This is a genomic window from Aurantiacibacter xanthus (assembly GCF_003584015.1).
GTDB classification, from domain to species: domain Bacteria; phylum Pseudomonadota; class Alphaproteobacteria; order Sphingomonadales; family Sphingomonadaceae; genus Alteraurantiacibacter; species Alteraurantiacibacter xanthus.
The window spans coordinates 12936-70606 of sequence record NZ_QXFM01000139.1; the positions used below are offsets into that span (position 1 = coordinate 12936).

Sequence of the window (57671 nt, forward strand, 5' to 3'; positions counted from 1 at the left end):
GGCTGGGGGTGGGGGCTCGACGCTGGCGTGGAACCCCCATCCCAACCCTTCCCCCAAGGGGAAGGGCGTTGCGAGTCGCACTCAGGGCTGGCCCGGCGCATCCTCGGCCATGGTGTGAACGCGATAGATCATCGCGTGGCGATAGGGATGCTCGGGATCGACCCGCGCGCTGCCGAAGGCGGGCCGGTTCGGCGTGTCGGGGAACAGCTGCGGTTCGAGCGCGATGCCATCGCCCATGCGATAGACCTTGCCGCCCTTGCCGCTCACCGTGCCATCGAGGAAGTTGCCGGTGTAGAACTGCACGCCCGGCTCGGTCGACAGCACGTCGAGCACCCGGCCCGAGGCGGGATCGGCCAACCGCGCGACCAGTCCGGGGCTGGCGGTGCGGCCCTTGTCGATCACCCAGTTGTGGTCATAGCCGCGCCCAAGCACGATCTGCTCGTTGCTGCCGTCGCGCAGGCCATCTGCGACCACGCGTGGCTCGCGGAAATCGAACGCAGTGCCCGCCACCGGCGCAAGTTCGCCCGTGGGGATCAGCCGTTCATCGACAGGGGTGTAGCGGCTGCCGGGGATCATCAGCCAGTGCTGCATCGCATCGACAGTGGAATCGCGCCCGGCAAGGTTGAACAGCGCATGGTTGGTCATGTTGACGATAGTCGGCCGGTCGCTCTGCGCCTCGAACACGATGCCGAGATCGCCGCCATCGTCGAGTGTGTAGGTGACCGTCACATCCAGCTTGCCCGGATAGCCCTGATCGCCATCCTCGCTGGTCAGCGCCATGACCAGCCGCGCCACCGGCCCGGATTCGACCGAGACGATCCGCCACACCCGCTTGTCGAAGCCCACCGCACCGCCGTGGAGCGAGTTGGTCTTGTCGTTCTGGACCAGCTGATAACGCCGGCCATCCAGCGAGAAGGCGCCATCGGCGATGCGGTTGGCATAGCGGCCGACGGTGACGCCGAAATAGTTGGGGTGAGTCTGATATTTGGCGATGTCGTCATAGCCCAGCGTGATATCGGCGGGGTTGCCATCGCGGTCGGGCGCGGTGAGCGACTGGAGCGTGGCGCCAAAGGTCAGCACCCGTGCCGAAACGCCATTCGCATTGGACAGGACGACCGCCTCGACCGAGCTGCCATCGGGCATGGTCCCGGCCGGTTCGCGCACCGCGTCGGCGGCCATGGCGGGGCTCACCGCCAGCACGCACGCGACCGCAAATGTTCCCAAAACTCGTTTCATCTGCCCTCTCCCACAAAGGTCGAGCCTGCGCTCGCCTGTTCTCTCATTATGTACGCGGAGCGGCTGACTGGCAGTCCGCTCCGCGCGATAGTATTGCCGTTCAGACCAGCCGGTTGACCAGGTTTTCGAGCCGCTCCTGCTTGCCCGACCGGTGGCGCGGCGCAAGGTTCTGCGCCACGGCGAGATCGGCGATGTCGGCCAGCGAAGTGCCCTCGGCATGGACCTTGCGGCCCAGATCGCCGTCCCACCCGGCATAACGCTCCTTACGGAACGCATCGATCCGGCCATCCTCGATGATGCGCTCAGCAGCCAGCAGGCCCGCCGCGATCACGTCGACGCCGCCGATATGGCCGTGCAACAAATCCTCGGCATCGACCGACTGGCGGCGCACCTTGGCATCGAAGTTGAAGCCGCCGGTGGTGAAGCCGCCCGCCCGGATGATCTCAACCATCGCCAGCGTGACTTCCTCGATCGAGTTCGGAAACTGGTCGGTGTCCCAGCCGTTCTGGTGGTCGCCGCGGTTGGCGTCGATCGAACCAAAAATGCCGAGCGCATTGGCCATGGCGATTTCATGCTCGAAGGTGTGGCCCGACAGCGTGGCGTGGTTGGCCTCGATGTTCACGCAGACCTCGTTTTCGAGGCCATAGCGCTTGAGGAAACCATAGACCGTGGCGGTGTCGAAATCGTACTGGTGCTTGGTCGGCTCATGCGGCTTGGGCTCGATCAGGATCGTGCCGGTGAACCCGATCTTGTGCTTGTGCTCGACCACGAGGTTGAGAAAGCGTCCGAAGTTATCGAGCTCGCGCGAAAGGTTGGTGTTGAGCAGCGTTTCGTAGCCCTCGCGGCCGCCCCACAGCACATAGTTCGCGCCGCCCAGCCGGTGCGTCGCGTCAAGCGCAGAGCGCACCTGCAAGGCCGCCCAAGCGTAGACTTCGGGGTCGGGGCTGGTCGCCGCGCCCGCCGCATAGCGCGGGTCGGAGAACAGGTTGGCCGTGCCCCACAGCAGCTTGCGACCGGTCTCGCCCTGAAGCTGTTCGAGATGGTCGACTGCCATGCCGAAATTGCGCTGATACTGCGCCACGTCAGCGGCGGGCTCCATCACGTCGACATCGTGGAAGCAGTAGAACGGCAGGTCGAGCTTGCGCACGAAATCGAGCGCGGTGGCGCGCTTCAAGGCGGCGGCTTCGGTGCCGCCCGGGTGGCTCATCCAGGGGCGGTCGAAAGTGCCGCCGCCGAACACGTCGGAGCCCGGCCAGCAGAAGGTGTGCCACATGCACACGGCAAAGCGCAGGTGCTCCTCCATGGTCTTGCCCAGCACCACGCGGTTCTTGTCGTAGTAGCGGTAGGCGAGTTCGTTGGCGGTCTCCTCGCCCTCGAAGGCGATGATGGGGAACTCGGCGAAATATTCGGGTGCGGCAGACATCAGAGGCCTTTCTTCGGAGTAATACGGGGGTAAGCGAGGCGGAACGCAGCCTTCCGCGGGGCGAGCTGGTCGATCAGCGCGGCCTCGGGCTCGATCCGGTGAGAAACGGGCGGTTGGGCGAAAATCGCGCTTGGGTCGCCGCCATCGACGGCCATCTGCGCCAGCCGGGCAGCGCCCAGCGCCGGGCCGACTTCGCCGCCCTTGAGATAGACGAGCGGCACTTCGAACGCCGCCGAGATGATGCGACCCCAGTAGCTTGAGCGCGCGCCGCCGCCGATCACCGCCAGCTCGCTGACTTTGGTGCCCGCATCGCGCAGGGCATCGAGCCCGTCGGCCAGCGCGAAGGCCACGCCCTCCAGCACCGCCTGCGCGAGCCGTCCGGCATCGGTATCGTTGTGGAGCCCGAGGAACGCGCCGCGCACATGGGCATCGTTGTGCGGGGTGCGCTCGCCCGAGAGGTAGGGCAGGAACAGCTCACTGCCGCTGCCCGACCCGGTATCCTCGGCCCGTGCAAACAGCTCTGCCGCGCCAGAAGCCCCGGTGAGCCGCGCCACCCAGTCGATGCACGAGGCAGCGGAGAGGTGAACGCTCATCTGGTGCCACACTCCGGGCAGGCAGTGGCAGAAGGCATGGACAGCGCGCGCCGGGTTGGGCCGGAAGCTCTCGGTGGCAACGAAGATCACTCCCGATGTGCCGAGCGACAACAGCGCATCGCACTCGCCCACCACGCCCACGCCGACAGCGCCGGCGGCATTGTCGCCGCCGCCCGCCACCACGGGCACCGCGGGCATACCCCAGAGTTCGGCAATCTCGGGGAGCAGCGTGCCAGTGGCCTCGCTGCCCTCGAACAACGCGGGCATCTGCGCCTTGGTCAGGCCGGTGGCGGCGAGGATCTCGTCGTTCCAGCACCGGTTCGCCACATCGACCCACAAGGTGCCCGCGGCATCGGAGAGGTCGCTGGCCTTGTCGCCCGTCATTCGCAGGCGGACATAGTCCTTGGGCAGGAGCACGCTGGCGACCTGCGCGAACAGCTCAGGCTCGTGCTTGCGCACCCATGCGAGCTTGGGCGCGGTGAAGCCGGGCATGGCGATGTTGCCCGCAATTGCGCGCAGCGCGGGAACCGCTGCTTCCAGCTCGGCGCATTCCTCGTGGGCACGCACGTCGTTCCACAGGATCGCCGGACGCAGCACCTTGTCGTCCGCGCCGAGCAGGGTCGCACCGTGCATCTGCCCGGCCAGCCCCACCCCGCGCACCACGCGGCGCACCGCCGGATCGATCGCCTGCACCGCCGCCGTGGTCGCCCGCCACCACGCTTCGGGGTCCTGCTCCGACCAACCGGGCCGGGGCCGCTGCACACTGAGCGCAGCGGTCCCTTGCGCGGCGACCGAACCCGTCTCGTCAAGCGCGACGGCCTTGACCCCGGAGGTGCCGATATCGATCCCGAGGAACATCAGCGGCGGAACGGGTTGATGGTCGGGATCGAGCCGTCCTCGTTGAACTTCAGCTCGGTGACCTTGACGCTGCGCAGGTGGTTCTGGTCGCTCAACTGCGTGTCGTGATAGAACAGCCACCACTTGCCATCCCACTCGACAATCGAGTGATGCGAGGTCCAGCCCTGCACCGGTTCGAGGATATGGCCCTTATAGGTGAACGGGCCATAGGGCGTGTCGCCGATGGCATAGTTCACATAGTGCGTGTCGCCGGTCGAATAGGTGAAGTAATATTTGCCGCCGCGCTTGAAGACCCAGGCCGCCTCGAAGAAGCGCCGGTCATGATCGCCGCCGAGAATCGGGTTGCCCTGCTCGTCGACAATCAGCGCCTCGCGCACCGGCTCGGCAAAGCTCTTCATGTCCTCGCCCATGCGCGCCACGCGCGGCATGATCGCGGGCTGGTCGTCCTGAAGCAGATCGGTATCGGAACCGTTCGGATCGTAGGTGCCGTTCTTCCAGCGCTGCAGCTGGCCGCCCCAGATCCCGCCGAAGTACATGTAGCTGGTGCCGTCGGTGTCGGTGAACACCGCCGGGTCCATCGAGTAGCTGCCCTCGATATAGTTCGGCTCGGGCGTGAACGGCCCCATCGGGTTGTCCGAGGTGGCGACACCGATGCGGAACGCGCCAAGGCCGTTCTTGTCCTTCGTTTTGTCGCGCGCGGGGAAATAGAGGTAGTAGGTGCCGTTCTTGTAGGCCGCATCGGGCGCCCACATCTGCTGCGAGGCCCACGGGACATCCGCCACGTCGAGCGCCACCGGACCAATGGTCACCGGACCGCCGATGCTGTCCATGCTGAGTACGCGATAATCGCGCATCGCATACTGGTTGCCGAGGTCGTCGTTCGGAATGCCGGCATCGATGTCATGGCTGGCATAGACGTAGATCTTGCCGTCGAACACATGCGCCGAGGGGTCGGCGGTGTAGATTTCGGTGACCAGCGGCTGGGCCAGATAGGGTTTTCCATCGGGCGACAGCGCTTCATCGCCCGTGGCGACGGCGTCCGCGTCTTCGGCCTGCGTGCATCCGGCCAGGCCCACCCCCAGCGCGAGACTCAGCGCCGCGCACGATACCAATCCAATCCGCATCCTAGTTCTCCTCTTTGCTGGCCAATCTTTAGCCTTGCTTCGTTTGATAGCGCTACCAAAAGATTCAGCAAGCCATCTTGTGACCTTTTTCTCGTCAGCGCGCTGACAGGGTGCAGGCATCGGTGCGGGTACCGGCCTGTGCCATCACCTCGCGCGCGCCCTCGGGCCATTGCTGTCCTTCAACCGCCACGTTGCGCGCGGCGACATTGTTGACGTAGGCGCTCCAGTCGCCTTGCAACCGGCCCGAGTTGTACCAGTTCTCGGTCGCCTCGTTGTCGGTGGCGGTGCGCCGCGGCTTGATCGAATCCTGCGAATTGAGGTTGAGCCAGACCCCGCCCACGCGGTCGATCACGTTCTCGCGCACGCGCACCTCGCGCGAACCTTCGTCGAGATAGATCGCGATGCCGCCGGTGCCCGCCACATCGTGGACATAGTTGCGGGCGATGAGCGCGCCGGGATCGGCCGACAGGTGGTAAATCGCGCCGCCATCGGGGAACCACTGCTTCACGTTGCTCACATCGTTGCCGACGATCACCGTATCGCGCAGGATCGTGGGCGTGTCGTAAACGAGATTTTCCGGATCGTCGTAGTACGAGCGGTGCCAGCGGAAATATTCGGCGCTCCCGCCCGGATCGTTGATGCCCCAGCCCCAGCCTACATCGATCCCGTCATAGGGCGTATCGGAGATGGTGTTGTGCATGATCACCGCGCCGCTGGCATAGGTGACAAGGATCGCCGCCTGCTCCTTGTAATCGTGCGAGACGCCCGTGATGCAGTTGTCGGTCACGATAATGTCGCGCAGGCCCATGCGGCTGTCGGAGGGGTGGTGCGCATCGCGGGTGATCCCGCCTGCCATGATGGCGCCGCCCGCCAGATCCTCGAAGCGATTGCCGCGCACCTCGATCGCCTGCGCGGCCAGCCCCACGCCGCTGGCATGGGCCTCGGGATTGTTGCCGATACCGAGCGCGATCTGGCCCAGTTGCGAGAAGTGGTTGCCGGAGAAGACCACCCGTACCGCCGCCGAAACCTGCACCGCTGCGGGTTGCTGACGCCAATGGTTGCGCATCCGCTCGAAGGCGGGGCAGCCCCAGCTGCAATCGCGGATCGGGTCATCGGGGTAGTCGGCCAGATCGCCAGCAATATAGGCCCCGCTCTGCTGGCTGGCATAGCCTTCTGCACCTGACGGTTGCAGCCAGCTTGTGTTGCGGAAGGCGAGGCCGGAAAACTCCAGATCGCGCACCGGCTCTTCCAGCGTGCCGCCGATCGAGAGCAGGCGTTCGAGCACCGGCATCTCGACGCTGGCGGCGGCCATGTCATCGCCCGGTTCGGCGCGATAGTAGAGCCAGCCTTCTTCGGGATCGGCATACCACTGTCCTGCCTCGCGCATGAAGGCGCGCGAATTGACGAGGAACAGCCGCGCCACTTCCTGCGAGATCGGCCGTGCCAGCGTGTCATAGCCGATCAGGTTGTTGCGCCAGCCCGGTTGCTGCATCTCGATCCGGTCGCCCGAAATGCGCGCCACCATCGCGTGACGGTGCGTGAACCAGCTCATCCCCTCGATCTCGATCCGGTCCTGCTGCGGCAGCTGCGCAAGAGTGCGCCAGGCCGGGTCGAGCAGTTCCAGCCCCCAGGGCGCAAACCGCACCGCGCTGCGCGGAATTTCGATCCGGGCGCGCTGTGCCAGCGTGCCGTTGACGCTGAGCTGGCGCGCATCGGTGCCCGGTGCAATCTTCGCGCGCCAGATGTTGCGGGGCGCGTCGAACAGCGTCCAGCCGTCCACCTCCACCGCGCCCGACAGCACCGGGAACGCGCCCGCCTCGCCCACCCAGCGCACCACATGGCCGTTGCGCCCGCCATCCTCGGCGGTGAAGCGCAGCGGCTCGGCGAGGCGATAGGTGCCGGCCGCAAGGCTCACCGTCACATCGGTGGAGCTGTTCAGCGCCCGCACCAGTTGCTGCGCGCGGGTGAGGCTGGCGACGGGACGGGCCAGCGATCCGTCGCCCGCATCGTCACCCTCGGGCGCCACGTGAAGCACCACCGGCTCCCCCTCCGGGCGAATCGGAATCACGATCGACAGGTGCGCATCGGGATCGCGCGGCGCAGGCGCATAGACGGGCAGGTCCGGCCAGTCGCCACCCGCTTGCGCCTGCGCCACCGCCGGACCGGCCACCATCACCAACAGCGCCGCAACTCGGTACATTTCGCCTCCTCCCTCGCCGCCTGTCAGTTTGCTTCGCAGATGGCTTGACGAGGCCATCATGCCTCTACTACTCCTACAAATGCAAGGGGGCTTCCCCGCCGGTACGCCAGTGCCATCAGCAAAAGAACCGGTGCGCCAGCGCCACAATCACAAAACCCGGCGCGGAAACGCCAACATAAAAATAGCCAAGCAAGGGGATTGCCATGAACACCTTCAGCCGCCTGTCTGCACTCGCGCTCCTGCTGTCTGCCAGCGCCATGCCACTCGCCGCGCAGGACACTGCGAACGCTACCATCCATGCCGACCAGCCCGGACCGGTGGTGCAGCCCGAAGTGTTCGGCCAGTTCATGGAGCACCTCGGCACCGGCATCTATGGCGGGGTCTGGGTCGGCGAGGATTCGTCGATCCCCAATGACGCCGGATACCGCACCGACGTGCTCGAGGCGCTGCGCGCGATCAAGGTGCCGATGGTGCGCTGGCCGGGCGGCTGCTTTGCCGACGAATACCACTGGCGCGACGGCATCGGCCCGCGCGAGGATCGCCCCGTGAAGATCAACACCAACTGGGGCGGCGTGAACGAGGACAACAGCTTCGGCACGCACGAATTCATGGGCTTTGCCCAGCGGCTGGGCGCGCGCACCTATGTCTCGGCCAATGTCGGCAGCGGCACCCCGGCGGAAACCTCGCAGTGGGTCGAATATATGACCGCCGCCGCGGGCACCACGATGCTCGCCCGCGAACGCGAGGCCAACGGGCACCGCGATGCCTACAAGGTCGATTACCTCGGCATCGGCAACGAGCTGTGGGGCTGCGGCGGTAACATGCGCGCCGAATATGCCTCCGACCTCACCAACCGCTTCGCCGCCTTCGCCAAGACCGGCAACGGCCCGATGCTGAAGATCGCCGCCGGCCCCTCGGACGCCGATTACGAGTGGACCGACACGATGATGCGGATTTCTGGCAAGTACATCGATGGCCTCGCCCTGCACTACTACACCCGCCCGCGCATGGAAAAGTGGGAAGACAAGGGCCCCGCGCTTAGCTTCCCCGAGGCCGAATGGGCCTCCACCCTCGCCAACACGCTGAACATGGACGAATATATCACCCGCCACTCGGCGATCATGGACGTGCACGACCCGGAACGCCGCGTGATGCTGGCGGTCGACGAATGGGGCACCTGGTACGATCCGGCCCCCGGCTCCAACCCCGGCTTCCTGCAACAGCAGAACAGCCTGCGCGATGCCATGGTCGCGGCGCTCAACATCAACATCTTCACCAAGCATGCCGAGCGGGTGCGGATGGCCGCCATCGCGCAGATGGTGAACGTGCTGCAGGCCATGCTGCTGACCGACGGCGAGCGCATGGTGAAAACCCCGACCTATCACGTGTTCGATCTCTACGTGCCGTGGCAGGGGGCGACCAGCCTGCCGGTCGAACTCGACACGCCGGAATATCGCAACGGCGACATCGCGATCCCCGCGATCAGCGTCTCGGCGGTGCGCGACACGGCGGGCGCGGTGCATGTAGCGCTGGTGAACGTCGATCCCAATCAGGCGCATCCGGTCAGCATCCGGCTTGACGGGGTTAACGCGCGCTCGGCTTCAGGACGGGTCGTCACCGCAAGCGCGATGGACGCACACAACACCTTCGACCGGCCAGATGTCGTTGCCCCGCAGGATTTCTCGGGCGCGCGGGTGTCGGGCGGCACGCTGACCGCCACGCTCCCCGCCAAATCGGTGGTCGTGCTGCAACTGCGCTGAGGCTGCGCAGTGCATGCTTTCCCGCTATCGCGGCGCTCGCTCCTCGTGGGCGGCGCCGCGCTGGCCGTCGCTCCGGCGATGGTGCGTGCGAGTGGCCCTGCGGACGTGGCGGGCGCGCCGTCGCAGCTGTGGTATCGGCAACCGGCCAGCACCTGGGTCGAGGCGCTGCCGGTGGGCAATGGCCGCCTCGGCGCGATGGTCTATGGCGGGATCGCGCGCGAACGGCTGCAACTCAACGAGGATACCCTGTGGACCGGCGGCCCATATGACCCGGTCAATCCCGAGGCGCGGGGCGCGCTGGACGAGGTGCGCCGCCTGATCGCGCAGCAGCGCTATGCCGAGGCGGAAGCGCTGGCCGACGCCAAGCTGATCGGCAGGCCCGCCACCCAGATGGCCTACCAGACCTTCGGCGAGCTGGAGATCAGCTTCCCCGAGCTGGAGGGCGTAGCGCCAGACGGATACCGCCGCTCGCTCGACCTCGACAGCGCGCTCGCCCGCACCGAGGCCACCATCGGCGGGATTGCTCACCTCCGCGAGGTCTTCGTATCGCCGCAGGCGCAGGTGATCGCGTTCCGCATGCGCGGGGCGGCGCTCTTTGCCGCCGATATCGAACTCACGAGCCAGCAACCGACCAGTGCGGTGACAGCCGAGGGGGCAAGCCTGCTGCTCACCGGGCGCAACGCAGGCCGTGCCGGGATCGCCCCGGCGCTGCGGCTGGCCGGACGCGCCTTGGTGCAAAGCGATGGCCATATCGCCGCCGACGGTGCGCGCCTGCGCGTGACCGAGGCCCACGAAATCGTCGTCTATGTCGCGCTGGCGACCAGCTTCCGCCGCTTCGACGACACCAGCGGCGATCCGCAAGCCGAAGTCGCCGCTGCCATAGAAGGAGCCGCCCGGCTCGGCTACGACACCCTGCGCGATCAGGCCGTATCCGCGCACCGCGAGCTGTTCCGCCGCGTATCGCTCGACCTTGGCACCACGCCGCGCGCTGAGCTGCCCACCGACCAGCGCGTCGCCGCCGATGACCTCACCGCCGACCCGGCGCTGGCAAAGCTCTACTTCGACTATGGCCGCTATCTGCTGATCGCCTCGTCACGGCCCGGCTCGCAGCCCGCCAACCTCCAAGGCATCTGGAACGGTGACAACGATCCGCCGTGGCAGTCGAAATACACGGTCAACATCAACACCGAGATGAACTACTGGGCCGCCGAGCCCACGGCGCTGGCCGAATGCACCGAGCCGCCGCTGCGCATGATCGAGGAGCTGGCGATCACCGGCGCACGCACAGCGCGCGAAATGTACGGCGCGCGCGGCTGGGTCTGCCACCACAACACCGACCTGTGGCGCGCCACCGCCCCGATCGACGGCGCGCAATGGGGCCTGTGGCCCCTGGGCGGCGCTTGGCTGTGCACGCACCTGTGGGACCGGTGGGACTATGGCCGCGACCGCGCGTTCCTCGCCCGCGCCTACCCGCTGATGCGTGGCGCGGCGCAGTTCTTCCTCGATACCCTGCAGGTGGACCCGGCCACGGGTACGCTGGTCACCAGCCCCTCGATCTCGCCCGAGAACCGTCACGGCGAAGGCGCGGCCGTGGCGGCAGGCCCGGCGATGGACCGCCAGATCCTGCGCGACCTGTTCCGCCAGACCGCCGGGGCGGCCCGCCTGCTCGGCCTCGACCCGGACTTTGCCGCCGAACTGCAAACCGCGCGCAGCCGCCTCGCGCCCGACCGGATCGGCGCGCAGGGCCAGTTGCAGGAATGGCTGGCGGATTGGGACGCCGCTGCGCCCGAGCCCGATCATCGCCATGTGTCGCACCTCTATGCGCTGTTCCCCGGCAGCGAGATCGACCTTGCCGCCACCCCCGAACTCGCCGCTGCCGCGCGCCGCTCGCTCGATCTGCGCGGCGACCGTTCGACCGGCTGGGCGACCGCCTGGCGGATCAACCTGCGCGCGCGCCTGCGTCAGCCGGAGCAGGCCCACGCCGCGCTGGCGTTCCTGCTCGGACCGGGGCGAGCCTACCCCAATCTGTTCGACGCCCACCCGCCGTTTCAGATCGACGGCAACTTCGGCGGCACCCGCGCCATTGCCGAAATGCTGCTGCAAAGCGAGGGCGACCGGCTGTTGTTGCTGCCCGCCCTCCCCGCGCAATGGCCCGCAGGTTCGGTGCGCGGGCTGCGCGCGCGCGGCAATCTCGAAGTGGCGCTGGCATGGCGCGACGGTCGTCTGGTGCAGGCCGAGCTTTCCTCCCCCATCGGCGGGCAATGGCAGGTCGGCTGCGGTGCCGGGGCCGCGCTGTCACAGCCGCTGCGAGAGATCAGGCTGGAAGCGGGCCAATCGCTACGGCTCGCGGGCGCGGACTTTGCCTGATCGGGCAGATCGGGCGCGCGGCAGCTAAAGGCCGGTTAACCCCGCCGATTGCGAATCCACCCCGTCGGTTCCCCGTGCCGCCATCACCACATTGGTATCCTCAAGCGCCAGTTCGACCAGCACCCGCATCGCCGCGGCAGCGGCCTCGGCATCGCCGGCGGCCACGGCATCGAGCACGCGGGCATGGTCGGGGATCGGATCGCGCGGCAGCTTGTGCGTGCGCTGCTTGTAGGTCGTCGTGAGCGACACCGCCGAGCCGATCGACGCGCTGATCGCGATCAGGGCATCGTTCATCGTCGCCTGCAACAGGGCATCGTGAAACTCGCGGTCTGCCACGCGGCCCTCTTCGGTGGCCAGCGAATGGCGACGCATCAGGCCGAGCGCTTCGCGCATCTGGCGAAGCTGGGCAGAGGTGCGGCGCTGCGCGGCAAAGGCCGCTGCCGCCGGTTCGATCACCAGCCGCAGCTCGAACAGGCTGCGCACAAGGCGCGCATCGGGCTCACCGGCGAAGGCCCAGGCCAGCACTTCGGGGTCGAGCAGGTTCCAGCGCTCACGCGGGAGCACCTTGGTGCCCGTCTTCGGGCGGCTTTCGACCAGCCCCTTGGCGGCCAGCACCTGCATTGCCTCGCGATAGGCGCCGCGCGAAACCTCCAGTTCCTCCGCCGCGGCCACTTCGCCGGGCAAGACGTCTCCGGGGGCGTACTTTCCGGCCAGGATGGCGATGCCGACCTTGTTGGCAACTGCACCGCGCAAACGCCTGCCGGGGCCGCGCACCCCGCGCCCTTCACGCGGGTCGCTATCGCCCGCGCGGTCCTGCTGCCCTTTGCCCATTACGTCCATGCCTCCGCTCAAGGCCAAGGTGAGCATCAAGTCAACAGCCGGTCAACCCTGCCCGCAAGCCGGCAGACCTCAGACCGGCATCATCGCGTGCTCGCGAATACGGTCCAGCAGGTCGCGATGACGCGGCAGCCCCTGCATCAAGCGCTCGGTCTGCTGGCGATTTTCGCGCATCGCCCGGATCGCCTGATCGCGCTCGCGCTGCGCTTCTCCGGGCGGCAGATCGGTGTGCCAGCCCATGCCGTACAGCACATACTGGTAGCTCGCCGAGGGGAACACCTCCTCGGCCCGGTCGAACTCGTCGTGCAGCCAGGGCGGCTGATACTTCCACAGCTCCATCAGGCCCAGCAGCCGGTCGGGGATCGTTTCGGGTCGCAGATTGTCGCGCCAGAACTCGGTATCGGTGCGCTTGGTCAGCGCATAGTGAAGCTTGAGGAAATCGATGATCCGGCCCCAGCGATAGAGGGTCGTCTCGTCATAGCGGCGCGCGATCACGTCCATCACCGCGCGGTTCGGCGGCATCTGTTCCGCGATCATCTTGGCCGAAAGCTCGATCAGCACGATCGCCGAAGCCTCCAGCGGCTCAAGAAAGCCCGCCGCGAGGCCGACTGCGACCACATTGCGCTTCCAGAACGTTTCGCGGTGGCCCGAGCGGATCGGAATCTTGCGCACGGTCAGACCATCGGCGGCCGGCCCGATATAGGCGCGCAGCTCGCGCTCGGCTTCGTCAGCGCTGATGTGGCTGCTGGAAAAGACATGGCCGACACCGCGCCGCGTCGGCAGCCCGATGTCCCAGATCCAGCCTGCCGACTGGGCGGTGGAAATGGTGTGGCTGGCGATGGGATCGTCCGGGTCGGCATAGGGCACCTGCACCGCCAGCGCGGTGTCGCAGAACAGCACCTCGTTGCAGCTGCGGAACGGAACATCCATCGCGCCTTCGATCAGCAGCGCCTTGAAGCCGGTGCAATCGACGAACAGGTCGCCGACGATGTCGCCCGCCTGTTGGGTGCGCACCATCGTTACATCGCCGCTCTCGTCGGTTACGACCTCGGTGACATCGGCAAGCACATGGCGCACGCCGAGCTTTTCGCAGCAATGCCGCTGCATGAACTGGGAGAATTTGCCCGCATCGAGATGATAGGCATAGTTCGCCAGGCTCTCGAATTCGGGGGTGGCGATGGTCTTGGGCGCAAGGCCCGCATCGCAGATCCGGCCTTGCGGCGTGACCGCATCGCAGAAGGTGGTGGCGCGCTCTGTCTGCCAGTGCGGGACAAGGCTGAGCCGGGCAAAACCCTGCGGCAGCATGAGCGGGTGGTAGTAGCCCTCATCGGGCTCGCCGGTGGTCCAGCGATTGAACCGTGCGCCCTGCTTGAACGCGCCATCGCATTCGCGCAGGAAATCGGTTTCCGAGACGCCGATCCCGCGCAAGGTGTTGCGCAGAGTGGGCCAGGTTCCCTCGCCCACACCGATGATCGGCACATTGGGCGATTCGACCAGAGTGACGGTGAAGCCGTGCGACATCCGGGCCTGATGGCGGGCCGCGATGACCCCTGCCGTCAGCCAGCCGGCCGTGCCTCCGCCAACGATGACAATATGCTCAACCTGTCCCATCTCGCCATTTCATCGTGAAAAGAGGCGGGGCGCAATCGAAATGCGCCCCGCACCAGTGGGAGACTATCAGTAACGGAAGCGCACCCCCAGCGAGTAGCGCCGACCGTAGTCGAACACGTCGAGCAGCTGGTTCGAATACCGACCATGCGTGCTCTGCTGGTTACCGTTCACGTTCAGCACCTCGGCGAAGACGCTGAAGGCATCGTTGATGTCGTAGCTCGAGGTCAGATCGATCTGGAAGCTCTCGTCAACGAAGGTCGGCTCGGAGCCGAAGGCGCCGGTGTTCTGGTTCTGACCGAACCCGGCCAGATACTCGTCACGCCAGTTGAGCGCGGCGCGGATCTGGAAACCGTTCTTGTCATAGAAGCCGACGAAGTTGGCCGAGTTGGCAAGCCCCGTCACCGCAAAGCCGGTCTGCGAGATATCGCTATCGTCGTAGGGCCGGTTGGTGTCGACGAAGGTGGCATTGGCCTGGAAGCCGAAGCCGCTGTCGCCGAACACGTGCTGCAGCGCGACTTCGACGCCCTTCACCGTCGCCTCGGGCCCGTTGATCTGCTGGGTGACCGAGAACACCGCCGGCTGGCCGGTGGTCGGGTCGATCACGCCGTTGATCCCCTGCCGCGTCACGCCGCCAACGATGAAGTTGGACACGTTCTTGAGGAAGGCGTTCACAGCAAAATAGGAGTTCCGCTGATAATACCATTCCACCGCCAGGTCGAAGTTGTCGGCCAGGTACGGCTTGAGCGCCGGGTTGCCGCCCGATGCGCTGAGCGCACCCACACGCTGCCCGGTGCCGACGTTGAGCTGCGGATAAAGCAGGCCAAGGCTCGGCCGGGTGATGGTGCGCGAGGCGCTGAAGCGGGCCTGCAACTCGGGAGTGATCTCCAGACGGGTATCGAGGCTCGGCAGCAGGTAGTTGTAGGTCGCCGTCCCGGTCAGCGGTTGCGGATCGGAGAGCACGATGGTCAGCAGGGTCGGATCGGCCGTGCTGGTCGTGATCGAGAGCGGCACCCGGCCGTTACCGTTGGCAGCAATCTTGGTGTGCTCGTTGCGCATACCCGCCGATACGTGGAACGGCATGCCGCCGATCTCGGTATCGAAGCTGGTCCGGAAGTACAGCGCCCAAGTCTGCTCCTGAATATCGCGAATCGATCCCGAATCCAGCGCCTCGGTGAACTGGCCGGTAAAGGCCGTGCCGCAACATTCGGTATTATACCCAGGGATAGTGGTGGTCTGCGGATTGCCGAGGCCGCTCAGATAGGCCTGATATGCCTCCGGGCTGAACAGGAAGATCGACGGAGGCAGATTGCCTTCGAAGCCCGGAATAAAGTCGTTGAGACTGATCGACCCTTCGTAAAGCGAGCCCGGCAGCGGATTGATGCCGGAACCCTGACCCGACGGGCCACCATATCCGGCATAGGCCTGCCAGAAGTTATTGGCGAAGGTGTTGTAGTTCGCGAAGTTGAACTTGTCCTCATAGTACTGGCCGCCGAACTGGACCGTGAGGTTGTCCTGCTCCCACTTGCCGCCAGCACGCACCTGCCACAGTTCGTCGCGGTTGCGCTGGGTCTGGTTGACCGTCACGTGCGAGCCGATCAGGCTGGTATCGGCCCAGCTGCCCGCAACTCCGGCAGGGCCGAAGTTCGTGATCGACGGGAAGGCCCCGCTGCTGTCGCCAGTGACCTGGAAACGGACCGGCGCACCGAGCGCGCCGCCATAGCCGATGTCGGCATTGAGGCTGCCAATCACACCGCCCGGATTGAGCTTGCTCAGCGCATAGGCACCGTCCAGTTCGAAGCTGAGGTTGTCGCTCGCTTCCAGCTCGATGTTGAGGCCGGTCTGGTTGGTTTCGAGGATCTGGCGGTTCAGCGCCGAGGTGAAGTCGGTCGGCGTGCCAGCCTGCACGAAGTCGACTACCGTGCCATTCTCGTCGAGCGTGACATCGCGCAGCGAACCCTGGTTGAACCACATGCCGAAGGCATAGTTGTTCGAGGTCACTTCCTGCCGCGAGTAGTTGTTGTCGAGCGTGACCATCGAGCCTTCGGACGGCTTCCACTGCAACGCCAGACGCGCATCGATGCGCTCGTCTTCCACGCGCTGCTGCTCGGCACCGTACTGCTGCGGGAACCAGCCCGGGATGCTCCGCAGGTCGGAAGCCGGGATCGGCGGCGTGTCCGGATCGCTGTCCTCGACGCGCGGATTACAGCTCGTGGCCGTGCTGCCAGCGAGCTGACACGGCGCAAAGGTGTTGCCCGGCCAGCCGCTCACATAGACGCGGTTGGTGTCGGTCTTGCGCTGCGTATAGATGAAGTCGGCCAGCACGCCGAACGTGTCGCCGAAGGTGTTGCTGACCAGCAGGCCTGCAGTCGGCGCGATCTCGCCCGAACGGTCCTGAATCGACCCCGAAGCCGTCACCGCGGCGCGGAAGCCGGGACGGTCGAACGGATTGGGGAACTGAATGTCGACCGTCGCACCGATCGACGAGGACGACAGCGAAACGTCAGGCGTCTTCATCACGGCGAGAGCGCCGATGAAGTCCACGCCCACGGTCGAGAAGTCGATCTGGCGGCCGCCCGTGGCCGTCGAAATGCGGCGGCCATCGTACAGCGTGGTGTTGAAGTCGCCGCCGAAGCCGCGAACGGTGATGCCGGTGGCTTCGCCGCGCGCACCGCTGCGCTGGATCGACACACCCGGCAGGCGCTGCAGCGAAGCAGCCACGTTCGAATCGGGGAACTTGCCGATGTCTTCCGAGGAAATCACGTCGACCACGCCCGACGCGTCGCGCTTTTCATCAAGGTTGCGCTGAAGCGAGCCACGCAGGCCCGTCACGACGATGGTGTCGCTCGCTCCGTCACGGCTGTCCTGAGCAAGCGCGGGAGCCGCGCACATCAGGGCCAGGGCACTCGTCGCGCATCCAAGCACGATCTTGTTACCGCTACCATTTTTACGGAAACGAGGACCAATAGCGATCACTTTCATTTCAAATCATCCCCTCATAACGTCGCTCTACGGCGTTTCTGAAACCTGGCCAGCCCTGAGCTTATGCTCGCGGCCTATCGCATCTAGGTCGGATAACCATATAACCATTATTGGCAAATGCAACATTTGTCGGAGTTAATTTTCCTGCTACTTGTGCATTGCGCGACGAAAGTGCGATTTCCGTGCAACACTACCCCTCGCCGGACACGAAGAAAAGTCGGCGCACGGCAGGGTAAAGAGGAGAATTGGGACGGTGGGTGATCTGGTATTCCTGGAAGCACAAGGCCACGCTGGTCTGCGCGTAAACACGGCGAATGCATCTGGCCGACACTTCGTCCAGCTGGTGGTGAGCGAATTCCCCCAGGCCGCTTGCGAATACCCGATTCTGTTCACCAAGCACCCGGAGACCGGAGCCTTTTATCCGGGCGCGGTGATGGGGCTGGAAGCGGGCCGAAATCTCTATGCGCACGAGGGTGCGCTGCCCGGATACCGCCCCGCCGATCTGGTGCGGCAGGGCTTCTATGTGGTGGACGATCGCATCGCCATCGATCCCGAGGATCCCGTCTTCTCCGGCGGCGACCAGCCCCTGTTCGACGACCGCGGCGAGCCCACTCACACGCTGCGCCTGATCCAGCAGGCCATGCAACAGCTCGCGCAGGGTTTGCAGGAGACCAGCGCCGTGCTCGACCGATTCGTCGAACACCGCCTGCTCGAACCGATCGATATTGCGCTCGACTTCGATGATGGCTCGCACCTGCGCCTCGACGGGCTCTATTCGGTCAGTCTCGATGCGCTGCACGCGCTCGACGATGATGCGGCGCTGGCGCTGTTCCGGCACGGCGATCTGCAACTCGCCTACCTGCAGTCGGCCTCGGTCCGCCACATCAGGAACCTCGCGCGTCGGCGCAACGAGCAACTCTTCGCCGCCGCCTGATGCCCGCTCCGGCGAGCCTTCCCGGCCGCGAATCGCTGGCCAGCCCGGAGGCCTTTCGGGCCGAGGTGATGCAGCAATGCCAGCCGCGCCTGCTCCCCGGAGCGGTGCGCGACTGGCCGCTGCTAACCGAAGGCGGCGAAGGCGTGCTCGCCCAATTGCGCCGCCACGACAGCGGGCGCACCGCCGAGATGTTTGTCGGCCGTGCCGAGATCGGGCAGCGCTATTACTACGACGACGACCTCACGCAGTTCAATTTCGCCCGCGAGACGGTGACGCTCGCCCAGGCGCTCGACCGCATGGAGGCGACGGCCGGTGTGGAAGGGGCCGATACGCTCTATCTCGGCTCGCTCCCGGCGGAGAATCACTTCCCCGCAATGGTGAGCCAGGTGCGCACCCCATTTGTGCCGCCGACAGTGCTGCCGCGTTTCTGGATCGGCCACGGCTCGCAGGTGGCCTGCCATTATGACGCGCTGGACAATGTCGCTTGCGTCGCCATGGGGCGGCGGCGCTTCACGCTTTACCCGCCCGAGGCGATTGCCGACCTCTATGTCGGGCCGATCGACTTCACGATGGCCGGGCAACCCGTTGGCCTTGCCGTCGATTCGCAGCGGGGCGATCCGCGCTATCCGCGCTTCGAGGCGATCCGCGACCGGGCGCTGGTGTTCGAGCTGGAACCGGGCGACGCGCTCTATGTGCCCAAGCTGTGGTGGCACAAGGTGGAAGCGCTCGATTCGCTGAACGTGCTGGTCAACTTCTGGTGGGACGGTTTTTCGCCAGCGGCAGACCCGCCCTATGCCGCGCTGCTGCTGTCGATGATTGCCATTGCCGAACGTCCGGCGGGCGAGCGCGCCGCGTGGAAGGCCTATTTCGACCATTACGTGTTTCGCCCGGAGGGCCATCCGCTGGCATTCCTCCCCGAGGAGAAGCGCGGCCTGCTGGGATCTCTGGCCGAGGGCGCCTATCAACGCATCCGCATGGCGGCGATGCGGATGCTGCGCGGGCAGTAACGCAGGCGACGACCGCCCTCTTACTCCTACAATAAAAAACCGATTTTCCGTTGGATATCAGCCTTCCACGCTGAAGACACGTGTTTTCGGCCTGTTGCAGACTGCCCTGCCAGCAATTCTGTGTTGCCCTCTCAACAAATGTAGGATTAATAATAGATAGCGCTACCAACGATTGTGAGGCCACCGAGATGGCCCATGCGATGCCACGAGGCGCAGAGAGAGGAAATTGCCATGAACTACCGCTCAATCCTGCTTGCCGCCGCCCTTGCCACCGCCAGCTTTTCCGCCTCGGCGCAGGACGATGTGATGCGCCCGATTGCGACACCGGCGCAGCCCACCGCGATTGCTCTCAACACCGGCCCGCTGCCCGGCGCGACGGTCAGCGAATCGTGGCACCAGCAATATGGCAGCCAGTTCGCGCGCAACGTCACCGAGGCCACGCTCACCCCCTTCCTGCCCGATCCCGCCAAGGCCACCGGCACTGCCGTGGTGGTGACGCCGGGCGGCGGCTTCCGCTCGCTGTCGATGGAAAACGAAGGCTGGGACGTCGCCCGCGCGCTGGCCGAACGGGGCGTCGCCGCCTTCGTGCTCAAGTACCGGCTCAACCAGACCCCCGCCGATCTCGAAGAATTCGCCCGCCCCGCACCGATGCCGACCGGCAGGCAAGCCCCCGGCCGCGCCTCGCCGGCCGAGATGGCGCGCTCGATCGCACCGATGATCGCTGACGCAGAGGCCGCCTTCGCGCTGATTCGCTCGCGCGCGGCGGAATGGCATGTCGACCCCGACCGCATCGGCATGCTCGGCTTCTCGGCCGGCGCCATGCTGACCATGGCCACCGAAGCCGCCGGAGAAAAGGCCAACCCGGCATTCCTCGGTGACATCTATGGCCCGATGGCGGCCACCGAAGTCGCGCCCGACGCGCCGCCGCTGTTCGTGGCCATCGCCGCCGACGACCCGGTGATCGCTGCCGCCGACTTCGGCCTCGTCAGGAGCTGGCAGGAAGCGGGCCGCCCGGTCGAATTCCATTACTACGAGCAGGGCGGCCACGGCTTCGGGATGTACCCGAAGACCACCACCAGCACCGGCTGGTTCGAGGCCTTCGCCAGCTGGCTCACCATGCATGGCTTCATGGCCGCGCAATAGCCCGCCCAGCAACGATCCAAGGATATTGTGATGATCACGAAATGGACCGCCGCCAGCATTGTGACTACCGCGCTGGCGCTGTGGGCGGTGAACGCCGATGCGCGCGAACCCGGCCAGTATCCGCCGCTGAGCGACTACTTCAGCGCCGCCACGGCAGCTCCGACCACGCCCGATGCCGATGGCTTCATCACCCGCTGGCTGCTGCTCGAACCGATCAGCAAGCCCAACCCGACCAACACCGTGTTTACCCGCAGCTATGTGCGCGAGGAACTGACGCCCGCGACCTATCCCGGCGATTTCACCGCAGTGCCGCGCGACGGACAGCGCGTGAACGGCCTGCGCTGGCATGCGCTCGATTCGCGTCTGTGGGACGTAAAGCTGTTCAACTTCGCCCAGGCGCTCGACAAGCCGAAGTATGGCGTCCTTTTCTGGGCGGTCACGGTGATCGACGTGCCCGAGGAGATGGACGGGGTGCGCCTCGCCGTGGGCTCCAACTCGGCCTCGCGCTGGTGGTTCAACGGTGAGGAAGTGGCGGGGCTCTATGACGACCGGCGCATGGTGATGGACGATGTCCTGTCCGACCGGCTGACCCTGAAGGCGGGGCGCAACGTCATTCGCGGCGCGATCATCAACGGCCCCGGCCTGAGCGACTTCTGCCTGCGCTTCCTCGATGCGGACGGCCAGCCGATCCGCAATCTTGCCATCGACATCAAGTGAGGCCCGCCATGCTCAAGCACACCTTGCTCGCCAGACTTCCGCTTGCCCCCGTGGCCGCCTCGCTGCTGGCCTTCGCTGCCCCAGCCTCCGCGCAGCTCGCCGGCGACGTGTTTATTCACGATCCCTCCACGCTCACCTATTCGGACGGCAGGTGGTACACCTTCGGCACCCGTGGCGGCGGCCTGAGTTCGGAAGACGGCTGGACTTGGGAAGACGGCGCGGTGCGCCCCGGTGGCGGAGTCGCGCCCGACACCATCAAGATCGGCGACCGTTATTATGTGTCCTGGGCCGTGGGCGGTGGCGGCATGTCGGGCGGCCATGCCAGCGACGTGAAGATGATGTGGACGAAATCGCTCGATCCCAATTCGCCCGACTTCGCATTCCACGAGATCGGCACCGTCGCCTCCAGCGACGGCTACGAGAACCACGACGCCATCGACCCCGCCTTCCTCTATCAGGACGGGCGCCTGTGGCTGAGCTACGGCACCTATTTCGGCTCGATCCGCATCATCGAACTCGATCCCGCCACCGGCCTGCGCGTCGCGGGCAACGAGCCGGTCGAGATCGCCATCGACATGGAGGCGACCGCGCTGATGTACCGCGACGGCTGGTACTATCTCCTCGGCACCCACGGCACCTGCTGCGACGGGCCGAACTCGACCTACAACATCCGCGTCGGGCGCTCGCGTTCGCCGACCGGGCCTTATCTCGACAACATGGGCCAGCCGCTGCTGCGCGGGGGCGGCAAGCTGGTGGCCGCGTCGCATGACCGGATGATCGGCGCTGGGCACTTCGGCCTGATCGACCTCGGCGACGACATCCAGAAGTTCTCGCTCCACTACGAGGCCGATATGGAGCGCTCGGGCCGCAGCGTGCTGGCGATTGAGCCGCTGCTGTGGCGCGACGGCTGGCCTGTGGCGGGCGAGAATGTCCGCCCCGGCACCTATCAGATTCAGTCGCAGCGCAGCGGCAACACGCTGCAATTGCAGACCGACTTCGTGCGCATCCCCTTCGATGCCCGCCGCAGCTTTATGGCGGGGCCGGACGATCCGATTGTCACGGTGCCCGCCCAGACGCTGCCTGATGTCGAAGCCGGATGGCCGGACGGGCCGGTGCGGGTGGACCTGTCGGCCTATATGGTGCGGCCCAACCAGCACTGGACGATCACGCCCGCGCCCGAGGCAGGCGGCTGGTTCGGCGCGCCGTTCTACCGCATTACGGTCGAGGGCACCGGGCGCGCGCTGGCCGCCACCGACGACCGCGAGATCGCTGCCGTGCCCGCCGATGCGAGCGATGACAGCCAGCTGTGGCGGATCGACCAGCTGATCGACGGCACCTACCGCATCACGCCCAAACGCTATGCCGATGAGGGGCTGGCGATGGTCGCCATCGGCACCAGCACCCCATCGCTCGTGCCGTTCGACGCGGGCAGCGATGCCGGGCGCTGGCAGTTCAAGCTGCCCTAGCAGCATTCACCAGAGCGCATTGGCGCAACGGAGCAAAGAGATGACCGGATACAGGGGCCTGCTGCTGGCAGGAGCCGCCATGTTTATGGCGGCGGCAGGGCCAGCGCTGCACGCACAGGAAAGCGACCGAGCCACGCTCGAACTGAACAACGCTGAGTACTTTGCCGCCGACGGGGCCGAGGTGCTGGTGTTCTCGAACTGGTACGACGGGCTGTTCGCCGATTCCAAGATCAGCGGGGTCGAGATCATCCAGCACGGCGAGCGCCTTGCCACCAACGGCGATGTGCGCCTCTCGGCAACGCCAGGCCAATGGGATCCGATCGGGCGTATGGTCGAGCGTGTGGTCGACCGCGCCTCGGGCAAGGTCACGGTGACGCTCGAATATCCGGACTATGGCTTCACCTACCGGATCGAGGCCCAGCGCGCGGGCCAGAGCATTACCCTTACCGTGGTGCTCGATCAGCCGCTGCCCGAGGCACTGGCGGGCAAGGCCGGGCTGAACCTTGAGTTCCTGCCCTCCAGCTATTTCCGGCAGAGCTACTTTGCCGACGGGGTGCCGGGTGCCTTCCCCCGCTCCCCGGCGGGCGAGATGGTCACAACGCCGGAACGCAACGCCGCCAGCGGGCGCGACTTCGGCCCCGGTGCCGAGCCGCTGCCGATGGCCCGCGCGCGCGATCTGGTGCTCGCACCCGAAGACCCCGCCGCGAGGGTCCGGATCGCGGCGCGCGAGGGCGAACTGGCGCTCTACGACGGGCGCAATCAGGCGCAGAACGGTTGGTTCGTGGTGCGCGGGCTGATCCCCACCGGGCGCACCGGGCGGGTGGTCGAATGGACGCTCACCCCCGGTGTCACGCCGGGCTGGCGGCGCGCGCCGGTGATCGGCCATTCGCAGCTCGGCTATGTGCCGCAGCAGGCCAAGCGTGCTGTGATCGAACTCGATCGCGCCGACACCGGCGGTGGCGAGGCGCAACTGCTGCGCATCGCGCCCGATGGCTCAGAAAGCGTAGTGCTGACAGGCACGCCCGAGAACTGGGGCGACTATCTGCGCTATTCCTATGCCGTGTTCGATTTCAGCGATGTGCGCGAACCGGGCCTCTATGCGCTCGCCTATCGCGGCCAGCGCACCGCCCCGTTCCGCATCGCCACGGACGTTTACGCGCAGGCATGGCATCCGGGGATGGACGTCTACATGCCGGTGCAGATGGACCATATGCTGGTGAACGAGGCCTACCGCGTCTGGCACGGCGATTCGCATCGCGACGATGCGCGGCAGGCCCCGCTCAATCACGAGCATATCGACCTCTACCGGCAGGGCCCCACCACCGACACGCGCTTCGCGCCGGGCGAGCATATCCCCGGCCTCAACGTCGGCGGCTGGCTCGACGCGGGCGACTTCGATATCCGCACCCCGACGCAATATGCCGTGGTGCGCGAGCTGGCCCATATCTGGGACGAGTTCCGCCCCACCCGCGACCAGACGCTGGTCGATCACCAGTTACGCCGGGTCGAGATGCATGTGCCCGATGGCCAGCCCGACATTCAGCAGCAGATCGCCCACGGGGTGCTCTATCTCGCCTCGATGTACGACGCGGTCGGCCATGCCATTCACGGCGTGGTCGAGCCCGACGTGGCGCAATATACCCACCTCGGCGATGCCGCCTCCAAGACCGATGGCCTGCTATACGATCCCTCGCTGGCCTTCGGCGAGCGCACCGCCACCCACAGCGGCACGCCCGACGACCGCTGGGCCTTCACCTCGCGCGCCTCGGCGCTCGACTATGGCTCGGCCGCCGCGCTGGCGGCGGGCGCGCGGGCATTGAAGGGCTATGACGATGCGCTGTCTGCCAAGGCGCTGGCGCTGGCCGAGCAGGTCTGGGCGGAAGAGCAGTCGCGCCCGCCCTTCACCTTCAGCCATGGCAACACCACCGGCGGCTGGCTGGTGGGCGAGCAATTCGATGCCGCCGCCGAATTGCTGATCACGACGGGCAAACCGGAGTATGCGCAAAGCCTCGCCGCCCTGTGGCCACAGGTGAAGCCGCGCGCCATGTTCTCGCTGCGCACGGCGCTGGCCGCGATGCCGCACATGCCCGCCTCTTTCCGCGCCGAGGTCGAGGCGGTTGCGCGCGAAGTGGCCACGCGGAGCGAGCCGTTCACCGGGGCCAACCCCTACGGTGTGCCCATCACCACGGGCGGCTGGGCGGGCAACGGCTCGATTATCGAGATGGGCCTCACCGCCTATGCGATCCACACGGCCTTCCCCGAGCTGACCGACGCAAGCGAGGTGTTCCGCGCGCTCGACTATCTCCACGGCACGCACCCGGCTTCCAACCTGTCGTTCGTGTCCGGGGTCGGCGCGCACTCGAAGGAGGTCGCCTATGGCAGCAACCGGGCCGATTTCTCGTTCATTCCCGGCGGCGTGGTGCCCGGTGTGCTGATCATCAAGCCGGACTATCCCGAGAATCAGGAGAACTGGCCGTTCTTCTGGGGCGAGAACGAATATGTGGTCAACATGACGCCGAGCTACGTCGCCCTCGTTCACGCGGCCAACGCGCTGGCGCAATGAGCTGTTGCCGGAAACGCCAGCCACGCTAACCTTTCCGACAGGCACCTGGGTCCGGCTTCACATCTGCTATTGCCGCATAAACCAAGTTAGGTCATAGGTAGCGCTACCATAACGCGGGCAGACAGCCGCATGGGAGGGATCGAGGATATGGAAACGACAAGGCAAGGCGTCAACATGGCGCTTATCAGCGCGATCGTCGCGGTGGCGACGATCGGCGGGCTGCTGTTCGGTTATGACAGCGGCGCGGTCAACGGCACGCAAGGCGGGCTGACCGCCGAGTTCGGGCTCAGCGATGCCGAGCTGGGCTTTACCGTCGGCGTGCTGCTGATCGGTTGCGCGGTGGGCGCGTTCTTCGCGGGCCGACTGGCCGATGCCATCGGACGGCGTACCGTGATGATCATGGCCGCCGCGCTGTTCGTGGTCGGCGCGCTGATTCAGGGTGTCACCGAAACGCACGCGGTGTTCGTGCTGGCGCGCTTTGCCGGTGGTCTTGCCGTGGGTGCGGCCTCGGTGCTCTCGCCGCTCTACATCTCCGAGGTGGCCCCCGCCAATATCCGCGGGCGGCTGACCACGGTGCAGCAGGTGATGATCATTTCGGGCCTCACCGGGGCTTTCGTGGTCAACTACTTCCTCGCCCAGGCGGCGGGCAGCTCGCTGGGCGAGATCGGCGGCACGCTGGCATGGCGCTGGATGTACCTCGCGCAGGCAGCGCCGGCGGTGATCTTCCTCATCTCGTTGCTGTTCATCCCCGAAAGCCCGCGTTACCTCGTTTCGAAGAAGCGCGATGAAGAGGCGCACAAGGTGCTCACCCGGCTGTTCGGCAGCGAGGAAGCGACGCGCAAGGTCGCCGACATCCGCCGCACGTTCTCCGACGATCACCGCCCGCGCCTGCGCGACGTGACCGCACCGGGCACCGTGTTCCGTCCCATTGTCTGGGCCGGGATCATGCTGGCGACGTTCCAGCAGTTCGTCGGCATCAACATCATCTTCTACTATGGCGAGACGCTGTGGAAGCTGGCCGGGATCTCCGAAGAGGTGGCGCTGGAGCGCAACATCCTGTCCGGCGTGGTCTCGATTGCCGCCGTGATCGCGGCATTGCTGGTGATCGACAAGATCGGGCGCAAGCCGCTGCTCATCATCGGCTCCACCGGCATGACCGTCACGCTGGCCGCGCTGACCTGGGCTTTCAGCGGCGCGGCCACCGATGCGGCGGGCAACCTCGCGCTTGGCCCCACCGCCGGGTGGACGGCGCTGGTCGCGGCGAACCTCTACGTGGTGTTCTTCAATTTCAGTTGGGGCCCGGTGATGTGGGTGATGCTGGGCGAGATGTTCCCCAACCAGATGCGCGGCTCGGCGCTGGCCGTCGCCGGTCTGGCGCAGTGGGGCGCGAACTACCTCGTGGTCCAGAGCTTCCCCTCGATGGCGAGCGGGCTGGGCCTTGCCACCGTCTATGCGCTTTACACCGTGGCGGCGCTGATCAGCATCTTCCTGGTGAAGAAGCTCATCACCGAAACCAAGGGCAAGGAGCTGGAGGACATGGTCGGCTGATCCTCAGCCCACCATTGGCCGCACATACAAAAAGGGCCGTGGCAGCGCAGGTTGCCACGGCCCTTTTCGTAGGCGTGCGTGTGGGAAAGGGTCAGACGACTTCGAAGCGGGCGCTCTGCAAGCGGTCGGAGGCCGGACCTACGTGGACCTCGACCGGCCCCGGCTCGTTCACCTCTTCCATGTCGATATTCCAGAACGCCAGCGCCTCCGGCGTGAGCGTGAAGCGCACTTCGCGGCTTTCGCCCGGTGCCAGCGTGACCCGCTCGAATCCCTTGAGTTCGAGCACCGGCCGCGTCACCGAAACATCGCTGCGCGTGATGTAGAGTTGCACCACCTCGTCGCCCGCCCGCGCGCCGGTGTTGCGCACCGTGCAGCGGACCTCGACCGGCCTGTCGCTGGCCACCCGGCTGGCGGAAAGCTGCGGCGGCGAGATGGCGAAGCTGGTGTAGCTGAGGCCGTGCCCGAAGGCGAACAGCGGGGTCATCTCGTCGAACAAATAGCCGCGCCGGCCGCTTGGCTTGTGGTTGTAGAAGCGCGGCACCTGCCCTGCCGAACGCGCCACCGACACCGGCAACCGCGCGCCGGGATTGATCCGGCCGAGCAGCGCCTCGGCCACGGCGGTGCCGCCCTCCTGCCCCGGATACCAGCATTCGAGCACGGCATCGGCCTTTGCGACCGCATTGGGCCAGCTTGGCGGGCGCCCGTTATAGGCGGCGATAATCAGCGGCTTGCCGAGCGCTGCAAGCGCATCGACCAGCGCATTCTGTTCGCCCACCAGATCGATGTCGATCCGGTCGCCAAGGTGATTGGCGGCAAAGCCTTCGCGGCTGGTCTGCTCGGTGTCGCCGATGGCGAGAATGATCGTGTCGCAGCCGCGCGCGAGGTCCACCGCCTGCTCGATCAGGCGCAGGTTTTCGTCGCGGTCGGCCAGCTCGATCAGGTCGGCGGAGCGGTCTTCGCTGCGGGTAATGAACACGCCCTGCGCGGTGACGAACTCGGCCCCCGGCGCAACCGCGCGCAGGCCCTCGATCAGGCTGATCGCCTGCTTGGGCACGCTCGAATAGCCGCCCAGCCGGGCAATGGCATGGTTCGGCCCGATCACCGCCACCCGGCCCATCGTCGCTTCATCCAGCGGCAGGGCCTGATTGCGATTGGTCAGCAGACACAGGCTTTTGCGCGCGGCTTCCAGCGCCAGAGCCCGGGCAGCGGCATCGCCGGTGATGCGGCGGGCATGGGCGGCATCGCCATAAGGATTCTCGAACAGGCCCGCGCGGAATTTGAAGGCCAGCATCCGCGCACAGGCCCGGTCGATCAGCGCCTCGGGCACCTTGCCCTCGGCCACCTGCCCGGCGAGCGTGGCATAGGCATCGCCTTCGGGCAGTTCGCTGTCGACCCCGGCCAGCAGCGCCAGATGCGCCGCTTCGCCCAGATCGGCAGCCACATGGTGCAGCGTCGCCAATTCGTGGACCCCGCCATAGTCCGACACGATCAGCCCGTCGAAACCCCATTCGCCGCGCAGCACCTCGCCCAGCAGCCAGACATTCGCATGGCTCGGCACGCCGTCGATCTCGTTATAGCTCGGCATCACCGCGCCGATCGACGTCCGCCGCACCACCTCGCGGAAGGGCGGAAAGAAGTTCTCGCGCAGTTCGCGCTCGCTGACCTGCGCTGGGCTGACATTGTTGCCGCCCTCGGGCTGGCCGTGGCCGGTCATATGCTTGAGCGTCGCGAAGACCTTGCCATCGGCCAGCCGTTCGAACTTGCCCGGCCCCTGCAAGCCTTCGACCGCCGCCACGCCAAGCTCGCCGCACAGATAGGGGTCTTCGCCCCAGGTCTCCTCGATCCGGCCCCAGCGCGGATCGCGCGCGATATCGACCACCGGGCTCAGCACCAGCGGCACCCCGCGCGCGCGGGTCTCGGCGGCGATGGTGGACTGAATGCGGCGCATCAGATCGGTGTCGAACGTCCCGGCAAGCGCGATGGCCTGCGGGAACATGGTCGCCTCGGTCGCCATGTAGCCGTGCAGCGATTCCTCGTGCACCAGCACCGGGATGCCGAGCCGCGTATCCTCCAGCGCCCAGCGTTGCAGCGCATTGATGAATGCGACCGTCTGTTCGAGCGTGCGCCAGTTGGCTGCCGTACCCCCGACAGCCCCACCCACGCCGGGCACGCCGCGCCGGTCGCTCGGGCGGGTGAGATGGCCGATGTTGTCGGGAAAGGCGGCACTGGCCTTGGCAGGTGCGAAGTCCAGCCCCTCGCTCATGTCGGCCTTGCCGACCCACACTGCGCGGATCTGGGCGATCTTCTCCGCCAGCGTCATCCGCGCCAGCAGATCGGCGACACGCGCGGCGACAGGCGCCTGCGCATCCTTGTACAGCGGGGCGCGCCCTTGCGCGAAAACGGCAGGTGCCCCGGCCAGCGCCAATGCCGACAGGCTGCCACCACAGGCCAACCGCAGAGCGGCTCTCCGATTCATCATCCGGCAGTCCAACCCTGTTGCGAAACCAATGGGCGCGCGACGTTCCCTCTGAGGGAGAGGACCAGAGGGAAGTCGCGCGCCTCGGCCCCGACCACGGCGGCATCGGCCGTGCCGCGACGGGGGCACAGGTTAATGCGAGGCATCGCCCCGGCAGAGGTGTTGCAGGCGACCCGCTGCACCAAACCACCGGACAGACATATTGGGGAGGAGCCCAAGCCCGCCATCAACCATCCAATCTCCGAGCTGCGCTTGACAGGCAGCGTTCTTATGATAGCGCTACCATGATGGAGAGGATCATGCTTGTCAATCATCAATCTTGGGCCCTGCGGAGTCTCCTCGGTCTTGCGCTGGTCGTCGCGCTGCTGTCGGACGCGCAGGTGCGGGCGGAGGACGGATACGATCTCTGGCTGCGACACGAGCCGGTCGGCGGCGCAGCAGGGTCAGAGCTGAACGGCATCACGGTTGCCGGCCCCGACAGCTTTGCCGATGCGGGGGCCGAGGCGATGGTGTCGGTGGCCCTGGCCGAACTGCGCAGCGGTCTTGCCGAACTGGCTGGCGGCGAGAGCCCGCCCGCCGCGCCGCTGTCGATCCGCCTCTCCTGCACAGACGCCGACATCGCCCGTGGCGGTGCCTTTGCGCTCGATGGTGACAGCACCGGCCTGACCCTGCGTGCGGGCGAGGCGAGTGGCTGCCTCTATGGCGCCTTCGCGCTGCTCCGCCTGCTCGATACGGGCGAACGGCTCACCAAGATACATCACGCAGAGGCCCCCGCCATGCCGCTGCGCCTGCTCAACCACTGGGACAACCCCGATGGCACGGTCGAGCGCGGCTATGCCGGCAGTTCGATTTTCGACTGGTGGCACCTGCCCGACCATCTCGACCGGCGCATGATCGACTATGCCCGCGCCAATGCCAGCGTGGGCATCAACGGCGTGGTGGTGAACAACGTCAACGCCAGCGCCATGATGCTGGAGCCGCGCTATATCGCCCGGCTCGCGCGGCTGGCCGACGCCTGGCGGCCCTATGGCATCCGCGTCTATCTCACCGCCCGCTTTTCCGCCCCGCGCGACATCGGCGGGCTCGACACCGCCGACCCGATCGACCCTGCCGTTGCCCGGTGGTGGCAGAACAAGGCCGACGAGATCTATGCCGCCATTCCCGACTTTGGCGGCTTTCTGGTCAAGGCCAACAGCGAAGGCCAGCCCGGCCCCGGCGACTATGGCCGCACCCATGCCGAGGGCGCGAACATGCTGGCGAGCGCCATCGGCGCGCGCGGCACGGTGTTCTGGCGCGCCTTCGTCTATGCCGCCGAGGACGAGACCGACCGCGCCAGCCAGGCCTATCGCGAGTTCGCCCCGCTCGACGGCGCCTTTGCCGACAACGTGATCGTGCAGGTGAAGAACGGCCCGATCGACTTCCAGCCGCGCGAGCCGTTCCACCCGCTGTTCGGCGCGATGCGCCACACCAGGGTCGCGCTCGAAGCGCAGATTACCAAGGAATATCTCGGCTTTGCCACCCATGTCGCCTACCTTGCGCCGCTGTGGAAGGAGGTGCTCGACGCCGAGACCGGGCATGGTGGCACCGTGGCGAGCAGCATCGCGCCCGCAGGCATGGCCGGGGTCGCCAACATCGGCACAGCGCGCAACTGGAGCGGCAGCCACTTCGATCAGGCCAACTGGTATGCCTTCGGCCGCCTCGCCTGGAACCCGCAGCTTTCCAGCGAAGAGATCGCCCGCGAGTGGCTGATGCAGACCTTCTCGCGCGACCCCGCTTTCGTCAGCGATGTCTCGGCCATGATGCTGAACAGCCGCGAGCTGGTGGTCGACTACATGACCCCGCTCGGCCTTGCGCACCTGATGGCCACCGGACACCACTACGGCCCCGGCCCATGGGTCTGCGACCTTGCCCGCCCCGAGTGGAACCCATGCTACTACCACCGCGCCGACAAGGACGGCATCGGCTTCGACCGGACCGCCAGCGGCACCGATGCGCTGGCCGACTATGCCCCCTCGGTGGCAGCGCAGTGGGCAGAGCCCGAAACCACCGACCCGCGCCTGCTGCTGTGGTTCCACCATGTGCCGTGGGACTGGGCCTTGCCCGATGGCAAGCGCCTGTGGCCGACACTGGTCGAGCATTACGACACCGGGGTCGCAGGCGTGGCCGAGATGCAGGCGATGTGGGCCGCGCAGGCAGGCAAGGTCGACCCGCGCCGCCACGGGGATGTGACCGATTTCCTCGCCATACAGGCAAAGGAAGCACGCTGGTGGCGCGACGCCAGCATCGCCTACTGGCAATCGCTCAATGGCCTGCCCCTGCCTGCAGGCAGTGCCCCGCCCGAGCACGATCTCGCCGATTATCGCGCGCGCGATTTCCCCGAGGCCCCCAGCGATTGAAGCCTTGGTAAAAAACCGAATGTTGCCAATTCACTTGCCCGCTCCGGCCCCGCGCGCCAAGGAACCCGGCAGCACTAGGAAACGGGTAAAACCATGAGCGCGAGCAGACCGAGACGCCGGCAGTCCGGCCAGCCGACCATCAGCGATGTGGCGCGCGAGGCCAACTGCTCACCCATGACCGTCAGCCGCGTCATCAACGACGAGGCGGGCGTGCGCAGCGCCACACGCGAGGCGGTGCTGAAGGCGATCAAGAAGCTCGACTATCGCCCCAACCGCGCCGCGCGCAGCCTCGCGGCGGGCGAACAACAGCGGATCGCACTGCTCTACGACAACCCCTCGACCGCCTATCTGGCCGAGTTCCTGATGGGCGCGCTGGAAGAGGCCAACCGCAGCGGCTTGCAGGTGGTGGTGCAATCGGTGGCGGATACCGACGGCGAAACCGGGCGCGATATCATTTCGCGCCTGATTTCCAGCGGCTTTCGCGGCTTCATCCTTCCGCCGCCGCTGTCGGACGATCAGTCGATCCTCGATCTCATCCTCGACCATGGCGCGATCGCCATCGCGGTGGGGCCGGGTGCGGCGAGCGGCAACGGCGCCTCGGTGCTGATCGACGAGTTTCAGGCCGCCTACGACATGACCAGCCACATCATCGGCCTCGGCCACCGCCGGATCGGGTTCATTGTCGGCAACCCGCAGCAGGTCGCCTCGTCGCTGCGGCTCGACGGCTTTCGCAAGGCGATGGAAGACGCCGGGCTCGAAATCGACGACCGGCTGGTCGCCCAAGGCCGGTTTACCTATCGTTCGGGCATGGATGCAGCGGAGAAGCTGCTGTCGGTCGACCCCCGCCCCACGGCCATTTTCGCGTCGAACGACGACATGGCCGCAGCGACCGTCGCCATGGCCCATCGCCGCCATCTTGAGGTGCCGACCGACCTCACCGTCTGCGGCTTCGACGACACCGATCTGGCCCGCTCGGTCTGGCCCGAGCTGACCACGATCCGCCAGCCGATCCGCGAGATGACGGCTTGGGCGGTGCGCACCGCAGCGACGATGCTGCGCGGCAAGCGCGGGGCGAGCAGCGCCAGCACCGAAGCGCATATCATGCCCTACGAACTGGTGCGCCGCGACAGCGACACCGCGCCGAGCCTGTTGCAGCGACGGCCCGGTTAAAGCGGGATGACACTGCATTGACTCGCAAAGCCCTTCCCCTTGGGGAAGGGTTGGGATGGGGGTTCCAGGCCAGCGTCGAGCCCCCACCCCCAGCCCCTCCCCAGGGGGAGGGGAGCAGGTTGATCAGGGTATCTGGCGCTTACTCCACCGCCAGTTCAAAGCCCGGAATGGCGATCTTGCGCCCATCGTGGACATTGACCACCGGCGCATCGGCCCATGCATGGCGCACCCGCGTTACCTGCTGGCCGCCGACCGGCAGATAGACGCTATCGCCTTCGGCCCGGCCCGGCGCATAGACGCAGCTATCCTCGCTCGCAGCGCACAGCTCGAAGCCGAGCGCGGCCCCGCTCCAGCTGGTGAGGCCGCCTTCTACGCCGGAGAAGCGCACCGCCACCTCGGCAGGCTTGTCGGCACTCGCGGGCACGATCCGCGCCGAGACCGGCATCGGCAGCGGCGATCCCGCCGCCGCCAGGGCCAGCCGCTCACCCAGCAGCACCTTGTTGGCAGGATGGATGTCGCTCCATTCGCCCAGATCGATGGCCGTCACCAGCGCGGCGTTGTCGTCAGCGACCGCCATCTCGCGCTCGATCTCGCGCAGGTCGGCCCAGCTGCTCGGGCCGGGCTCGGAGGTCGGCTCGCCATAGCCCGCCAGTTGCACCACCAGCATCTGCAATTGCGAGCCGAACTGGCGCCGCCAGCCTGCCGCCAGTTCGCGCAGGCGGTCGTCATAGCCGGCCTGCCCCGTGTCGCTCTCACCCTGATACCAGGCCGCGCCCTTCAGCGAGAGCGCACCCAGCGGCGCGATCATCCGGTTGTGCATCACCCCGATGCCCGCGTTCGCATCCCACGGCGCGCGCGGGGGCATTTCGGTGACGGGGCTGGTCGCATAGGACCAGCCTTCGGCCAGCGACAGCCGCTGCCCCCCGGTCACGGTGAACGAGAGCCGGTCTGCCGAACTCTGCATCCCGGCCTGATCCCAGCTGTTCGAGGCGGCGAAGACCAGTTCGTTGGTGCCGGCCTTCAGGTAACTGGCAGGGACGGCATATTCGCGCTCCCATTCCCAGCCGTGATTGAAGCCGAGCGGCTTGCCGTTGATCCAGGTGGCATCGAGATCGTCGATAATGCCGATATTGACCGTGCCGCCCGCCGCTGCCTGCTCGGGGGTCAGCTCGATGGTGCGGCGGAACCAGACATTGCCGATTGCCGCGGGCGCGCCTTCGCCCCAACTCGTCCACGGTGCGATCCGGGGCACGGGGTTCCAGTCGAGGCTGTCCGGCTCGGCCCATGGCTTCGAGCCGCCCGCAGCAGCGGCGTACCAGTCCTGCCAGCGCGACGCGAAGGCGGCGGCGGCGGCGACCGGATCGGCGGCGAAATCGGTCAGCATCGCCATGTCGGCCTCGCCATAGAGCGCCTTGCCGGATTCCGGCGTCAGCCAGGCGCGGATCTGCGAACCGCCCCAGCTGGCATGGATCGCCCCCACCGGCACGTCGTGCGAGGCCCGCAAGGCGCGCAGCATGTAATAGCAGGCGGCGGAGAACCTGCCGGTGGTCTCAGGGGAGGCGGCCTGCCATGGCACCGGACCATCGAAGTCGCGCGCAGGCACGGCAGCAGTCGCCAGCGGCACGGTCAGCATCCGCAGCAACGGATCGTTGCTGGTGCGGATGTTGTTGCCGCCGTTCAGCCCTGCCGAAACGGTGAAGGCCATGTTCGACTGGCCCGAACAGAGATAGACATCGCCCGTCACCAGCCCGCCCACGGTGGTCGCCCCATCGGCATCGGTGACTTCCAGCTCGATCGGATCGGCGCTGGCCGGGCGCGCGGGGAAACTGAGCACGAAGGCCCCCGAGCCATCGGCGCTGGTGCTGGCGCGGTCGGTGCCGAGCACGCCGGTGATGCGGGCATTCGGCTCGGAATAGCCCTGCACCTGCACGACCATGTCGCGCTGGATCACCGCACCCTCGCCCCACACCGGAGCAAGGCTCGGTTTGGCGAAAGCGGGGGCCCCAGCGCCGAGAAATGCGGTGGCGGCGAGCGGGGCGAGCAGCCAGCGGCTCCGCCGCGCGCTCATGCCAGCTTCACCAGGGCCTGCGCGAAACCCGCAACCGGCGCTTCGAACGACAGCAGATGGCCCGCCACCGGCCAGTCGTCCCGCTCTTCGGGAGCGAGGTTCTTCGTGGCGGTTGTGACGAACGCAGTTGTCATATCCTCTCCTCCGAATGCCATCTTGGTAATATCGCGCACGGGCATGGCCCAGAAATCGAGCAGCCGCCCGTCAGGATCGAACCGGGCGATGCCGCCGCCGTTATAGAGCCCGCTCCACAGGCAGCCTTCGCTGTCGACCACCGGCCCATCGGGATAGGCGTGGGGAAACAGCGCGCCGACATCGACGAAGGGCCGCACGTCACCCAGCCCCGAGGGACCAAGCTCGGCCACCGTGATGGTCTGGGCCAGCGTATTGGTGAAGTAGATCCGGTCGCCAGCCGGGCTCACCGCCGGGCCGTTGGTGATGGTAATTCCCGCCGGGCCCATTGCGCGCACTTCGCCCCGGTCGAACAGATAGAACCGGCCCGACGCAGCACTCTCGCCATCGTCCATCGAACCGAACCACACGCGGCCCCACGGATCGGTGCAGGCATCATTGAGTCGATTGTGCGACGGTTCTTCCGGCAAACGGGTCAGCAATTCGAAGCTGCGGCTGGCCGGATCGAAGGTGTACAGCCCGTCGGCCAGTCCGCACAGCAGCAACCCGCCTTCGGCAGGCAGCGCCCAGCCGATCTGACCCGGCGCTTCGGCATGCCAGTGCTCACCACTGGCCGGATCGCAGTGCCAGAGCTGGTGTCGCTTGATATCGACGAACCACAGGGCCGCGCGCGTATGGTCCCAAACCACGCCCTCGCCGAGCAGAGCCCCGGTTTCGAGCAAGACCTCGACGGGCGGCGTCATCTCCATCCGGCGTCGACCCAATAGTTATGCGCAGTGCAGAAGCGCGCGTCGTCCGAGGCGAGGAACAGCGCCATGGCGGCAATATCGCGCGGCTGGAGGCGGCCGTTCAGGCACTGCTGCGCCATGATCTCGGCCTCGCCTTCGGGGGTGTACCACTGCATCTGGCGCGGGGTCTGCACATTGCCGGGGACGATGGTGTTGACCCGGATATTGTCGCGCCCCAGCTCGCGCGCGAGGCTGCGGGTGAGCCCTTCGATCGCAGCCTTGGCGGTCTGGTAAAGCGTGAGATCGTCCAGACCCAGATGCCAGCTGATCGAACCGAGGTTGATGATGCTGCCCCCGCCCGCCGCGCGCATTGTCGGAACCACGGCCTTGGCGGCGAAGAACTGGTGCTTGAGGTTCACCGCCATCCGCTCGTCCCAGTATTCGGACGTGATTTCGCCGACCTTGTGGCGATCATCGTTGGCGGCATTGTTGACGAGCACGTCGCACCCGTCCAGCCGCTCGATCAGAGTGGCGATCCTGGCGCCGTAGTCGGTCACATCGGTGATATCGCAAGGCATGAAGATCGGCGGTGTGGCGGCATCGCTCAGCCGCTCGACCAGCGCCTCGCTCGGCTTCTCCTGCAAATCGACGAAGGCGACCGCTGCGCCTTGTCTGACGAAGCCCTCCACAATGCCTGCCCCAATGCCCGATCCGCCGCCACTGACGATCACCTTGCGGCCTGTCAGCGAGGGATAGATTGCGCCCGATCCCGTTGCGGCGCGCTCGCCTGAACTCATCTGGACGTCTTCTCCTCTATCTGTTTGCCCGCCGTGAAGGCGGCCTGCTGACATCAATGCCGGTGCCTCAAGGCTTGCCTGCACCACGTCAGATTTTCTCGATCAGGCCGCGCCCGGCCAGATTGCGGACGAACTCGCCGATCCCCATCGTCCAGGCCGGAGCGTCGCGCGAGGTGGTCACCTCGTTCACCAGCCGCCCCAGCCGGGGCGAGGAAATCGTGACCTTGTCGCCGATCTTGTGCGTAAAGCCCGCCCCCGGCGCATCGCGATCCTGCACCGGCGCGAACAGCGTGCCGCAGAACAGCACAAAACCATCGGGATAGTGATGCTCGGACAGACACTGCGCCACCAGATCGAGCGGGTCGCGGCTGATCTGGCGCATGTCGTTGCTGCCTTCGAGGACATAGCCCTCAGGCCCGTCGATCCTCAGATCGACAATCGCGCTGCGCACATCGTCGATGCCGAAAGTGGCGTCGAACAGGCGGATGAACGGGCCGATCGAACACGAGGCCGTGTTGTCCTTCGCCTTCGACAGCAGCAGCGCGCTGCGGCCTTCGAAATCGCGCAGGTTCACATCGTTGCCAAGCGTGGCGCCGACCACTGCGCCCGCGCTGTCGCACACCAGCACCACTTCGGGTTCGGGGTTGTTCCAGCTCGAATCCGAACGCACTCCGATCAGCGCGCCCGCGCCGACGGTGGAAAGCACCGGCGATTTCGAGAAAATCTCCGCATCCGGTCCGATCGCAACTTCCAGATACTGCGACCACATCGCCTGCCCGATCAACAGTTCCTTGAGGCGCATGGCCTCGTCGCTGCCGGGCACCACTTCGCGAATCGCGCCGACCTGATCTTCGAGCATGGCGCGAATTTCCGCCGCCTTGGCCGAATCGCCGCGCGCCCGCTCCTCGATCACCCGCTCGATAGCGGAGATCGCGAAGGTCACGCCGCTCGCCTTGATCGCCTGCAGGTCGACCGGCGACAGCAGCGTCCAGCCCTGCGGCAAGCCTCCACTCACCGGGCCGAGCGCCACGCCGCCCGCGAATTCCCGCCGCGCAACCGCGCCAGACACGGTTGCGCACTGTTCGGTCAGATCGAACAGCTCGCCGTCACGAATGGTGATAACCACTGGTCCCTCGGGCGACAAAGCGCGTCCGATAAAGGTTCCCTGCCGGTAATCTTCCGGCAACATGCATTCCAGATTTTCGGCCATTGCCGTTGCTCTTGCCCTCGCCCTTGATAGCGCTACCATACGCAGCCACAGGCGGTACGGCAAGTGCTGCATCACATCTTGGGAGAATTTCACATGCTTGAAAGATCGAAGGCCCTTTTGCTGGCGATGACCGCTCTGATCGCGGCCCCCGCCGCCGCCGGGCCAACCGCGTCCTTCGACTTCGTCGCCTATGAGGGAGAGGCGAAGCCGAGCGATGGGCAGACCTATGCCAACCCGATCCTGCCCGGTTTTCACCCCGATCCCTCGATCGTGAAGGTGGGCGCGGATTTCTATCTCGTCACCTCGACCTTCGGCTGGTTTCCGGGTCTGCCGGTGTTTCACAGCCGCGATCTCGTGAACTGGGAGCAGATCGGCAATGCCATCGACCGCCCCGGCATGGTCGACCTGTCGCGCGTCTCGCTGACCGGCGACGGCCTCTATGCCCCGGCGATCACCTGGCACGATGGCACCTTTTACCTCCTCAACACCTGCGTGCGCTGCGACGGCAACTTCCTGATCACCGCGACCGTCCCGGCCGGGCCGTGGTCCGACCCGGTGCCGCTCGATTTCGACGGGATCGACCCCTCGCTGTTCGTGGATGAGGACGGGCGCGGCTGGATCACCTACAACGACGCTCCCGAAGGCGAGCCGCGCTACGACGGCCACCGCGCGATCTGGATCCGGCAGTTCGACCTCCAGACGCTCAAGCTGGTCGGCGAGCCGCAGGTGCTGGTGGACGGCGGGGTGGACCCTGCCGCCAACCCGGTCTGGGCCGAGGGGCCGCATATCTACAAGGTCGATGGCTGGTATTACCTGCTGGCGGCCGAGGGCGGCACGGCCGACCAGCATTCGCAGACCATCTATCGCAGCCGCACGATCACCGGGCCCTATGCCCCCGGTCCGATCAACCCGATCCTGACCCAGCGCGACCTGCCGCGCGACCGGCCCGACCGCGTCGAGGCGACCGGGCATGCCGATTTCGTCCAGCTTGACGACGGCAGCTGGTGGGGCGTGTTCCTCGGCACCCGCCCGTTCGCGGATCAGGATACGCTGATGGGCCGCGAGACCTTCCTCCTGCCCGTGACCTGGCGCGATGGCTGGCCGCTGTTCCTCGATCATGGCGAGGCCGTGCCACTGACGGCAGGGCGCCCCGCGCTGGCACCCGCCCCCACGCCCGATACATCGAGCTGGCGCGATGAGTTCACTTCGGCGCGGCTGGGGCCGCAGTGGTTGCGGATGCGTGGCAATGCCCCGGTGCAGAATGTCTCGCTGAGCGATGGCGCGCTGCACCTCGTTGCCGGGCCGCAAGCCATCTCGCAGAAGGCGATGCCCGCCTTCGTCGGCCAGCGGCTGCAACAGCATCGGGCGAGCATGACCACTACGCTCAGTTTCGCGCCGCAAAAGGAGGGGGACTTCGCCGGGCTGGCGGCTGTCGCCAGCGAGGAGGCCTTCGCGTCGTTCGGGCTGCTGGGCACCGCCGAAGGGCCGGTCCTCGCGGTGCTCCGCCGCGATGGGGAGAACGCCCCGGTCAACGGCACGGTGGTGACCAGCACGCCCTGGCGCGGCGACGCGGCCGATCTGCGGATCGAGATCGACCGCGACAAGGCGCGCTTCAGCTACCGCACCGGCTCTCGCGGAGGCTGGCAGGTGCTGGCCGACGGGGTGGACATCGGCCAGCTCGCCTCGGTGCGCACCAACCTGTTCACCGGGCTGGTGCTCGGCCCCTACGCCTATTCGGCGCAATAAAAGGCCGCCCCGGTCACTCGGTCGGGGCGCCCATCACCACGGGCTTCGATCCCCACAGCGCATAGTAGATGATATAAATCTCGCAGGCGACGGTCAGCCAGAAGCTGTTCTGCAAACCGTAGGCGTCTGCGAGCCACCCCTGAACGACCACCAGCGCGCCGCCCGCAATGGCGGTGATCAGCAGGCCCGAGGCCTCCTCGGTCAGCGGACCCAGCCCCTTGATGCCCATGGCAAAGATGGCGGGGAACATGATCGAATGGCCCAGCCCCACCAGAATGAGGCACCACATGGCGATGGGGCCATGCAGGGTGGCCGCGCCAATCATCACCACCAGCGCGAACAGGGCAAAGCAGGCCAAAGTCTTGTCGGCAGGGAAGCGGCGCATCAGGAAGGCCCCGCCGAACCGTCCGACCATCATTCCGCCCCACAGCAGCACCAGATAATTTGCCGCCCGCGCCGGCGTGATCCCGGCGATGTCGGGCAGAATCACGAAGTTGATGAACAGGTTGGCGACGCCGATTTCGGCGATCAGGTAGATGAAGATCGCCGGTACGCCGAGCACGAGGTTGCGGTGCCGCCACAGCGAGTGGTTCTTGCGCTCCTCCTTGGCCACCCGGCTGGTCGCCGAGCCCATGGCCGGAAGGTTCGAACGCCAGATCACCGCCGCGAGGATCACCAGCACCACCGCCACCAGAATATAGGGAAGCTGCGTCGCCTGCGCATCGGCCAGCCGCTCGGCCTCGGTCAGCACCGTGCCTTCGAGCGAGGTCCCGCCCATGGTGCGGCTGAGGATCAGGTAGCCGCCAAAATAGGGCGCGAAGAACGTACCCATCGAATTGAACGCCTGCACCAGCGTGAGGCGCGATTCGGAGCTTTCGGCAGGACCGATCACCGCCACATAGGGGTTGGCCGCGACCTGCAACAGCGTAATCCCGCTCGCCACCACGAACAGCGCGAACAGCGTAACACCGTAAGAGGGAAGCCGCGCGGCGGGCACCATCAGCAGCGCGCCCACGGCCATCACCGACAGCCCGATGATGATCGCCTTCTTGTAGCCGGTTCGCTCGATCACGAAGGCGCTCGGCATGCCCATCAGGCCATAGGCGATGAACCAGACGCTCTCGATCAGCGTGGTCTGGGTATAGCTCAGCTCGAACACGCTGCGCAGATGCGGCAGCAGCGTGTTGTTGATGACGGTGATGAACCCCCACATGAAAAACAGCGAAGCGAGCAGCGCCAGCGCCGGTCGGTAGTTGAACGGCGCCCTCCCCTCATCCGGCCCCTCAGTCGGCACGGCCACATGGCCCGACGGCATTTGCGCCATAATTTGAAATCCTCCACCCTTGCGTTCTATCTATTTGTAGGACTATTGAGCGGTGACGACACCGTCAAGCGGCAGCTTGCCGCCAGGGCGGATACGAAAGGGAATATTGTGAGCAAGAAGCTGCGCAGCCGGGCATGGTTCGACAATCCTGAGAACATCGACATGACCGCGCTCTATCTGGAGCGCTATCTCAACTTCGGGCTGAGTCTCGAAGAGTTGCGGAGCGGCAAGCCGATCATCGGCATCGCCCAGACCGGCAGTGATCTCAGCCCCTGCAACCGCCATCACCTCGTGCTGGCGGAACGCATCCGCGAAGGGATTCGCGAGGCGGGCGGGATTGCGCTCGAATTTCCCGTCCACCCGATTCAGGAGACCGGCAAGCGCCCCACCGCGGGGCTTGACCGCAACCTTGCCTATCTCGCGCTGGTCGAACTGCTCTATGGCTATCCGATCGACGGGGTGGTGCTGACCACCGGCTGCGACAAGACCACGCCCGCCTGCCTGATGGCGGCGGCCACGGTGGATATTCCCGCCATCGCGCTGTCGGTCGGCCCGATGCTCAACGGCTGGCACAAGGGCGAGCGGACCGGATCGGGCACCATCGTGTGGAAGGCGCGCGAGCTGCTCGCCGAAGGCACGATCAACGATGAGGAATTCATCCGTCTCGTCGCCAGCAGCGCGCCTTCGACCGGCTATTGCAACACCATGGGCACGGCCACCACGATGAACTCGCTGGCCGAGGCGCTGGGCATGATGCTGCCCGGCTCGGCCACGATTCCCGCCCCCTACCGCGACCGGCAGGAAGCGGCCTATCATACTGGCAAGCGCATCGTCGAAATGGTGGCGGAGGACCTGAAGCCCTCCGACATCATGACCCGCAACAGCTTCCTCAATGCCATCGCGGTGAGTTCGGCCATCGGCGGCTCGACCAACGCGCCGATCCACCTTGCGGCCCTCGCCCGCCATCTCGGTGTCGAGCTGGAGCTGAAGGACTGGCAGGAGCATGGCCACGCCGTGCCGCTGCTGGTCAACCTGCAACCGGCAGGCTCCTATCTGGGCGAGGACTTCCACCGCGCGGGCGGCGTGCCTGCCGTAATCGGCGAGCTGATCCGGCAGGGCCTGATCCGCGAAGATGCAATGACGGTGAACGGGCGCACGCTGGGCGACAACTGCCGCGACGCCGAATCGGAAGATCACGACGTGATCCATCCTTATGCCGAGCCGCTGGTCGAAAGCGCCGGCTTCCTCGTGCTGAGCGGCAACCTGTTCGACGCCGCGATCATGAAGACCAGCGTGATCGGCGAGGAATTCCGCACCCGCTACCTCTCGAACCCCGACGATCCCGACGCCTTCGAAGGCCCGGTCGTCGTGTTCGACGGGCCGGAAGACTATCACGACCGGATCGACGATCCCGCGCTCGGCATCACCGAGCGGCACCTGATGATCATGCGCGGTGCGGGGCCGGTCGGCTATCCGGGCGCGGCCGAAGTGGTGAACATGCGCGCGCCCTCGTACCTGCTCACGCAGGGCGTCCACGCGCTGCCGTGCATCGGTGACGGTCGCCAGTCGGGCACCTCGGCCAGCCCCTCGATCCTCAACGCTTCGCCCGAAGCTGCCGTGGGCGGTCCGCTCGCGCTGGTGCAGACCGGCGACCGCCTGCGGATCGACCTCAGGCAGGGCAAGGTCGACCTGCTGATCGACGACGCCGAACTGGCCCGTCGGCGCGAGGAACTGGAAGCCAGTGGCGGCTTCCCCTTCCCCGCCTCGCAGACGCCCTGGCAGGAAATTCAGCGCTCAATGGTCGGACAAATGAACACCGGCGCGATCCTCGAAGGCAGCGAGAAATATCAGCGGATCGCCACCACCAGAGGTCTGCCGCGCAACAACCACTAAGCTCCGCCAACAGGAGCAGGGAGAGGATAATGCAACGGAGAATACGGCATGCCAGCACCAGCGCGATTTTGGCGCTGGCAACCATCGGTGCGCCGGCAATGGCGCAGGCCGATGAACTCGCCCCGACCGGGCGCTGGACCGCCTACGAAGGCGGCAACGCCGAACTGCCGCCGATGGGCTGGAACAGCTGGAACGCCTTTTACCACGAAGTCGACGAGGAGAAGGTGCTCGCCAGCGCGCAGGTGATCGTCGACAGCGGGCTGGCGCAGGCGGGCTACCGCTCGATCAATATCGACGATGGCTGGTGGCTCAAGCGCGATACGGCTGACGGGCGCATGGTGATCCGGGCCGACAAGTTTCCCTCGGCCGCGCTCGCCGATGGCACCACCAGCTTCCGTCCGCTGACCGACCGACTGCACGCGATGGGCCTCAAGGCCGGGATCTATTCCGACATCGGGCGCAATTCGTGCGGACAGACCTTCGGCCATGGCAATCCCAACAACCCCCAGGGCAGCGTCGCCGAGCGCGAGGTGGGCCTTTATGGCCATGTCGATCAGGACATAGCGCTCTATTTCGGCGACTGGGGCTTCGACTACATCAAGGTCGACGGCTGCGGCATTCGCGGCATGGGCGCCGACAATCCCAACGTGCAGAACGGCACCTACCGCGCGCTGGACCCGCTGATCGACTTCGATTCCATCGCGCGGACCGACGTGCCGGCGGTGAAGTCGCTGTTCGCCGAGGTGGGTGAGGCACTCCTGCGACATAACCCCGATGGCGACTTCACCTACTCGCTGTGCATCTGGGGCGCGGCTGACGTGCGCTCGTGGTTCGGCAGCTACGGCAACCTCTCGCGCACCAGCGAGGACATCGCCCCGTACTGGGGCCGCCTGCTGCACAATTTCGACAGCGCCGCGCGCCGTGCGCTCTATGCCCAGCCCGGCAACTGGAACGATCCCGACATGCTGTTCGTCGGCACCGGCGATTTCGATGCCGAACACATGACCGAGGCACGCTCGCACATGGCGCTGTGGGCGATGCTGTCCGCCCCGCTTATCATCGGGTTCGACCTGCGGCAGGCCAACGAGGAGCAGCTCGCGCTGCTTGGCCACCCCGGTCTGGTCGCGATCAATCAGGACGCGGCGGGCAATCAGGCCGTACTCGCCTACGATACCGACGAGGTGCAGACGCTGGTCAAGCTGCTGTCCGACGGGAGCAAGGCGGTCGCGCTGTTCAACCGCACCGGCACCCCGAAAGCGGTCACGCTGACCGCCGCGCAGCTCAAGCTGGTGGCCGATACGCCGATTGCGCTGCGCAACCTGTGGACCGACAAGCAAAGCACCTTCACGGGCGAAGCGGAGTTCACGCTCGCTCCGCACGAAACGCTGGTGTTCATCGCCGACGGTCGCCGCGAGCTGGAGGAGGGGCTGTACCTCTCGGAAATGCCCGGCCGCATCCATGTCGCGCGCGACGGCGTGGAGGTTCCGCAGTTCGACCCGCAGATCCACCGCGCGATCACCCCCTGGCAGAACACCCGCTCGATCGGCGAGCGTCCGCGCTACACCGGCTGGGGCGGCGCCCGTGCCGACAGCGCCCCTTACGGCGAGGGCCTGCGCATCGCGGGGCAGCCTTTCGAGACCGGGATCGGCGTACTCTCCGGCTCACGGCTGGAACTGCGCGCCGAGGGCTTCGATCGTTTCTCGGCACTGGTCGGCATCGACGATTCCGCCACGGGAACGGCAGGTCCGGTCCGGTTCGAACTCTATGGCGATGGGGCATTGCTCGCCCGGAGCGACTGGCTGGGGGCAGGCATGGCACCCGCTCCGCTCGCCGCCGATCTCGGCGGCGCAAAGCTGGTCGAACTGGTGGTGCGGAGAAGCGAGGCTGACGACAAGCCCGTGCCCGTCACCTGGGCCGAGGCGGCGCTTGTGCGCGCTGCCGCCAGCGCTGGCTCCTGATCGCTGCCGTCGCCAGCGCGGCCATGCCTCGGTGGCGATCGACCGCAACACAGGCACTGACCGAAGGCACCTTCGGGCGAGGAACAGCGGCACGGTCCGATTGGCACCGGTCCGTTGTTTCTCGCATCGTGGCCAGGATAATCGCGCCGGCACAGCATATCCGGTCTGCCCGCGCGTTTGGGCCGCCGGAACTGGCCTCCCTCGGCGATAGGCGGATCGCGAGGGGATGCGCGAGAACGGCATGCGTATGCTGCATTCTCTGGCCTGCACCAACGCCCGCGGACGAAAGGCGCTCTACCTGGGCTGGCACGCAGTCGGCATAAGCGAATGACCCCGCGATGAGACGCAGCGCGACATCCATCACCCGTCATCGCCACGAAGGCGAGCTTCGCAGGGTAGCGATCAATGGATACGGGTCAGAAATGTCCGCCATCGAAGCAAGCAAACGCAAGCCCGAACCTGCCTAAGATAAAGCTGAAATTGCCATAATTGCTGTTGCCAACTGTTTTCTCCGATTATTGGTTGCGACCTATCTGGTCGGGAGTTATTCTGAAGCCTGCAAGATCTCCTGCGCCGCGAGACAGGTTGATCTACAAATCTGCATCCTTGTCGCTGACGAGATGCCAGCTGCCGGGAAGAATGCGGATGAAGCGACCGAAGCGATTGGTTAAGCACCTCAATCGAATGGCTGGCACAAGGGGCACTCTCGATACCAATGCGCTCAATCGCTTTTCCGGCTGGGCAGTCGCGCGTGGCGAAAAGGACGTAGTCATCGAAGCCTGGATCGATGGCAAGTCCGTCGCTTCGGCCAAGCCCGGAGTCGAGCGTCCCGATGTCGAACGCGCTCTGCCAGAATACAAGCGCGCCCGTCACAGCGGCTTTACTATCGAAGTCCCGCTAAACGCGATCCCGGATGATCGGGTGGTCGATGCCAAGATCACCGCACGACCGGACGCATCGTGGGCACCGAGAGTGTGGCTCGGAACCGCCAGCCTCGCTGGCGCCGGGCTTATCGCAAAACTGGCCTCCGCTCCGAAAACAGGCATCGTCGGGCCATTCCCCGCCCCGGTGATAGACGTTGTCGCAGCTTTCCAGCCAGCAGCCGTGGACGACCTTCTCTCGCCGTCCGGGCAGCGGCAATTCATTGCCGCCCTGCGCGATATTCTCCTTGTTCCGGCGCTGCGCGAAACGCCCGCAATTGCCGACTATATCCGCTATCTCAGCGCAATCGCCGCACACTTTGTCTTCGTCGACCGCTTCTTCCCTACGCCCAATCCGCGAGCGCGCGCCGGTTCGGCAGACTTCCACGGCAAGCCCAACTCGGTCGGCGAGATCACCGCGATCGCTCACCAGCTCTACGTACTCAAGTCCTATGGCGTGGAAGGTGACTTTGCCGAGTTCGGCTGCTTCAAGGGCTTCAGTTCCTCGATGCTCAGCTTTGCCTGCCAGCAGCTCGGGCTGAAGATGCACATTTTCGATTCGTTCGAAGGTCTGCCCGAAGCCAAGCACAGCGGTTATACGGCAGGTGACTATGCTGGTAGCCTGGAAGAAGTAACCGAGAATATCCGACGCCTGGGCGTAGTCGAGCAGGTCACCTGCCACAAAGGGTTCTACGCAGACACCTTCCGTGATTATCGCCCGCCGCAGCTCATGTGTCTGTGGATGGACGTTGACCTGGAAGTCTCGGCCAAGGATCTGATGGTTGTGGCCGACCGTCTCGAACCGCGGGCCAGCCTCTTCAGCCATGAGTGCGTGGCAGACATGTTCGTGGATGGCGAGATCATCAACGAGCCCAACCCATCCAACCCCATTCCCCCCGTTCTCGACCGGTTCGAAGAGCTCGGTCGCCCGCTGACCGGGCATCATGTCCATGGCCACACCGGTGCCTTCTGGCCCCGCTCAGGCGGCATCCCGGTCGTGCACCACGAGCCGTTGACGTGGCTGTTGCGGATACTTCGCCAGGAAGTGCTCAAGTAGGAGCGGGCCAGCGCCCGCCCAACCGTGGCAGCAAGAACAAAGGTAATTATCGCGTGTCAGATACAGCAGGGCTTTCCGCAGCCAGGACCGCAACCATCTTTCCCGGTGTGCCGCTGATCGAGTCCCCGATATTCGACAGCGAGGAGCTGTCCGGCTTCACCGAGCATGAAAAGCAGATCGCCCGCCAGCTGAACACCGATGGTTTCGCCGTGCTCGACTTCCCTGACCCTGAAATCGACGCCAGGATCGAGCGGATCAAGCGCAACCTCGGCCCCGGATTCGACATTCCGCTCGACGACCCGGCGGCGGACAAGACGAAAGGCGAGCGCAGGATTCAGGACGCATGGAAGACCGACAAGGATGTCCATGCCATCGCCTCCAATCCGGCGATGCTCGATCTGCTATCCAAGCTGTATGGCCGCCGTGCCTTTCCGTTCCAGACGCTCAACTTCCCGGTCGGAACGCAGCAGTCCGCTCATGCCGATTCGGTGCATTTCTCCAGCCTGCCCGAGCGTTTCATGTGCGGCGTCTGGCTGGCGATGGAGGATATTTCCGCTACAGCCGGCCCGCTGTTCTACGTGCGCGGATCGCATCGCTGGCCGATCGTCTCGAACGCGATGATCGGCCGCCGCGGCTATGGCAGCGTATCGCACTCGGCCCAGGCGCCCTATGCCGAGGCATGGGCAGCCATGTGCGAAACGTATGATAAGGTGGAAGAGCCTTTCCTCGCCCGCAAAGGTCAGGCGCTCATCTGGTGCGCCAACCTCCTGCACGGCGGCAGCCGCCAGACCGACCCGAAGCTCACCCGCTGGTCGCAGGTCACGCATTACTTCTTCGACGACTGCATCTACTATACCCCCGCCTTCTCGGACGAGACGCTGGGGCAACTGGCCCTGCGCAATCTCGTCTCGATTGAGGACCAGTCGCCAAAGCCGAACACCTACCTTGGCGAACCGGTTGCGGCGGCTAAGCCCGCCAAGCGCGGCCGTTTGAGCAAGCTGTTCGGCAAACGCGGCTAAGCCGGTAGCGGCTGCGGACCCGAAGGCCCGCCCGCACACCCTTCCCCAACACGGCGCGCCCTCGCGCGCCCCTGTGGGTGCCAGATCGCGCCCATTCCCGCACCAGTCAGCTTTTCTGAACGCCGAGGGCGATGGCCTTCGCGTGCAGCAGATCGCACGCGCCGCCGCCTGAGCGGCCCGGCGCGAAGCGCGCAGAAGGCCAAGCATTTGGCCGATCGACAAAGCCCCCCACAAGCCTGTGGCCATAGAACTACGTCATTAAACTTAGCCGACAACCCCTTGGTCTCGCTTTAAATTTTCTAACCCATTTTATAATATTATGTAAAAATAAGTATCAATCCTTATTCTTAAATCCTGATTATAAAATTTATCACCTCAGGACGAATATTTGTATCGAAACAGACAGATCGAAAACCTGTCTATTGAAACACGGAATGTCAGTTCTTTGTCTATTCAATAAGAAAAACGCGAGCCCAAGGCAAAGATATACCGATATCGAGGTCATCATGTCGAACAACCGCACCCGCAAAAAGATCGCCCTCCACGCCGGCGCCAGCCTCTCGGCTCTGGTCACCGTCCTGGTGGCTCCTGCGGCACTCGCCAATCCGCAAAACGGGCAGGTGATACGCGGCGAGGCCTCCATCTTCGGCGAGGGCACCAAGGCGGTCACCATCGACCAGCACTCCGATCGCGCGGTGATCAACTGGGACGACTTCTCGATCGGCTCCGACGAGGCGGTGACCTTCCTGCAACCGGGCGCACGTTCGGTCGCGGTCAACCGGATCACCGGGCAGAACCCATCGCAGCTCATGGGCTCGCTGACGGCGAACGGTCAGGTCGTGCTCATCAACCGCAATGGCATTGCCTTCGGGCAGAATGCGCGCGTGGATGCGGCCGGGCTCGTCGCCTCCACCGCCGATATCGACGACGATGCCTTCATGGCAGGTGGCAACACGCTGCGCTTCGATTCCGCCGAACCGACGATGGCCGATATTGTCGTCAACGGCAGCATCTCGGTGAAGGACGCCGGGCTCGCGGCCTTCGTGGCTCCGCATGTCCGCAACGACGGCGTAATCATGGCGCGGATGGGCCGCGTGGCGCTGGGCGCGGGCACCGGCTTCTCTCTCGATCTCTATGGGGACGGGCTGATCAAATTTGCACCGGGCGACGAGATCAGCGCCGACATCGCGGGCGACAGCGTGCAGGCGCTGGTCGAGAACAGCGGCCAGATCATCGCCGAAGGCGGCCGGGTGCTGCTGACGGCGGCTGCGGCGCGCGATGTGGTGCGCAATTCGGTCAACGTTTCGGGGCTGGTGAGCGCGGCCAGCGCCACACGCGATGGCGGCACCATCCTGCTGACCGGGCCGGGCCGGATCGAGACCTCCGGCGAAGGCCTGCTCGACGTGTCGAGCGATGCGGCCAGGGGCGGCACGGTCAAGCTGCTGGGCGAGACGGTCGCGCTGCTGGACAAGGCCCGCATCGACGCCACCGGCCTCACCGGCGGCGGCGAGGTACTGATGGGCGGCAACTATCTGGGGCAAGGCCCGGAAAGCAACGCCGATTTCAACCTGATGGCGCCCGATGCGATCATCAACGCCTCGGCCACCGGCAATGGCAAGGGCGGTCGGGTGATCCTGTGGTCGAACAAGTACACCAATGCCTGGGGCACGATCCTGGCGACTGGCGGCAACGCTGGCGGCGATGGCGGCTTTGTCGAAACGTCGAGCAAGGACGTTCTCAACATGGTGGGCACGGTCGATGCAGGCGCACCTGCAGGCGCGGCCGGCACCTGGCTGCTCGACCCGGGGGATGTCACCATTGTCAACGGCTCGACATCCGGCACACAGTTTTACTCTTACACATCCAACTACGAACCAAGCACAGATTCCGCAATACCGGTAGTCAATATAGAATACTCTCTTAACAGAAACAATGTTACTATAAAAACTGGAAGCGGCGATTATGATATAAATGTAAAATATCCCATTTCATGGAACAGCTCATACAGCCTGACATTGATAGCCGGACGCCATATAATCACATATGAATCTATATCTAACAGCGGAAATGGAGGGATTTATTTATATGCAGCACAAAACGCAATCGGCACCATTTTAATAAGATCAAATATAAGTACCTATGGTGGTGATATCAATATGAGAGCCGGAAATGATCTATACGGATCAACGACGGGCTACCGCGCAAACGTAATCGTAAACGCAGACAATACCAGCAACGGAGTATATTCGCGCGGCGGCGACATTATTATCGCCAATAGCTCAGTCGGCGCCGGACCAGAGCAAGACCCCAGTTGGGTGCGCGGCACTGATATCCGCGGAACCGTCGATGCCGGCACAGGCGACATCGCGATTTACGGATATTATGGCTACGTCCAAAGCCCGCGCAGCTATGACGTCGCTCTGCCGATCGAAAATGCAACCATCAAAGGCCGCAATATAACCATTTACGGGAAATCCAGAGCTTACGGAACAGAGGTCAATGAGGGCGTTCGTTTTTATAGAAACGTCAATATTTCCGCCAGCGGCTATTTAAATATCACAGGAATATCCAATAATGGTATAGGCATATCAACCTGGAGAGACGGAACAACAAATCTTATCCTCTACGCAGCAGGGGATATAACACTTAATGGAATAACTTCCGCCTCCAGCATGCAAGCCATCGACCTTACGCGATACTATGGATCGGTGGGTCAGGTCAGAATTGGTTATGACGGCAGCAACGTCTCAGCCGGGCGAATCACTATCGAGGGTACGGCACCCAGCGGATTGCTCGATCTTCGTTCACAGGTCGATATCAGAACGACCGGCAGATATGTCACTATCTCCGACAACGGTTCATATCTGTCGGGCATTTACCTCTCTCCCAACACGATCAACCCATCTTACGGCTATACCAAGATCACGCTTGGCGGCACGCAAACCGGCGCAATCACAATGACGGGCGCGGCAAGCTGGTCAGCCAGCGATTCGATCAACTGGATTGAAAGAGGCGGGTTTTACGTGAACTCTCGCCTCACCAACACGGCAAGCGGAGGCGATATAAACGTATTCGGTGCCACCGGAGCCTCTGGTGATTCCATTCTCAACGACCGGCTTTATGCCCAGTACGGCTCGATCAATATCTACAGCGGCTTTAATACAGCCGGTTCTTCGTACAGCGGCTATACCGGAAAAGTCTCGTTCAGCGGGTACCAGCAACAAGCAAGAGACGATATTATCGTACGCGCCCGGGGCGGCATTGCCATAAACAGTGGTGCAACGTTCTACACGTCAACGGGCGATATCAGGTTATCGACCGAGAATTCCGGGAGTTTTTACTACAACGCCAGCTCTTCGGCGCTGTCAGCCGCGGGACGCTGGATCGTCTACAGCACCAGCCCCAACAACACCACTTTCGGCAACCTTGTGAGCGGGAATGACGCAGTCTGGAACCAGAGCACCTACTCGACTCTGATCAGCGAACTGAGCAGCAAGAGCATCACCGGCAAGCGCTTCGCATTCTCGACATTGCCGGACTCGAGCGGCGGCTATTACGTCGAGACCTTTGATGCCCCGGACAAGACCTACGGCACCAGTCTTCCATCTTCGACCAGTTCTTCGACCTACAAGATTTACGGCAGTTCGCTCGGCACCAATCCCGGCGCCAATTCGGCCTATGTGCTCGCCGATATGCCTGGCGTGTTCACCGTGACAACCAACTCTCCGGGCTATGCCACCAAGGCTAATGTCGGCACTCATGTCATCTCGGGAACGGGGCCCAGCACGTTCAATGGCCAGAGTGTCACTTACCGGAACTACGGCCGTGTGGCGGTCGTTCCGCGCGCGGTCACGCTCACAGGCAGCCAGGTCTACGACGGCACAAGGACCGTGCGCGGCCAATCGCTGTCAGTGACCAATCTCGTGAGCGGCGATACGGTGACCGTGAGCGGTTCGGCGGGCAACGCGGTGTCCAGCAAAAACATCGGCACGCGTTCCCTCAGCAGCCTGTCCGGCCTCTCGCTTTCGAACAGCAACTACACGCTGTCCGGCGGCAGCGGCTCGATCACGATCACCAGGGCCACCATCACGGCCTCGCTGGCCGGGACCGTGGAGAAGGTCTACAACGCCAACCGCAATGCCACGCTGGCAGCCGGAAACTACAGCCTCTCCGGCATCGCCAATGGCGACATTGTCTCGCTCAACAACCCGAGCAGCGGCACCTACAACACCAAGGATGTCGGCAGCGACAAGGCCGTCAGCGTATCCGGCTTGTCGATCTCGGGCACCGATGCGGGCAACTACCAGCTGGCCTCGAGTTCGATCACCGGCAATGTGGGAACTATCACGCAGGCGACCCTCACCGCCTCGCTGACGGACGCAGTGACCAGGACCTACGACGCCACCACCGATGCCACGCTGGCGGCGAAGAACTATGACCTCGCCGGGATCGTCAGTGGCGACACCGTCACGCTCAACAATCCCACCACCGGCACCTACGACACCAAGAACGTCGGCACCGGCAAGACCATCAGCGTCACAGGGCTGGCGATCTCGGGCGCCGATGCCGGCAACTACCAGCTGGCCGCCGATACCATCACCGGCACCATCGGCGAGATCACCAAGGCAACCCTCACCGCCTCGCTGACCGGCGCTGTAACCCGAACCTACGACGCCTCGACCGATGCCGCGCTGGCCGCAGGCAACTACTCCGTCAGCGGAATCCTGAGCGACGACATCGTCACCCTCAACAACCCCACGGCGGGCAGCTTCGACACCAAAAACGTCGGCACTGGCAAGACCATCACTGTCTCTGGCCTCACTCTGGCCGACACCGATGCGGGCAACTACCAGCTGGCTGCGACCAGCATCACCGGTGACATCGGCGCGATCACCCAAGCCCAGCTCGCGGTCACCAACGTGACCGCCGCCAACAAGGTCTACGACGCCACGCTCACCGCCTCGTTGAGCGGCGGGACGGTGGCAGCGCTCGGCACCGATCTGGTGTCGCTGGTGACCACCGGCGCAACCGGCGCGTTTGCGAGCAAGGACGTCGGCACCGGTAAGGCGGTGACCGCTACAGGATATACGCTCACAGGCACCGATGCTGACAACTATGCCATCGTCCAGCCCATCGGCCTGACCGCCGACATCACGCGCGCATCGCTCGCCGTGACCGACGTGATCGTCGCCAACAAAATCTACGACACCACCCGCAACGCCACGCTCAGCGGCGGTGCGGTTGCGGCTCTGGGCACTGACGCCATAACGCTGGTGAACACCGAGGCCGTCGGCCTGTTCGACACCAAAAACGTCGGCACCGACAAGACGGTCACGGCTACCGGCTACACGCTGACCGGCACCGATGCGGGCAACTACACCATCGTTCAGCCCACCGGCCTCACCGCCAGCATCACACCCGCACAGCTCGCCGTGACCGACGTGACCGCTGCCAACAAGGTCTACGACGCCACGCTCACCGCCACGCTGAGCGGCGGCACGGTGACCGCGCTCGGCACCGATACGGTGTCGCTGGTGACCACCGGCGCGACCGGCGCGTTTGCGACCAAGGATGTCGGCACCGGCAAGGCAGTGACCGCCACCGGCTATACGCTCACCGGCACAGATGCCGCCAATTATGCGCTGGTCCAGCCTACGGGGCTAAGCGCCGACATCACCCGTGCCCTGCTCGCGGTCACCGGCGTGACCGCCGCCAACAGGACCTATGACGCCACCCGCACTGCCACGCTCAATGGCGGCGCGGTATCCGCTCTCGGCACCGACCTCGTCACGCTGGTCAGCGCTGGCGCCACGGGCCTGTTCGACACCAGGAACGTCGGCACCGACAAGACGGTCACGGCCACCGGCTACACGCTGACCGGCACCGATGCCGATAATTACACCATCGTCCAGCCCACCGGCCTCACCGCCAGCATTGCGCAAGCCCAGCTCGCGGTGACCGGCGTGACCGCCGCCAGCAAGGTTTACGACGCCACCCTTACCGCCACTCTGAGCGGCGGCACGGTAGCAGCGCTCGGCACCGATACGGTGTCGCTGGTGACCACCGGCGCGACCGGCGCGTTTGCGACCAAGGACGTCGGCACCGGCAAGGCAGTAACCGCCACGGGCTATACGCTCACAGGCACCGATGCGGCGAACTACGCCATCATCCAACCCACCGGCCTTGTCGCCGACATCACGCGCGCGCAGCTTACGGTGACCGGCGTGGAAGTCGCCAGCAGGGTCTACGATACGACCCGCAATGCCACGCTTAGCGGCGGCAAGGTCACCGGGTTCGATGCCGATGATGTGGCGCTCGTGATCGACAATGCGTCAGCCCTTTTCAACAGCAAGGATGTGGGTGTCGACAAGGCGGTGACCGCCATCGACTATGCCCTTAGCGGCGCCGATGCGGGTAACTACACCATCGTCCAGCCCATTGGCCTCACCGCCAGCATCACACCCGCACAGCTCGCCGTGACCGGGGTAACTGCGGCAAACAAGGTCTACGACACCACCCGCAGCGCCACGCTCAGCGGCGGCTCGATATCCGCGCTCGGTACCGACGTCGTCACGCTCGTCACCACCGGTGCGGCAGGGCTGTTCGATACCCGCCTGGCCGGCGCCAACAAATCGGTGGTCGCCACCGGCTATACGCTCACCGGCAACGATGCCCACAACTATGCCATCGTCCAGCCCACCGGGCTCACCGCCAACATCACCCGCGCCCAGCTCACGGTGACCGGGGTAACTGCGGCAAACAAGGTCTACGACGCGACCCGCAGCGCCACGCTCAGCGGCGGTGAGGTGACGGCACTTGGGTCCGACACGGTCTCGCTGGTCAGAAGCGATGCTGCAGGTCTGTTCAACTCGCGCCACGTCGGCATTGGCAAGGCGATCACCGTCACCGGCTATGCCCTCACCGGTGCAGACGCTGCCAACTACACCGTCGTCCAGCCCACCAGCCTCACCGCCAGCATTACTCCGGCGCCGATCAACGTAACCGGTGTGACCGTGGCCAGCAGGGTCTATGATACCACCCGCAATGCCACCCTCAGCGGCGGCGCGGTGGCGGGCTTCGATGCCGACGATGTCTCGCTTGTGATCGACAATGCCTCCGCCCTGTTTGCCACCAAGGATGTCGGCTCCGACAAGGCGGTGACTGCGACGGGTTACACACTCGCGGGTGTCGATGCAGGCAACTACTCCATCGTCCTCCCGACCGACCTTACCGCCAGCATCACCCAGGCCCAGCTTGCGGTGACCGGCGTAAACGCCGCGAACAAGGTCTATGACACGACCCGCAATGCCACGCTCAGCGGTGGTTCGGTATCCGCGCTCGGCACAGATCTGGTCACGCTCGTCAGCAGCGGCGCGGTGGGTCTGTTCGACAGCCGGACTGTCGGGACCAACAAGGCCGTGACCGCCACCGGCTATACGCTCAGCGGCAACGATGCCCACAACTATGCCATCGTCCAGCCTACCGGCCTCTCCGCCAATATCACCCGCGCCCAGCTGACCGTGACCGGGATAACCGCCGCAGACAAGGTCTACGATGCCTCCCGTACCGCTGCGCTGAGCGGCGGCACCGTGACAGCGCTGGGCACCGACCTCGTCACGCTTGTCAGCAGCGGCGCGGCGGGCCTGTTCGACACTCGCCATGCCGGTGCGAACAAGGCGGTTGCGGTCACCGGCTACACGCTGACGGGCGCCGATGCGGGCAACTACGCTATCGTCCAGCCCACTGGCCTCACCGCCAGCATCACACCCGCACAGCTCAGTGTGACCGGCGTATCCGTTGCCAGCAGGGCCTATAACGCCACGCGCAACGCCGCCTTGAGCGGCGGCACCGTGGCTGCCCTTGGCGCCGATACGGTAACGCTGGTCACCACCGATGCGGTAGGCGAGTTCGATACCCGCCATGTCGGCACCGACAAGGCAGTTGCTGCCACCGGCTATGCCCTCACCGGCGCCGATGCGGGTAACTACACCATCGTCCAGCCCACCGGCCTCACCGCCAGCATTTCGCAGGCCACCATCACCGCCTCGCTGACCGGTACGGCATCGAAGGTCTACGATGCCAACCGTGGCGCCGCGCTGGCCGCAGGCAACTACGGCCTGAGCGGCGTCTTTGCCGGCGACACGGTAACGCTCAACAACCCCGCTGCCGCAACATATGACAGCAAGGATGTCGGCACCGGCAAGACCGTCAGCGTGACGGGCCTGGCACTGGGCGGCACGCACGGGGGCAACTATGTGCTGGCATCGAACAGCATCTCCGGCAACATCGGTACGATCACGCGCGCGCAGCTTGCCGTGACCTCGGTCACGGCGGCCAACAAGGTCTACGACGCCACCCGCACCGCCACACTCAGCGGCGGCACGGTGACGGCGTTCGGCACCGACAGCGTGTCGCTGGTCACCACCGGCGCTGCGGGCCTGTTCGATAGCCGCCATGCCGGCGCCAACAAGGTGGTTGCGGCCACCGGCTATAGCCTCACGGGTGCCGATGCGGGCAACTACACCATCGTGCAACCGACTGGCCTCACTGCCAGCATCACACCGGCCCAGCTCCTCGTCACCGGGGTGACCGCTGCAAACAAGGTCTACGATGCCACCCGCTCTGCCACGTTGAGTGGCGGGACGGTAACGCAGCTCGGCACCGACGCGGTCACGCTGGTGTCCACCGGCGCGGCGGGCCTGTTCGACAGCCGCCATGTCGGCAATGGGAAGACCGTGACCGCCACCGGCTATACGCTCACCGGCGCCGATGCTGGCAATTACACCATCGTCCAGCCCACCGGCCTCACCGCCAGCATTTCGCAGGCGACCATCACCGCCTCGCTGACCGGCACCGCATCGAAGGTCTATGATGCCAACCGTGGTGCCGCACTGGCAGCAGGCAATTACAGCCTGAGCGGCGTCTTTGCAGGCGACACGGTGGCGCTCAACAATCCTGCCGAGGGCACCTACGACAGCAAGGATGTCGGCACCGGCAAGACCATCAGCGTCTCCGGGCTCGCAATTGCGGGCACGGATGCCGGCAACTATGTGCTGGCTTCGGGCAGCATCACCGGCAACATCGGAACGATCACGCGGGCATCGCTTGCCGTGACCGATGTGGTGGTCGCCAGCAAGGTCTACGATGCGACGCGCAGCGCCGCCCTCAGCGGTGGCTCCGTGGCCGCACTCGGCACCGACAATGTGACGCTGGTGTCCACCGGCGCGGCTGGATTGTTCGACACCCGGCACGTCGGCACGAACAAGACCGTGACTGCCACCGGCTATACCCTCACCGGTGCCGATGCGGGCAACTACACCATCGTCCAGCCCACCGGCCTCACCGCCAGCATTTCGCAGGCGACCATAACCGCCTCGCTGACCGGAACGGCAGCAAAGGTCTATGATGCCAGTCGCAATGCCACACTGGCAGCAGCCAACTACGGCCTGAGCGGCGTCTTTGCCGGCGACACGGTAACGCTGAACAATCCCGCAGCAGGCGTGTTCGACACCAAGAACGTCGGCACCGGCAAGACCGTCAGCGTCTCCGGGCTGTCCATCTCCGGCACCGATAGCGGCAACTATGTGCTGGCCTCGGCCAACATCACCGGCGCTATCGGCACGATCACACCCGCGCAGCTTGTCGTCACCGGCATCAGCGCGTTCGACAAGGTCTACGACGCCACCCGCACTGCCCAGCTCGGCGGTGGCACAGTGACCGGCCTCGGCTCCGACGACGTCGCGCTGGTAGCGACCGATGCCGAAGGGCTGTTCGATACCCGCAATGTCGGCAGCGACAAGCTTGTCACCGCGACCGGCTACACCCTCGCGGGGGGCGATGCGGGCAACTATGCCATCGTCCAGCCAAGCCCGGTCACCGCCAGCATCACGCCTGCCACGCTGACCGTTGCAGGCAGCTTCACCGCCCGCGACAAGGTCTATGATGCAACGACAGCTGTTGCCATCGACACCACCGGCCTCACGCTGTCGGGCGTTCTCGCCAGCGACAACGTCGAACTCGACATTGTCGATGCCACGGGCAGCTTCGCCGACAAGAATGTCGGAACGGACAAGACCGTGTCGCTCAGCATCGAGGGCTCGCTCGCGGGGGCCGATGCAGGCAACTATGTCATCGCGGCCGGCGCGCCCACCGGCCTTGCCGACATCACGCCCTTTGCGCTCGATGTCGTGCTGGCAGGGATCGGCAAGGTCTATGATGGCAATACTGATGCCAACGCCGTGGTCGAGGGCGACAATCGCTTCGCCGGCGATGACCTGCGCTTCGCCGTCACGGCCAGCTATGCCGACAAGAACGTCGGCACGAACAAGGCTGTGACCGTAAGCGAGATCGCCCTGACCGGCGCCGATGCGGCCAACTACACGGTTGGCTCGCGCGGCGGCAGCGCCAGCTC

The 57671-nt window shown here is 65.5% G+C and carries 31 protein-coding genes (1 of these 31 only partly in view); 17 read left to right on the forward strand and 14 right to left on the reverse strand.

Going from position 1 to position 57671, the window contains the following annotated elements; all coding sequences use genetic code 11:
• Positions 1-81: 81 nt before the first annotated feature.
• The 5 genes from D2V17_RS17720 to D2V17_RS17740 form a co-directional block, all read right to left on the reverse strand.
• Positions 82-1236 carry an aldose epimerase family protein gene (locus tag D2V17_RS17720; protein WP_119594434.1) on the reverse strand — a complete coding sequence of 385 codons (1155 nt, stop codon included), beginning with the start codon at positions 1234-1236 and terminating at the stop codon, positions 82-84.
• Between the two features lie 100 nt (positions 1237-1336).
• Positions 1337-2659 carry a xylose isomerase gene (gene xylA / locus D2V17_RS17725; RefSeq protein WP_119594436.1) on the reverse strand — a complete coding sequence of 441 codons (1323 nt, stop codon included), beginning with the start codon at positions 2657-2659 and terminating at the stop codon, positions 1337-1339.
• Positions 2659-4110, reverse strand: coding sequence for a xylulokinase (gene xylB / locus D2V17_RS17730; RefSeq protein WP_119594438.1), 1452 nt, complete (start codon positions 4108-4110; stop codon positions 2659-2661). Before xylB (D2V17_RS17730) ends, xylA begins: the two co-directional genes overlap by 1 nt.
• A complete protein-coding gene (locus tag D2V17_RS17735) occupies positions 4110-5234 on the reverse strand; it encodes a glycoside hydrolase family 43 protein (protein WP_119594440.1) in 1125 nt (374 codons plus the stop codon). Before D2V17_RS17735 ends, xylB (D2V17_RS17730) begins: the two co-directional genes overlap by 1 nt.
• Before the next feature lie 94 nt (positions 5235-5328).
• A complete protein-coding gene (locus D2V17_RS17740) occupies positions 5329-7434 on the reverse strand; it encodes a right-handed parallel beta-helix repeat-containing protein (RefSeq protein WP_119594442.1) in 2106 nt (701 codons plus the stop codon).
• Between the two features lie 203 nt (positions 7435-7637).
• Here D2V17_RS17740 and D2V17_RS17745 point away from each other — a divergent pair, with 203 nt between their 5' ends.
• Together D2V17_RS17745 and D2V17_RS17750 are read left to right on the forward strand one after the other, a co-directional pair.
• Entirely contained in the window at positions 7638-9194 is a 1557-nt protein-coding gene (locus D2V17_RS17745) for an alpha-N-arabinofuranosidase (RefSeq protein ID WP_119594444.1), read from the forward strand.
• A gap of 9 nt (positions 9195-9203) precedes the next feature.
• Positions 9204-11561 carry a glycoside hydrolase family 95 protein gene (locus D2V17_RS17750; RefSeq protein ID WP_245978787.1) on the forward strand — a complete coding sequence of 786 codons (2358 nt, stop codon included), beginning with the start codon at positions 9204-9206 and terminating at the stop codon, positions 11559-11561.
• Between the two features lie 24 nt (positions 11562-11585).
• Here the strand turns inward: D2V17_RS17750 and D2V17_RS17755 are convergent, their stop codons facing one another.
• The 3 genes from D2V17_RS17755 to D2V17_RS17765 all read right to left on the reverse strand — a co-directional run bounded on the left by D2V17_RS17755 (position 11586) and on the right by D2V17_RS17765 (position 16898).
• Complete coding sequence (locus D2V17_RS17755) at positions 11586-12392, reverse strand: FadR/GntR family transcriptional regulator (RefSeq protein ID WP_191229276.1); 807 nt, start codon at positions 12390-12392, stop codon at positions 11586-11588.
• 78 nt (positions 12393-12470) lie between these two features.
• On the reverse strand, positions 12471-14009 hold the full coding sequence (locus tag D2V17_RS17760) for a tryptophan halogenase family protein (RefSeq protein ID WP_119594448.1): 1539 nt from the start codon (positions 14007-14009) through the stop codon (positions 12471-12473).
• Positions 14010-14075: 66 nt separating this feature from the next.
• Positions 14076-16898: a TonB-dependent receptor gene (locus D2V17_RS17765; protein ID WP_119594450.1), complete on the reverse strand. Its 2823-nt coding sequence runs from the start codon at positions 16896-16898 to the stop codon at positions 14076-14078.
• A gap of 343 nt (positions 16899-17241) precedes the next feature.
• Here D2V17_RS17765 and D2V17_RS17770 point away from each other — a divergent pair, with 343 nt between their 5' ends.
• The 7 genes from D2V17_RS17770 (at position 17242) to D2V17_RS17800 (ending at position 26366) form a co-directional block, all read left to right on the forward strand.
• Positions 17242-17922 carry a SapC family protein gene (locus D2V17_RS17770; protein ID WP_245978788.1) on the forward strand — a complete coding sequence of 227 codons (681 nt, stop codon included), beginning with the start codon at positions 17242-17244 and terminating at the stop codon, positions 17920-17922.
• Positions 17922-18929: a cupin-like domain-containing protein gene (locus D2V17_RS17775; RefSeq protein ID WP_119594452.1), complete on the forward strand. Its 1008-nt coding sequence runs from the start codon at positions 17922-17924 to the stop codon at positions 18927-18929. Before D2V17_RS17770 ends, D2V17_RS17775 begins: the two co-directional genes overlap by 1 nt.
• 231 nt (positions 18930-19160) lie before the next feature.
• Positions 19161-20072, forward strand: coding sequence for an alpha/beta hydrolase (locus D2V17_RS17780; protein WP_245978789.1), 912 nt, complete (start codon positions 19161-19163; stop codon positions 20070-20072).
• 30 nt (positions 20073-20102) lie between these two features.
• Positions 20103-20789 (forward strand): acetylxylan esterase, encoded by a 687-nt coding sequence (locus D2V17_RS17785; protein WP_119594456.1) that lies wholly within the window; start codon positions 20103-20105, stop codon positions 20787-20789.
• Between the two features lie 8 nt (positions 20790-20797).
• Positions 20798-22255 carry a family 43 glycosylhydrolase gene (locus D2V17_RS17790; protein WP_119594458.1) on the forward strand — a complete coding sequence of 486 codons (1458 nt, stop codon included), beginning with the start codon at positions 20798-20800 and terminating at the stop codon, positions 22253-22255.
• A gap of 40 nt (positions 22256-22295) precedes the next feature.
• A complete protein-coding gene (locus tag D2V17_RS17795) occupies positions 22296-24818 on the forward strand; it encodes a glycoside hydrolase family 9 protein (protein ID WP_245978790.1) in 2523 nt (840 codons plus the stop codon).
• A 147-nt stretch (positions 24819-24965) separates the two neighbouring features.
• Entirely contained in the window at positions 24966-26366 is a 1401-nt protein-coding gene (locus tag D2V17_RS17800) for a sugar porter family MFS transporter (protein WP_119594565.1), read from the forward strand.
• A 91-nt stretch (positions 26367-26457) separates the two neighbouring features.
• Here the strand turns inward: D2V17_RS17800 and D2V17_RS17805 are convergent, their stop codons facing one another.
• Complete coding sequence (locus D2V17_RS17805; protein WP_245978791.1) at positions 26458-28845, reverse strand: glycoside hydrolase family 3 N-terminal domain-containing protein; 2388 nt, start codon at positions 28843-28845, stop codon at positions 26458-26460.
• Positions 28846-29141: 296 nt separating this feature from the next.
• On the opposite strand from D2V17_RS17805, the gene D2V17_RS17810 reads away from it, so the two are divergent.
• Both D2V17_RS17810 and D2V17_RS17815 read left to right on the forward strand, forming a co-directional pair.
• A complete protein-coding gene (locus D2V17_RS17810; RefSeq protein ID WP_119594460.1) occupies positions 29142-31238 on the forward strand; it encodes an alpha-glucuronidase in 2097 nt (698 codons plus the stop codon).
• A 93-nt stretch (positions 31239-31331) separates the two neighbouring features.
• Positions 31332-32408 (forward strand): LacI family DNA-binding transcriptional regulator, encoded by a 1077-nt coding sequence (locus tag D2V17_RS17815; RefSeq protein ID WP_119594462.1) that lies wholly within the window; start codon positions 31332-31334, stop codon positions 32406-32408.
• A 139-nt stretch (positions 32409-32547) separates the two neighbouring features.
• Here D2V17_RS17815 and D2V17_RS17820 read toward each other — a convergent pair whose 3' ends face one another.
• From D2V17_RS17820 to D2V17_RS17835, 4 genes are all read right to left on the reverse strand, one after another.
• Entirely contained in the window at positions 32548-34476 is a 1929-nt protein-coding gene (locus tag D2V17_RS17820) for a sialate O-acetylesterase (RefSeq protein WP_119594464.1), read from the reverse strand.
• Positions 34473-35351: an SMP-30/gluconolactonase/LRE family protein gene (locus D2V17_RS17825; protein ID WP_245978792.1), complete on the reverse strand. Its 879-nt coding sequence runs from the start codon at positions 35349-35351 to the stop codon at positions 34473-34475. The genes D2V17_RS17820 and D2V17_RS17825 overlap by 4 nt, the downstream gene beginning before the upstream one ends.
• The gene (xylB, locus tag D2V17_RS17830; protein ID WP_119594468.1) at positions 35348-36133 is read right to left on the reverse strand and encodes a D-xylose 1-dehydrogenase; all 786 of its coding nucleotides are present in this window, start codon (positions 36131-36133) and stop codon (positions 35348-35350) included. The genes D2V17_RS17825 and xylB (D2V17_RS17830) overlap by 4 nt, the downstream gene beginning before the upstream one ends.
• A gap of 88 nt (positions 36134-36221) precedes the next feature.
• Positions 36222-37343, reverse strand: a complete 1122-nt coding sequence (locus D2V17_RS17835) for a fumarylacetoacetate hydrolase family protein (RefSeq protein ID WP_119594470.1) — start codon at positions 37341-37343, stop codon at positions 36222-36224.
• Positions 37344-37436: 93 nt separating this feature from the next.
• Here D2V17_RS17835 and D2V17_RS17840 point away from each other — a divergent pair, with 93 nt between their 5' ends.
• Entirely contained in the window at positions 37437-39089 is a 1653-nt protein-coding gene (locus D2V17_RS17840) for a glycoside hydrolase family 43 protein (protein ID WP_119594472.1), read from the forward strand.
• A gap of 13 nt (positions 39090-39102) precedes the next feature.
• On the opposite strand, the gene D2V17_RS17845 is transcribed toward D2V17_RS17840, so the two are convergent.
• Complete coding sequence (locus D2V17_RS17845) at positions 39103-40413, reverse strand: sugar MFS transporter (protein ID WP_425453655.1); 1311 nt, start codon at positions 40411-40413, stop codon at positions 39103-39105.
• A 108-nt stretch (positions 40414-40521) separates the two neighbouring features.
• On the opposite strand from D2V17_RS17845, the gene D2V17_RS17850 reads away from it, so the two are divergent.
• The 5 genes from D2V17_RS17850 to D2V17_RS17870 form a co-directional block, all read left to right on the forward strand.
• Positions 40522-42306, forward strand: coding sequence for an IlvD/Edd family dehydratase (locus D2V17_RS17850; RefSeq protein ID WP_245978793.1), 1785 nt, complete (start codon positions 40522-40524; stop codon positions 42304-42306).
• 29 nt (positions 42307-42335) lie between these two features.
• Positions 42336-44264, forward strand: coding sequence for an NPCBM/NEW2 domain-containing protein (locus D2V17_RS17855; protein WP_119594478.1), 1929 nt, complete (start codon positions 42336-42338; stop codon positions 44262-44264).
• 684 nt (positions 44265-44948) lie between these two features.
• Positions 44949-46241 carry a TylF/MycF/NovP-related O-methyltransferase gene (locus D2V17_RS17860; protein ID WP_191229278.1) on the forward strand — a complete coding sequence of 431 codons (1293 nt, stop codon included), beginning with the start codon at positions 44949-44951 and terminating at the stop codon, positions 46239-46241.
• Between the two features lie 53 nt (positions 46242-46294).
• On the forward strand, positions 46295-47260 hold the full coding sequence (locus tag D2V17_RS17865; RefSeq protein ID WP_245978794.1) for a phytanoyl-CoA dioxygenase family protein: 966 nt from the start codon (positions 46295-46297) through the stop codon (positions 47258-47260).
• Between the two features lie 506 nt (positions 47261-47766).
• A protein-coding gene (locus tag D2V17_RS17870) for a YDG domain-containing protein (RefSeq protein ID WP_191229279.1) crosses the window boundary here: on the forward strand, positions 47767-57671 show its 5' portion. The gene runs 553 nt beyond the window's last position; 9905 of the gene's 10458 nt are visible here — the first part of the coding sequence; it begins with the start codon at positions 47767-47769; its stop codon lies beyond the right edge, outside the window.

Coding starts and splice junctions, on each gene's coding strand:
- D2V17_RS17720 (WP_119594434.1), bottom strand. CDS start 1,236: ATGAAACGAGTTTTGGGAACATTTGCGGTCGCGTGCGTGCTGGCGGTG.
- xylA (WP_119594436.1), bottom strand. CDS start 2,659: ATGTCTGCCGCACCCGAATATTTCGCCGAGTTCCCCATCATCGCCTTC.
- xylB (WP_119594438.1), bottom strand. CDS start 4,110: ATGTTCCTCGGGATCGATATCGGCACCTCCGGGGTCAAGGCCGTCGCG.
- D2V17_RS17735 (WP_119594440.1), bottom strand. CDS start 5,234: ATGCGGATTGGATTGGTATCGTGCGCGGCGCTGAGTCTCGCGCTGGGG.
- D2V17_RS17740 (WP_119594442.1), bottom strand. CDS start 7,434: ATGTACCGAGTTGCGGCGCTGTTGGTGATGGTGGCCGGTCCGGCGGTG.
- D2V17_RS17745 (WP_119594444.1), top strand. CDS start 7,638: ATGAACACCTTCAGCCGCCTGTCTGCACTCGCGCTCCTGCTGTCTGCC.
- D2V17_RS17755 (WP_191229276.1), bottom strand. CDS start 12,392: ATGGGCAAAGGGCAGCAGGACCGCGCGGGCGATAGCGACCCGCGTGAA.
- D2V17_RS17760 (WP_119594448.1), bottom strand. CDS start 14,009: ATGGGACAGGTTGAGCATATTGTCATCGTTGGCGGAGGCACGGCCGGC.
- D2V17_RS17765 (WP_119594450.1), bottom strand. CDS start 16,898: ATGTGCGCGGCTCCCGCGCTTGCTCAGGACAGCCGTGACGGAGCGAGC.
- D2V17_RS17775 (WP_119594452.1), top strand. CDS start 17,922: ATGCCCGCTCCGGCGAGCCTTCCCGGCCGCGAATCGCTGGCCAGCCCG.
- D2V17_RS17780 (WP_245978789.1), top strand. CDS start 19,161: ATGAACTACCGCTCAATCCTGCTTGCCGCCGCCCTTGCCACCGCCAGC.
- D2V17_RS17785 (WP_119594456.1), top strand. CDS start 20,103: ATGATCACGAAATGGACCGCCGCCAGCATTGTGACTACCGCGCTGGCG.
- D2V17_RS17790 (WP_119594458.1), top strand. CDS start 20,798: ATGCTCAAGCACACCTTGCTCGCCAGACTTCCGCTTGCCCCCGTGGCC.
- D2V17_RS17795 (WP_245978790.1), top strand. CDS start 22,296: ATGACCGGATACAGGGGCCTGCTGCTGGCAGGAGCCGCCATGTTTATG.
- D2V17_RS17800 (WP_119594565.1), top strand. CDS start 24,966: ATGGAAACGACAAGGCAAGGCGTCAACATGGCGCTTATCAGCGCGATC.
- D2V17_RS17805 (WP_245978791.1), bottom strand. CDS start 28,845: ATGATGAATCGGAGAGCCGCTCTGCGGTTGGCCTGTGGTGGCAGCCTG.
- D2V17_RS17810 (WP_119594460.1), top strand. CDS start 29,142: ATGCTTGTCAATCATCAATCTTGGGCCCTGCGGAGTCTCCTCGGTCTT.
- D2V17_RS17815 (WP_119594462.1), top strand. CDS start 31,332: ATGAGCGCGAGCAGACCGAGACGCCGGCAGTCCGGCCAGCCGACCATC.
- D2V17_RS17820 (WP_119594464.1), bottom strand. CDS start 34,476: ATGAGCGCGCGGCGGAGCCGCTGGCTGCTCGCCCCGCTCGCCGCCACC.
- D2V17_RS17825 (WP_245978792.1), bottom strand. CDS start 35,351: ATGACGCCGCCCGTCGAGGTCTTGCTCGAAACCGGGGCTCTGCTCGGC.
- xylB (WP_119594468.1), bottom strand. CDS start 36,133: ATGAGTTCAGGCGAGCGCGCCGCAACGGGATCGGGCGCAATCTATCCC.
- D2V17_RS17835 (WP_119594470.1), bottom strand. CDS start 37,343: ATGGCCGAAAATCTGGAATGCATGTTGCCGGAAGATTACCGGCAGGGA.
- D2V17_RS17840 (WP_119594472.1), top strand. CDS start 37,437: ATGCTTGAAAGATCGAAGGCCCTTTTGCTGGCGATGACCGCTCTGATC.
- D2V17_RS17845 (WP_425453655.1), bottom strand. CDS start 40,413: ATGGCGCAAATGCCGTCGGGCCATGTGGCCGTGCCGACTGAGGGGCCG.
- D2V17_RS17855 (WP_119594478.1), top strand. CDS start 42,336: ATGCAACGGAGAATACGGCATGCCAGCACCAGCGCGATTTTGGCGCTG.
- D2V17_RS17860 (WP_191229278.1), top strand. CDS start 44,949: ATGGCTGGCACAAGGGGCACTCTCGATACCAATGCGCTCAATCGCTTT.